At 70.6% G+C, this 55,583-nt stretch carries 48 protein-coding genes and 3 pseudogenes; 10 read left to right on the top strand and 41 right to left on the bottom strand.

What is annotated here, in order from left to right:
- Nucleotides 1-1,183: pseudogene (locus tag ACFYW7_RS34480) on the top strand (hypothetical protein); the annotation flags it as partial.
- A 25-nt stretch (nt 1,184-1,208) separates the two neighbouring features.
- Nucleotides 1,209-1,355 (top strand): hypothetical protein, encoded by a 147-nt coding sequence (locus tag ACFYW7_RS34475; protein WP_389509746.1) that lies wholly within the window; start codon nt 1,209-1,211, stop codon nt 1,353-1,355.
- A 42-nt stretch (nt 1,356-1,397) separates the two neighbouring features.
- Here the strand turns inward: ACFYW7_RS34475 and ACFYW7_RS34470 are convergent, their stop codons facing one another.
- The 32 genes from ACFYW7_RS34470 to ACFYW7_RS34315 form a co-directional block, all read right to left on the bottom strand.
- On the bottom strand, nt 1,398-2,237 hold the full coding sequence (locus ACFYW7_RS34470) for a hypothetical protein (protein WP_389509744.1): 840 nt from the start codon (nt 2,235-2,237) through the stop codon (nt 1,398-1,400).
- Nucleotides 2,234-3,202 carry a PIN domain-containing protein gene (locus ACFYW7_RS34465; protein ID WP_389509742.1) on the bottom strand — a complete coding sequence of 323 codons (969 nt, stop codon included), beginning with the start codon at nt 3,200-3,202 and terminating at the stop codon, nt 2,234-2,236. Before ACFYW7_RS34465 ends, ACFYW7_RS34470 begins: the two co-directional genes overlap by 4 nt.
- A gap of 222 nt (nt 3,203-3,424) precedes the next feature.
- The gene (locus ACFYW7_RS34460) at nt 3,425-3,634 is read right to left on the bottom strand and encodes a hypothetical protein (protein ID WP_389509758.1); all 210 of its coding nucleotides are present in this window, start codon (nt 3,632-3,634) and stop codon (nt 3,425-3,427) included.
- Between the two features lie 76 nt (nt 3,635-3,710).
- Nucleotides 3,711-4,109 (bottom strand): hypothetical protein, encoded by a 399-nt coding sequence (locus ACFYW7_RS34455; protein ID WP_389509740.1) that lies wholly within the window; start codon nt 4,107-4,109, stop codon nt 3,711-3,713.
- A complete protein-coding gene (locus ACFYW7_RS34450) occupies nt 4,109-4,384 on the bottom strand; it encodes a hypothetical protein (protein WP_389509738.1) in 276 nt (91 codons plus the stop codon). Before ACFYW7_RS34450 ends, ACFYW7_RS34455 begins: the two co-directional genes overlap by 1 nt.
- 314 nt (nt 4,385-4,698) lie before the next feature.
- Complete coding sequence (ddaH, locus tag ACFYW7_RS34445) at nt 4,699-5,541, bottom strand: dimethylargininase (protein WP_389509736.1); 843 nt, start codon at nt 5,539-5,541, stop codon at nt 4,699-4,701.
- Nucleotides 5,542-5,608: 67 nt separating this feature from the next.
- Nucleotides 5,609-6,280: a 4'-phosphopantetheinyl transferase gene (locus ACFYW7_RS34440; RefSeq protein WP_389509734.1), complete on the bottom strand. Its 672-nt coding sequence runs from the start codon at nt 6,278-6,280 to the stop codon at nt 5,609-5,611.
- Nucleotides 6,281-6,382: 102 nt separating this feature from the next.
- The gene (gene asnB / locus ACFYW7_RS34435; protein WP_389509732.1) at nt 6,383-8,212 is read right to left on the bottom strand and encodes an asparagine synthase (glutamine-hydrolyzing); all 1,830 of its coding nucleotides are present in this window, start codon (nt 8,210-8,212) and stop codon (nt 6,383-6,385) included.
- Between the two features lie 2 nt (nt 8,213-8,214).
- Nucleotides 8,215-9,036 (bottom strand): alpha/beta hydrolase, encoded by an 822-nt coding sequence (locus tag ACFYW7_RS34430; protein ID WP_389509730.1) that lies wholly within the window; start codon nt 9,034-9,036, stop codon nt 8,215-8,217.
- Between the two features lie 15 nt (nt 9,037-9,051).
- Nucleotides 9,052-10,662, bottom strand: a complete 1,611-nt coding sequence (locus ACFYW7_RS34425; RefSeq protein WP_389509728.1) for an amino acid adenylation domain-containing protein — start codon at nt 10,660-10,662, stop codon at nt 9,052-9,054.
- Nucleotides 10,663-10,664: 2 nt separating this feature from the next.
- Nucleotides 10,665-11,777 (bottom strand): acyl-CoA dehydrogenase family protein, encoded by a 1,113-nt coding sequence (locus ACFYW7_RS34420; protein WP_389509726.1) that lies wholly within the window; start codon nt 11,775-11,777, stop codon nt 10,665-10,667.
- 10 nt (nt 11,778-11,787) lie between these two features.
- Nucleotides 11,788-13,152 (bottom strand): TrpB-like pyridoxal phosphate-dependent enzyme, encoded by a 1,365-nt coding sequence (locus ACFYW7_RS34415; protein ID WP_389509724.1) that lies wholly within the window; start codon nt 13,150-13,152, stop codon nt 11,788-11,790.
- A gap of 21 nt (nt 13,153-13,173) precedes the next feature.
- Nucleotides 13,174-13,461 carry an acyl carrier protein gene (locus ACFYW7_RS34410; protein WP_389509722.1) on the bottom strand — a complete coding sequence of 96 codons (288 nt, stop codon included), beginning with the start codon at nt 13,459-13,461 and terminating at the stop codon, nt 13,174-13,176.
- Between the two features lie 72 nt (nt 13,462-13,533).
- Nucleotides 13,534-14,916 (bottom strand): amino acid adenylation domain-containing protein, encoded by a 1,383-nt coding sequence (locus ACFYW7_RS34405; protein WP_389509720.1) that lies wholly within the window; start codon nt 14,914-14,916, stop codon nt 13,534-13,536.
- Nucleotides 14,913-15,101, bottom strand: coding sequence for an MbtH family protein (locus ACFYW7_RS34400; protein ID WP_389509718.1), 189 nt, complete (start codon nt 15,099-15,101; stop codon nt 14,913-14,915). The genes ACFYW7_RS34405 and ACFYW7_RS34400 overlap by 4 nt, the downstream gene beginning before the upstream one ends.
- 115 nt (nt 15,102-15,216) lie before the next feature.
- Complete coding sequence (locus ACFYW7_RS34395; RefSeq protein WP_389509716.1) at nt 15,217-16,056, bottom strand: class I SAM-dependent methyltransferase; 840 nt, start codon at nt 16,054-16,056, stop codon at nt 15,217-15,219.
- An 83-nt stretch (nt 16,057-16,139) separates the two neighbouring features.
- The gene (locus ACFYW7_RS34390; RefSeq protein WP_389509713.1) at nt 16,140-17,447 is read right to left on the bottom strand and encodes an MFS transporter; all 1,308 of its coding nucleotides are present in this window, start codon (nt 17,445-17,447) and stop codon (nt 16,140-16,142) included.
- Between the two features lie 102 nt (nt 17,448-17,549).
- Nucleotides 17,550-18,410, bottom strand: coding sequence for a pyrroline-5-carboxylate reductase family protein (locus ACFYW7_RS34385; protein WP_389509710.1), 861 nt, complete (start codon nt 18,408-18,410; stop codon nt 17,550-17,552).
- On the bottom strand, nt 18,407-19,576 hold the full coding sequence (locus ACFYW7_RS34380; protein ID WP_389509708.1) for a pyridoxal phosphate-dependent aminotransferase: 1,170 nt from the start codon (nt 19,574-19,576) through the stop codon (nt 18,407-18,409). Before ACFYW7_RS34380 ends, ACFYW7_RS34385 begins: the two co-directional genes overlap by 4 nt.
- A gap of 53 nt (nt 19,577-19,629) precedes the next feature.
- The gene (locus tag ACFYW7_RS34375; protein WP_389509706.1) at nt 19,630-20,880 is read right to left on the bottom strand and encodes a glutamate-5-semialdehyde dehydrogenase; all 1,251 of its coding nucleotides are present in this window, start codon (nt 20,878-20,880) and stop codon (nt 19,630-19,632) included.
- Nucleotides 20,880-21,941, bottom strand: coding sequence for a glutamate 5-kinase (gene proB / locus ACFYW7_RS34370; protein WP_389509703.1), 1,062 nt, complete (start codon nt 21,939-21,941; stop codon nt 20,880-20,882). The genes ACFYW7_RS34375 and proB overlap by 1 nt, the downstream gene beginning before the upstream one ends.
- Nucleotides 21,942-21,964: 23 nt before the next feature.
- Nucleotides 21,965-27,937 (bottom strand): amino acid adenylation domain-containing protein, encoded by a 5,973-nt coding sequence (locus ACFYW7_RS34365; RefSeq protein ID WP_389509702.1) that lies wholly within the window; start codon nt 27,935-27,937, stop codon nt 21,965-21,967.
- Between the two features lie 84 nt (nt 27,938-28,021).
- The gene (locus ACFYW7_RS34360) at nt 28,022-31,711 is read right to left on the bottom strand and encodes an amino acid adenylation domain-containing protein (RefSeq protein WP_389509700.1); all 3,690 of its coding nucleotides are present in this window, start codon (nt 31,709-31,711) and stop codon (nt 28,022-28,024) included.
- 64 nt (nt 31,712-31,775) lie between these two features.
- Entirely contained in the window at nt 31,776-32,996 is a 1,221-nt protein-coding gene (locus tag ACFYW7_RS34355) for a cytochrome P450 (protein WP_389509698.1), read from the bottom strand.
- Between the two features lie 2 nt (nt 32,997-32,998).
- Nucleotides 32,999-34,777 carry a non-ribosomal peptide synthetase gene (locus ACFYW7_RS34350; RefSeq protein WP_389509696.1) on the bottom strand — a complete coding sequence of 593 codons (1,779 nt, stop codon included), beginning with the start codon at nt 34,775-34,777 and terminating at the stop codon, nt 32,999-33,001.
- The gene (locus tag ACFYW7_RS34345) at nt 34,774-35,547 is read right to left on the bottom strand and encodes a hypothetical protein (protein ID WP_389509694.1); all 774 of its coding nucleotides are present in this window, start codon (nt 35,545-35,547) and stop codon (nt 34,774-34,776) included. The genes ACFYW7_RS34350 and ACFYW7_RS34345 overlap by 4 nt, the downstream gene beginning before the upstream one ends.
- Complete coding sequence (locus tag ACFYW7_RS34340; RefSeq protein WP_389509692.1) at nt 35,544-36,287, bottom strand: thioesterase II family protein; 744 nt, start codon at nt 36,285-36,287, stop codon at nt 35,544-35,546. Before ACFYW7_RS34340 ends, ACFYW7_RS34345 begins: the two co-directional genes overlap by 4 nt.
- Nucleotides 36,288-36,289: 2 nt before the next feature.
- Nucleotides 36,290-36,700: a phosphopantetheine-binding protein gene (locus tag ACFYW7_RS34335; RefSeq protein ID WP_389509690.1), complete on the bottom strand. Its 411-nt coding sequence runs from the start codon at nt 36,698-36,700 to the stop codon at nt 36,290-36,292.
- 50 nt (nt 36,701-36,750) lie between these two features.
- Entirely contained in the window at nt 36,751-37,788 is a 1,038-nt protein-coding gene (locus ACFYW7_RS34330) for a transcriptional regulator (RefSeq protein ID WP_389509688.1), read from the bottom strand.
- A gap of 40 nt (nt 37,789-37,828) precedes the next feature.
- The gene (locus ACFYW7_RS34325) at nt 37,829-37,990 is read right to left on the bottom strand and encodes a hypothetical protein (protein WP_389509686.1); all 162 of its coding nucleotides are present in this window, start codon (nt 37,988-37,990) and stop codon (nt 37,829-37,831) included.
- Between the two features lie 221 nt (nt 37,991-38,211).
- Nucleotides 38,212-39,033 carry an IS5 family transposase gene (locus ACFYW7_RS34320; RefSeq protein WP_389509684.1) on the bottom strand — a complete coding sequence of 274 codons (822 nt, stop codon included), beginning with the start codon at nt 39,031-39,033 and terminating at the stop codon, nt 38,212-38,214.
- A gap of 616 nt (nt 39,034-39,649) precedes the next feature.
- The gene (locus ACFYW7_RS34315; protein WP_389509682.1) at nt 39,650-39,943 is read right to left on the bottom strand and encodes a hypothetical protein; all 294 of its coding nucleotides are present in this window, start codon (nt 39,941-39,943) and stop codon (nt 39,650-39,652) included.
- Between the two features lie 169 nt (nt 39,944-40,112).
- Here ACFYW7_RS34315 and ACFYW7_RS34310 point away from each other — a divergent pair, with 169 nt between their 5' ends.
- Both ACFYW7_RS34310 and ACFYW7_RS34305 read left to right on the top strand, forming a co-directional pair.
- Nucleotides 40,113-41,141 carry a helix-turn-helix transcriptional regulator gene (locus ACFYW7_RS34310; RefSeq protein ID WP_389509680.1) on the top strand — a complete coding sequence of 343 codons (1,029 nt, stop codon included), beginning with the start codon at nt 40,113-40,115 and terminating at the stop codon, nt 41,139-41,141.
- A gap of 256 nt (nt 41,142-41,397) precedes the next feature.
- Nucleotides 41,398-41,709 carry a hypothetical protein gene (locus tag ACFYW7_RS34305; RefSeq protein WP_389509678.1) on the top strand — a complete coding sequence of 104 codons (312 nt, stop codon included), beginning with the start codon at nt 41,398-41,400 and terminating at the stop codon, nt 41,707-41,709.
- Between the two features lie 183 nt (nt 41,710-41,892).
- On the opposite strand, the gene ACFYW7_RS34300 is transcribed toward ACFYW7_RS34305, so the two are convergent.
- Both ACFYW7_RS34300 and ACFYW7_RS34295 read right to left on the bottom strand, forming a co-directional pair.
- Nucleotides 41,893-42,588: a hypothetical protein gene (locus ACFYW7_RS34300; protein ID WP_389509676.1), complete on the bottom strand. Its 696-nt coding sequence runs from the start codon at nt 42,586-42,588 to the stop codon at nt 41,893-41,895.
- 74 nt (nt 42,589-42,662) lie between these two features.
- Nucleotides 42,663-45,845: a CHAT domain-containing protein gene (locus ACFYW7_RS34295; RefSeq protein WP_389509674.1), complete on the bottom strand. Its 3,183-nt coding sequence runs from the start codon at nt 45,843-45,845 to the stop codon at nt 42,663-42,665.
- A gap of 391 nt (nt 45,846-46,236) precedes the next feature.
- Here ACFYW7_RS34295 and ACFYW7_RS34290 point away from each other — a divergent pair, with 391 nt between their 5' ends.
- Nucleotides 46,237-46,401, top strand: coding sequence for a hypothetical protein (locus ACFYW7_RS34290; RefSeq protein WP_389509672.1), 165 nt, complete (start codon nt 46,237-46,239; stop codon nt 46,399-46,401).
- 475 nt (nt 46,402-46,876) lie between these two features.
- Here the strand turns inward: ACFYW7_RS34290 and ACFYW7_RS34285 are convergent, their stop codons facing one another.
- Nucleotides 46,877-48,607 carry a RecQ family ATP-dependent DNA helicase gene (locus ACFYW7_RS34285; protein WP_389509670.1) on the bottom strand — a complete coding sequence of 577 codons (1,731 nt, stop codon included), beginning with the start codon at nt 48,605-48,607 and terminating at the stop codon, nt 46,877-46,879.
- A 192-nt stretch (nt 48,608-48,799) separates the two neighbouring features.
- On the opposite strand from ACFYW7_RS34285, the pseudogene ACFYW7_RS34280 reads away from it, so the two are divergent.
- Nucleotides 48,800-49,219, top strand: a pseudogene (locus tag ACFYW7_RS34280) (transposase); the annotation flags it as partial.
- A gap of 71 nt (nt 49,220-49,290) precedes the next feature.
- Here ACFYW7_RS34280 and ACFYW7_RS34275 read toward each other — a convergent pair.
- A complete protein-coding gene (locus tag ACFYW7_RS34275) occupies nt 49,291-49,923 on the bottom strand; it encodes a TetR/AcrR family transcriptional regulator (RefSeq protein WP_389509668.1) in 633 nt (210 codons plus the stop codon).
- 62 nt (nt 49,924-49,985) lie between these two features.
- Here ACFYW7_RS34275 and ACFYW7_RS34270 point away from each other — a divergent pair, with 62 nt between their 5' ends.
- Both ACFYW7_RS34270 and ACFYW7_RS34265 read left to right on the top strand, forming a co-directional pair.
- Nucleotides 49,986-50,276, top strand: a complete 291-nt coding sequence (locus ACFYW7_RS34270) for a hypothetical protein (RefSeq protein WP_389509666.1) — start codon at nt 49,986-49,988, stop codon at nt 50,274-50,276.
- 95 nt (nt 50,277-50,371) lie between these two features.
- The gene (locus ACFYW7_RS34265) at nt 50,372-50,641 is read left to right on the top strand and encodes a transposase domain-containing protein (protein ID WP_389509664.1); all 270 of its coding nucleotides are present in this window, start codon (nt 50,372-50,374) and stop codon (nt 50,639-50,641) included.
- Here ACFYW7_RS34265 and ACFYW7_RS34260 read toward each other — a convergent pair.
- The 5 genes and pseudogenes from ACFYW7_RS34260 to ACFYW7_RS34240 all read right to left on the bottom strand — a co-directional run.
- A pseudogene (locus tag ACFYW7_RS34260) lies at nt 50,623-51,092 on the bottom strand (transposase family protein); the annotation flags it as partial. The gene ACFYW7_RS34265 and the pseudogene ACFYW7_RS34260 overlap by 19 nt on opposite strands.
- Nucleotides 51,093-51,190: 98 nt before the next feature.
- On the bottom strand, nt 51,191-51,844 hold the full coding sequence (locus tag ACFYW7_RS34255) for a hypothetical protein (RefSeq protein ID WP_389509662.1): 654 nt from the start codon (nt 51,842-51,844) through the stop codon (nt 51,191-51,193).
- A gap of 88 nt (nt 51,845-51,932) precedes the next feature.
- On the bottom strand, nt 51,933-52,631 hold the full coding sequence (locus ACFYW7_RS34250) for a hypothetical protein (protein WP_389509661.1): 699 nt from the start codon (nt 52,629-52,631) through the stop codon (nt 51,933-51,935).
- Between the two features lie 139 nt (nt 52,632-52,770).
- The gene (locus ACFYW7_RS34245) at nt 52,771-53,682 is read right to left on the bottom strand and encodes a hypothetical protein (protein ID WP_389509659.1); all 912 of its coding nucleotides are present in this window, start codon (nt 53,680-53,682) and stop codon (nt 52,771-52,773) included.
- A complete protein-coding gene (locus ACFYW7_RS34240) occupies nt 53,675-54,244 on the bottom strand; it encodes an RNA polymerase sigma factor (protein WP_389509756.1) in 570 nt (189 codons plus the stop codon). Before ACFYW7_RS34240 ends, ACFYW7_RS34245 begins: the two co-directional genes overlap by 8 nt.
- Before the next feature lie 232 nt (nt 54,245-54,476).
- On the opposite strand from ACFYW7_RS34240, the gene ACFYW7_RS34235 reads away from it, so the two are divergent.
- Both ACFYW7_RS34235 and ACFYW7_RS34230 read left to right on the top strand, forming a co-directional pair.
- Nucleotides 54,477-54,830 carry a transposase gene (locus ACFYW7_RS34235; protein ID WP_389509657.1) on the top strand — a complete coding sequence of 118 codons (354 nt, stop codon included), beginning with the start codon at nt 54,477-54,479 and terminating at the stop codon, nt 54,828-54,830.
- Nucleotides 54,831-54,956: 126 nt separating this feature from the next.
- The gene (locus ACFYW7_RS34230; protein ID WP_389509655.1) at nt 54,957-55,301 is read left to right on the top strand and encodes a hypothetical protein; all 345 of its coding nucleotides are present in this window, start codon (nt 54,957-54,959) and stop codon (nt 55,299-55,301) included.
- The last annotated feature ends 282 nt before the right edge of the window (nt 55,302-55,583 follow it).

The following is a 55,583-nucleotide window of genomic DNA, read 5'->3' as shown; positions in this document are numbered from 1 at the left end:
CGAGCCCGCGCTGCTGCCGCCGGCACCCGCACCGGCGCAGGCGTCCGCCCCTGCCGCCGCCGCTCCCGTCGCCCCCGCGGCGCCCGGGCCCCTGGAGCTGGAGCCGACCGGATCCCCGGCACGCCCACTGCCGGCCGAGCCCGTCCAGCAGACCCCGGAGCAGGCCGAGGCACAGGCCCGGGCAGGGGCGCAGATGTCGGCTCCGGCATTCCAGGATGCTAGTGACAGCGATCTGTTCGCGGACGCCTACCTTTCGTGGGTCGCTCAGTTCCTCGTGGCGCCCACGCCAGGCCAGTTCGCGCTGTTCCTCCGTGACCAGTTCGCCATCACAACGGCAGCAGGCAACCCCCTGTCCGATGAGCAGCTGTCCCCCATTTTGGTCAGCCTGCAGCAGCGTTACGAGCCGACCGCCACTGCCGCTGCTGAGGGCGGGCGGGCCGGTGATGACGTGAACTGGGAGGAGTTCTTCTACCGGGCCTGGATCAACTTCGCACGTGAGTACGGCAGATACCCAGACGCGGCGGCTCTAGCCCGCTACGTCTTCGAGCGCGACGGCATCACCACCGCGGCCGGTGAACCCCTCGTCGCGCAGGACCTCCGCACCTTCGTCCGCGCCTTCCAGCAGCGTGACTTCGGTGACGACGGGCCACCCGCCGACGAGATGGTGACCGACACCGGCGACGCGAAAGACACGCTGGAGCCTGCCCCCACCGTGACGCCTGTTCCCAGCGCGGCAGCGCACGCCACCGAGGAGATACCCGGCCCGAAGGTGAACACGTCCATCGACGAGCGTCCATCACCTGCGAGCGAGGACAACACCCTCACGGTGGTCGACCGGTACTACCTCGCGTGGAAGAACTACCAGAACGTGCACGGCCAGGAGCCCACAGACAAGCAGCTCTCCACAAGCCTTGCCAGCGAAAGCGTGACCAGCCGCAGCGGCAACCCGATCAGCCCGTCCACGCTGCGCCGCTACTTCCTGTCCTTTCGCATGTACCACGTCTGGGCCGACCACCGGACAGAGGTGGACAATCCATCTGCCGAGAGCGTGGCCCACGGCTGCGCCCATCGGGGAATCACCGCCCAATACAACAAACCCATCACCGCCAACGACATCACCAAGCAGGCCAACGACTTCGAACGCCGCTGGCACACCATCACCAACAACGCTGGCGAAATGTAGTCCAGCCAGACAGCTGGCCGGGCCGGTGCCTCGGTGGTGCTCCGCTCAAAACGGCATCCACACCCTGGCCCTGGTCATCGACGAGAACCAGCACCGGCCCCTGGCCCACTACTGCCACCGCATGCTGCGCCGACTGCAGGAGCACTACACCGCGCGCGCCCGGGCCCACTGACCGAGCGGCATCGCTCCTGTCCGGCCCCGGTGGCGGTGCCGTTCAGCCAGATGCCTCCCAGCCGGTGGTGAACAGCGCGCATTCGAGGAGGTCGGGGCTTGCACCGGAGGGCCAACTGTCATCTGTGGCCAGCTGGTTGGCGGCGGCGTGCATAAAGGAGAGGTAGACCCGATAGCGGTGGGGCGTCCAGTTGTTGTCGGACCAGACCCAGGTGGCGATGGAGCCGTCCTGGTCGTGGCCGCTCTCGCGGCCGACGGCAGCGGCCATCTGCCGCAGGCGTCTGGCCAGCACGCGGTCGAGGATGAGCGGCCGCGGCCCGTGGGCGGGCGGTACTGCGGTGCCGGTGAAGTAGAGGAACTTGGTGAAAAAGGCGGGCCCGAGCCCGGGCACCTGCCCCTTGAACGCGGCATACGCCTCTGGTGCATCGTGCTCGCGCAGTGCGGTGACCGCGGTGGCCAGCGCCGCGTCGAGGCCGTCGAAGGCCAGGATCTTGTGGAGGGCGGCGGGTCCGCTGCCACCGGGAGTGCCGCGCTTGCCCTTGCCCCACACATACGTCGCGACCAGTGCCTCCCTGAACGCCTCCCGTTGCAGCGCGTCGGCGACGGTCGAGGCGACCTCAGCCCGGTTGACCGCCGCATCCCCGCTGGCGGAGGTGGGCGCCAGCGCCTTCGGCCACGGAGTGATCTGCGCCCACCGGCTGGGCGTGTAGCGGACGGCGTGCGCGCCGGGTGTCCCATCCGCGTAAGCAGCTGCATTTGTCTCCCACCAGCGGCCCAGCGCCCGCACCATGGACCCGGGCAGCAGGCGTGCGGCCATCTCGCGGTCCACCGCGTCCGCACGCTCCTGACGGCCTCGTCCGTCCTGCCCGTCCTGTTCGTTCACGAGCCGCTCCCTGCCTGACGTTCTACCGAGTCCGGGGAGGACGCGGCGGATTCCGGCGGTTCAGGCTGCTCCGGCACGCCCCCGCCCTGCACGAGCTCGGCGGCTGCCTGTTCCATTTCCTGCCGGCGGAGTTCGCCGCCTTCGATCAGGTACTTGTCGGGCAGGGGCCGTGCCGGCAGTCCCCAGGCGCGGGCGCGGGTCCGTACGCCGATGTCGCGGCTGACGACGACCACCTCCGCGGGAGCGACGGCCTGGTGCAGACGCAGCGCTGCAGCCACCAACTCGTCGTCCGGCACGGGAAGGCGGGCGTGCCCGGGCTCATCGGCCGCGATGAACACGAGGGTTTTGTCGTCCGCGGTCGCTTTCTCGGGCCCTGCTTCCAGCACCGACTCCAGCAGCCGGAACACGCCGCGCGCCCGCCGGGAGATCTTCTTGTCCCCGGTCTGGTAGCTCTTGGTGTCGATCTCGTCGACCACGACGTGCGGCACCATGACCGCGGTGCCCTTCCCGAACTCCTTCTGCCAGGGGACCTTGTCGAACCGCGTGAAGTGCAGCATGGTGTTCGTGTCCAGCACCGCGTACCGCACGGCACCGGCGTGCCCGTACCGCTCCTGCAGGGCACGCACCCGGTTCGCCAGGGTTCTGAAGTAGTCCTGGAGCTCGGCAATTTCCAGGTACATCATCAGCCGGGCCTCGTCCAACGGCGCGGTGAGGATCGCCCGGTAGCGGCCCGCGCGGAGCTGTCCCGCGATCTCCCGGTCGCTGAACCGCAGGTTGAGCTCCTCGGCGGCCGTCCACGTCCACTCGTCGTACCGCTTGCGCACGGCCCGCATCGCCTCCTCGGCATCCGCGCCGGTCCTCATCGCGTGAGGGATCTGGTTGGAAACGTCGTTGAGGCTCCCGGCCACGAGATCTTGCTCCAGGAAATTGATCGCGTCGGTGCAGCTCGTTCCGGCTCTCAGCATGCCCTCGTTCTCCCCCGCCCCAACAGGGCTCGGTGCGCCCTCCGGTCCATCCTGCCAGTGCAGGCACCGCGGAATCCTGTCTGAGCGGGGCCGCGCCGCCCTAGGGGGTGGAGGGGTGGCCCGTGAGGGGCGCGTCCTGTGCGCGAGAGGACAGATCATGACCGAGCCCGACCACTTCTACGCGGCCGTCAACCCCGAGGCTGTCGATGCCGAGCCTCGCCTTCACCACGGCCAAGCCCGCCGGCTCCGTCGTCTGGACCTCGCCGGAGTCCGTCCCACGGCCGGGTGGATCATCTCCGCCAGGAAGCGGAGCAGAACCTCGTCGGTGCCGTCGGCGAGACCGAAGCGGTCGTTGCCGAGGACCCAGGCGTCCTCCCAGTCCCCGGGTTGTTGTAGCGGGGCTGGACGATGTCGCCCTCGGCCGTTGCGAATCGCGGGTCATGCCTTGCGTGCTCAAGGGCCAGGGTCGCGACGGCGCGGGCTGGAGAGAGCGTCCAGACGCCTGCGGTCACTGGCCGGGGTGGACGGCCTGGACGCCGGTGCCCGCGTACGCCTTCGGTGTCAGCGTGAGCAGGAACCGCCCGGCCGGATGGGCGGCTGAGGGGCGGGCGGCGTGGATGGCGTGGACGGCGGCCCAGGAGTGCCCGAAGCGCAGCAGTTCGGTGGCGGTGACCGCGGCGTCGGTGTCGAACGCCTCGATCCGGATGAACCGCAACCCCTTGATGTAGCCGAGCAGTCCGGGCCGCTCGGCGTCGCCGGCCGTCAGCGACAGCACCGGCGCATACAGATCACCGAGCCCGCCGGAGGCCTGGACGTAGAACGCGGCGACCGCCTCGTTGAACGGGTCCTTCGGGTCGTACAGGGCCCTGGCGGCGGTGTGGTCCAAAACGACCGCGATCGCCGCCACTACGCGGCCGCCCGCGGCCCGTGCGAGGCGGCGCCCAGACGCTCCAGCAGGGCTCGGGCCTTCGCCTCGGCCTCCGGGCTCGGCGCGCTGCCCAGAGCGGAGGCGAGCTCGGCGCGGGCCAGCTCGGCACGCTCGGCGTACTCGGCCTGCGTCGGCGTGCTCTGCGCCAACTCCTCGACCAGGCTGCGGATGGTCGTGCCGTGCTCGGCCGCCAACCGCGCCAGCCGGTCCCGCGCGGCCGTGCTCACCTTGATGCTCGTCTCGTCTGCTGCCATATCCCGACTCTACCGCGTTCCTCTACTGGCGGTAGAGGAACGCGGTATCCGGGGCACCAGCACCGCCACCTCCGGGCCGCCGCCCGGGCATACCGTCCTGCTCCCTGCCGGTCCCCATCGTGACCGCCGGTGGCCGGCGCGGCGGAACCGCAGGGGCACCGCCGGAAGTCGCTGGTCAGGGGTGACATCAGGGCGCCTGAAGATCGTTTCCCGCGCTGTGGGGCCGCTTCTGCCGCGGGCCTGGATCAGGGCCGGCCCCTGCGTCCTTCTTCTGCCGGTCCACGGCGTGACCGGCACCGTTGGCGGGCGAGAGATCAAGCTCCGTGGAGTTCGAGAGTGCAGCACTTGACGCTGCCTCCGCCCCTCAGGAGTTCGGCGAGGTCCACACCCAGCGGATTGAAGCCGCGGTCCCGCAGTTGCCCGATGAGCCCGGTGGCAGCCTCGGGGAGTATGACGTTCATTCCGTCGGAGAAAGCGTTGAGACCGAACACCGCGGCGTCCTGATCCGACGCCAGGATCGCGTTGGGGAACATGTTCCGCAGCACTGCCTGACTGCCGGGAGTGAAGGCCTGCGGGTAGTACATGATCTCGTCCTGCGACAGGACGGACAGTGCGGTGTCCAAGTGGTAGTGCTTCGGATTGATCAAGGTGAGACCGACCACGGGGAGACCGAAGAACTCCTGCGCCTCCGCATGCGAGCGCGGATCGGTGCGAAAGCCGGTACCGGCCAGAATCAACCCACCGACCCGCAGGTAATCTCCCGCGCCCTCGTTGATGTGTTCGGGCCACAGGATGTCCTCGAAGCCATTGCGGGCGAACCACTCCAAGTAGGCGGGCCCCTCGGCGGTTCGCTCCATGTGACGGAACCGGGCACCGAGCACCTTGCCGTCGAAAACAGTGGCGCCGTTCGCGGCATACACCATGTCCGGCAGCCCCGGGAGCGGGTCGATCACCTCGACGGTGTGACCGAGCGACTCGTAGGTGTCCCGGAGCCGCTCCCACTGCGCCAGTGCCAGTGCGGTGTCCACCGGCTTCGCGGGGTCCATCCACGGATTGATGCTGTAGCTGACCTCGAAGTACCGCGGGCGGCACATCAGCAGCCGGCGCGGTACGGCGGTGCGGGCGGGGCGGTGGTCGAGGACATCGGTCCCGGGCATGACAGGGCTCCTTCGAATGAGCGGTCGACAGATGGGTTGGCGGGCGCTGCAGGTGGCGGTGCTCGGTTCAGGCTGCCGCGGACGCCGCCTCGATGACCACCGAGGTGGTGATCAGGTCGTCCTCGACGGCCCAGCGCCCGCTCATGGCGGTGAGGGACCGTCCCGTGCCGTGCAGATGCGTCTGATGCAGTTCCACATCGAACGCCTGACGGTCCGGGTGGAGGGTGAGAGTCGCGTCGTGGAAATCGAGCCAGCGGCGGGCAAGTGGGAACCACGCCTTGTAGACCGACTCCTTGGCGCTGAACGTCAGACGGTCCCAGTGCACCTCCGGACGGCTGGCATACAGGCGGGTCAGCCGGGCGATCTCGTCCGGCCGGGCCACCGCCGGCAGCATTCCGTCGGGAAGCCGCTCGTGCGGCTCGGCGTCGATACCCAGAGAGAGGACGTCGCTCGCCCGGGCCACGGCGGCGGCCCGGTAGCCCTTGCAGTGCGTCATGCTGCCGACGATGCCCTCGGGCCACTGCGGATCCCGGCGCCGCCCGGGCAGGATGGGCAGGGGGGGGATGCCCAGCTCCCCCATAGCCTTGCGGGCGCAGTGGCGCACGGTCCGGAACTCGACGCGTCGCGCCTCCACCGCGCCTTGGGTCACGGCCTCCTCTTCGGGGAAGAGCACCATGTACGGCGGGTCGCGGAACGTCTCCGCGGAGGCCACCGTGGCGGGCAAGATCCCGTCGATCACGGCGCACCGCGCCGGGTTTCGGTGAAGAGGCGGTTCAGCTGGGCGAGGGGTGTCATCGCTGCTCCGTGCTGGTGAGGGGCGTTCGGTGCTTGTCGGGCTGTTTCACAGAGCGATGCGCACGTCGTACAGCTCAAGCCAGCGGTTCAGTTCGAGCAGGTAGGACAGGCTGATGGCGGGAGTGACGGCGGTGATGGGGCCCGGCAGGCAGGTCAGCTCCGAGGTGACCATCGCCCTGGCCCGATCCCGGTCGACGAGGTCGAAGACGCGGGCGTGCGGGTCGGCCAGCAGTTCCAGCACCAGCCCCTTCATCCGCTCGACGTACTCGTCGTTGCGGCTCGCCGGGTACGCGCTCTTGGGCCGGTCGACGATCTCGTCCGGCAGCAGTCCGCGGCTTGCCTCGCGCAGCACCGCCTTGGCCGTTCCGTTGTGTCTCTTCAGCTCCATGGGCACGTTGAAGAGGTACTCGGCCAGCCTGTGGTCGGCGAACGGGACCCGGACCTCCAGGCCCAGAGCCATGCTGAGCCGATCCTGGCGGTCCAGCAGAGCCGTCAGCCAGTGGGTTACTCCCAGATGGAAAACCTCGCGTTCGCGCCGCCGGGCCGCGTCCTCACCTGCCAGCCGCGGCACCTCCCCGAGTGCCTGGTGGTAGCGATCGGCCTCGTAGCGCTCCGGCTCGATCAGGCGGCGTACGTCGTCGCGGAGCAGGAAATCGGGCTGGCGGCGGCCGTACATCCAGGGGAACGAGGAGTGGGAGACGTAGCCCGGGTCGAGCTGCCACAGGTAGCCGCCGAACATCTCATCGGCCGCCTCGCCCGACAGCGCGACCGTGCAGTGCCGGCGGATCGTCTCGAACAACAGGTACATGGAGGTGTCCAGGTCGCCCCAGCCGGGCAGGTCACGCGCCTGCAACCCGACGTCGAACCGGTCGACGAGGGCGTCCACGCCGACGTCGGTCACGACGTGTTCGATCCCGAGCGAGGAGGCCGCCAGCGCGGCGAAGGGGCCGTCGGGACTGGGCCGCCAGGCGTCGGAGCCGGGGCTGCCGGACGAGGGCGGGGCGACCGCGAAGCTCGACAGCTTTCCGTTCAGTGCCCGGGCGGCCAACGCGGTGACGGCGCTGGAGTCGATACCGCCGGACAGCAGGGTGCCGACGGGCACGTCCGCGACCACCTGGTGGTCGACGATGTCCTCCAGCAGGGAACGCACGTGCGCGGTGGTGCCGGCGAAGTCGTGGGGGTGCGGCCTGGCTTCGAGCCGCCAGTACGGCTCCTCCCGCGCACCGGTGTCGGTGGCGACCAGCAGGCGGCCGGGCCTGAGTTCGCGCACACCGCGGAAGGTGCCGTGTCCGGGAGTCCGTGCGCGCGGCACCGTCATGAGCTCGGCGATGCCCTCCGCGTCCAGCTCGGCCGACAGTTCGGGGTGGGCCAGCAGGGCCTTGGGTTCGGAACCGAAGATCAGACCGTCGCCGACAGGGGCGAAGTAGAGCGGTTTGATGCCGAACCGGTCACGGACCAGGACGAGCCGGCGGGTGCGCTCGTCCCAGATCGCGAAGGCGTACATGCCGTCGAGACGGCGTGCGAAGTCGAGCCCCCATTGCAGATACGCGTTCAGCAGGACCTCGGTGTCCGAGCGGGTGGTGAACGACCAGCCGTGCGACCGGAGTTCGGTGCGCAGCTCCCGGAAGTTGTATATCTCGCCGCTGAAGGTGAGTGCCACCCGACCGCCGGCGCGGTCCGTGCGCACCATCGGCTGCCTTCCGCCGTCGAGGTCGATGACTGCCAGGCGGCTGTGCCCGAGCGCGGCGTGCGGGGACAGCCAGACCTCCTGGGCGTCGGGTCCCCGGGGCACGAGCGTCTTCGTCATGCGTTCGATGACCGGCCCGCTCTCCGACAGGTCGCGCCGCCAGTCCACCCAGCCGGCAATACCACACATCGTCAGCTCCTCTTGAGCCTTCGCTCGGCGAATTTCAGGGAAAAGGGAAGCGCCCGGTCCAGGAATTCCAGATCGTGACCGCCGGGACGCTCGAAGAATTCCGTCTCGATACCGGAAGCAGTCAGCTTCCGCGCGGTTCTCAAGTTCATTTCGATAATTCTTGGATAGTCTTCCGACCCCACATCGGCATAGACCGAGAGGCGCTCGGCGAAGCGCCCCTCACCCAGCAGGGCGGAGACGTCGTAGCGGTGTCTCACGGGGCTTCCCGGCGAGCCCCACACCCGTTCGTGCGCCTCGGTGGAGGGGATGGCCATGTCCCGGTTCCATCGCTGTTCGGCGTAGGGATCACCGACCCGCGACGGGGCCTCGAACGCGCCGGCATGGCTCACCGCCACGGGGAACACCTCTGGGTGGCGGAGCGCCTGCATCAGCGCCGCGGCCCCGCCCATCGAAAACCCCCCGATGCCCCGTGCGCCGGGCCGGACATGCACGGCGTAGCGAGCATCGACGAAAGGCACCAACTCGTCGAGAAGATAATCCTCGTACCGAAAACCCCGGTCGTCATTGATGAACCAACGGCGACCGCTTTCCGGAAGCACGACCAGCAGATCGAGTTCCGCGAGATGCTCGGTCAGCCGGGTTCCGGTCAGCCAGGTGGTGCGGCTCCCTCCGAAACCGTGCAGCAGAAAGAGCACGGGAACCTCGTTCCCCGCCGATGTACACGTCCTGGGCACCAGCACGCTGGCGCGCTTGGCACAGCCGAGGGACGGACTGACCCACTCCCAGGTCTCCAGGGTGTGCGCGGGCAGCTGGCGTTTCTCCACTAGCGTGTGCACCGCTCACCGCCCCGCGTGGACGCGCCGCGCCAGGGACCTCCGGTCGATCTTGCCTGTGGACGTGTAGTCCAGGGCGGTCACGACCTCGATGAACTCGGGCACCATGTAGCCGGGCAGGAACTCCCGGCAGTGCCGTCGCAGGGCCCGCTCGTCCGGTTCGGCGCCGGGTGGAGCGGTCACGAACGCCGCAATGCGGTCCGTGCCGTCCGGTCCGGGGGTGAGCACGCACACCGCGTCCCCGACGTCCGGCCATCCGTCCAGGACGGCCTCGATCTCCCCCAGTTCGATGCGATGGCCCCTGACCTTCACCATGGTGTCGTCGCGCCCGACGAAGACCAGCCGGCCGTCGGCGAGGCGCCGGACGAGGTCTCCGGTGCGGTGGAAGCGCCGGCCGTCGCGCTCGATGCCGACGGCGGCCGTCCTGACCGGGTCGTTCCAGTAACCGCTCATGACCGATCCACCGCCGACGCACAGTTCACCGGTCGTCTCGCCGGTCTCCGGCAGCGCCGTACCGTCACCGTCCAGCAGGAAGGCCGTCGCGTAGGGGCAGGGCCGTCCGATCGGGGGGGACGTCAGCGCGTCCTCGGCCAGATCCTCCGGACCGAGACGGTGGAACGTGCATACGTTCGTCTCTGTCGGCCCGTACAGGTTGTACAGCGCGCTGTGGGCGGGCAGCGCTCCCCGCAGCGACCGCAGATGCCTGGTCGGGTACTCCTCGCCCGCGAAGGCCACCAGACGCAGCCGCGTCGCGGCCAGCGTGCCACCGTTCGTCCCCTCGACCATGCGCCGCAGTGCGGTGGGCACCGAGTACCACACGGAGACGTCCTGGTCGGCGACGAAACGGACCAGGGCCGGCCCCAGACCCTGTCGGCTCTCCGGGACCAGGGCCACAGCCCCGGCACAGGCCGCGGCGCCGAAGACGTCGAGGATCGAGAGGTCGAAGTGGAACGGGGCGTGGCTGGCCAGGACGTCGGACGAGGTCAGCGAGAACTCGTCGACGGCCCAGTCGACGAAGGCCCGGGCGTTGGCGTGGGTGAGCACGACGCCCTTGGGGGAACCGGTGGAGCCGGAGGTGTACAGGAGATAGGCCACGTCATCCGGTTCGGCGGGAACCCTCACCGGGGCGGCGTCCGCGTACCGGGTGAGGGCGTCCTCCCATGTGGTCGACCCGGCTCCGGCGGGGAGTTCCTCCTCACCGACTCCGACGTACAGGAGCGAGAGCGTCTGCACCAGCTCCGGTGCGCAGGCACGTAGGCTCTGCGCCCGTTCCGGTGTGGTGATCAGCCACGACGCCTGGCAGTCGGCGAGGACAGCGGCGGCCCGGCGCGGCGGTGCCGTGGGGTCGATCGGCACGTACGCCGCGCCGGAACGGAGCACGGCATGGATCGCGGCGACGGCCTCCACCGACTTGTTCAGCCAGATTCCGATGCGCCGGCCGGAGACGGAACCCGGAGCGGTCAGGGCCGAGGCCACGCCGCTGCTGATCCCGTCCAGCTCCGCGTAGGTGACCCGGCGCTGTTGGTCCTTGACGGCGACGGCGTCGGGGTGGCGGCGGACCGCCGCTTCCAGATAGGTGGTCAACGTCCCTTCGAGGACGTCGGGTTGCTGTGTCACGTTCACCTCAATCCGAGCTTGGCAGCGACGACATCGCGTTGCATGTCGGAGGTCCCGGAGGAGATCCGGGTCCCCAGGGCGTCACGCAGCCGTTCCTCGATCCCGGCGTCCTCGGTGTAGCCGTGGCCCCCGAAGATCTGCATGGCGTCCTCGAAGGTGGCGACGGCGGACTCGCTCACCTGGAGCTTGACGAGTTCCGGGAGTGGGGAGGAGCGCTTGGCGCGTCCGGGAGTGGGCAGGTCCAGCTCCCAGGCCGCGGCACGCAGCAGGCCGCGCGAGGTCTCCAGCCGCAGCCGCATGTCCACGATCCGGTTGGTCACCGACTGGAAGGAGCCGATGCGCCGGCCGAACTGGCGTCGCGACCCGGCCCGGTCCACGCACTCCTCAATCTGCCGTTCGATGGCGCCGAGCAGTGGCGCCAGCAGGAGGGTGCGCTCCCAGGCCATCACCGTGGCGAAGATCTCCGAGCCCTGTTTCTCGGCCCCGAGCCGCATGCCGGCATCCACGACGCACTCGTCCAGCACCAGTTGGCCCCATGGGCACGAGCGCAGGCCCATCTTCTGCTGCTCGGTCTCCACCCGGACGCCTGCCTGGCCGCGTTCGACGAGAAAGGCGGTGACGCCGGTGAAGCCGAGCCGACTGCCGAGCGTCGCGTAGACGAGGAACACGTCCGCGTCCGGCGCGTTGGTGATGAACCTCTTGCGGCCGGTCAGCACGTACTTGTCACCGTCGCGACGGGCGACGGCCCGCATGGCGAGCGCGTCGGAACCGGACTCGGTCTCGGTGATGGCGTGGGCACCCACCAGCCGTCCGGCGGCCAGACCGGGCAGGAAGGTCTTCCGCTGCTCGGGAGTGCCGAAGGTGGCCAGGGGCAGTGCGACGGCCCACATGTGCGCACCGGCGGCGATCAGCACTCCGATGTCCCGGCAGCCGTACCCCAGGCCTTCGAGGGCGAGGGCGCTGGTGAGCGCGGAGTGGCCGAGGCCGCCGTGTTCCCGCGGGATGTGCAGGGCCATGACCTGTGCGTCGGCCAGTGATTTCCAGGTCGCGTCGGCGGGCAGGCCGCGCAGGCGGTGGTGCAGCTCCGACTGTTCCGGTGTCCAGGCAAGTTCCATGGTCGGCTCCCTACCGGATCGCCGTCTGGGACAGCCTGGCCAGCGCCTGTTCCACCTCGGCCTCGGCCGCGGAGTCGTCCTCGAGCATCCCGGTGAGGTACTTCTCGTACGAGCCCAGGTCCATCAGTCCGTGCCCGCTGAGGTTGAACAGGATCGTTTCGGGCGTGCCGGTCTCCCGGGCCCGCACGGCTCGGTCGATGACGTGCCGAATGGCATGGGCCGACTCGGGGGCGGGGATGACCTGCTCCGCGCGGGCGAACGTCACGCCGGCCTCGAACACCTCGCTCTGACCGTAGGCCACGGCGTCGACAAGTCCCTTGTGGTACATCCAGCTGATCACGGGTGCGGCACCGTGGTAGCGCAGCCCTCCGGCGTGGATGGCCGACGGGATGAACGTGTGGCCCAGCGTGTACATCTTGGACATGGGCGTGTTGCCGAGCGCGTCGTGGTGATCCCAGGTGTACACACCGCGGGTCAGCTTGGGGCAGGACTTGGGCTCGACGGCGACCAGGCGGGTGCTGCGGCCGGTGGCCACGGCGTCGCGGTAGAAGGGCATGGTGAGGCCGGCGAAGTTGCTGCCCGCGCCCAGGGCGGCCACCACGGTGTCGGGGTACTCCCCGAGCTCCCGCATCTGGGCCAGGGCCTCCTGCCCGATCACGGTCTGGTGCAGCAGGACGTGGTTGTCCCCGCTGCCCGCCGAGTAGCGCACGCCGTCGCCCTCGTTGGCGTACTCGTGCGCCTCGGAACTGGCGACGGACAGACTGCCGGCGCAGTCGGGGTCGTCGGCCAGGATCGACTTGCCGGCCTCGGTGGTGACGCTGGGGCTGGGGATGACCCGGGCGCCGTTGAGCTCCATCATCACGCGCCGGTGCGGCTTCTGCTCGTAGCTGCAGCGCACCATGTAGACGGTGCATTCCAGGTCGTAGACGGTGCAGGCCATCGCCAGGGCCGTGCCCCACTGCCCGGCTCCGGTGCCGGTGACGAGCTCGCGCACCCCGGCCTTCTTGTAGTAGTAGGCCTGGGCGATGGCGGAGTTCAGCTTGTGGCTTCCCGAAGGACTCGCGGCCTCGTACTTGTAGTAGATGCGGGCGGGGGTGCCGAGGGCCTTCTCCAGCCGACGGGCCCGGACCAGAGGGGTGGGTCGCCAGTTCTCGTACTGGGCCCGGATCTCGGCCGGGATCTCGATGTAGGGCTCGTCACTCACGCTCTGCCGGTAGATGGACAGCGGCAGCTGCGGTTTGAGGCCGTGCCGGCCTGGCTGCTGGGCCGGCCGGCGGTCCTGCGAGACATAGCCCGCGAGGTCGGCGATGACGTTGTACCAGTGGGTGGGTACCTGGACTCCGGTGGCTGGGCGGGAGTCAACGCTGGTGTTCACGGTGCGTCTCCTTGGAGTGGGTCAGCGGCCGGCGGGGTCCGGGACGACGCCAGCCAGCGCCAGTTGGGACCGCACCAGGTCGACCAGACTTCCCACGTCGACGAGTTCTGCGGTCATCACGGCCTCGTCGTTGATCTCGCAGGAGAAGGTCCGCTCCAGCTCGGTGATGATGCGCAGCAGAGTCAGGGAGTCCAGGCTGACGGTCGTGGAATAGAGCGAGATGTGGTCGGAGATGTCCCCGGGACCGAGGTCGAGGTCGAGGATGTCCACGAGGACCTGTTTGACCTGCGTGGAGATGGAATCGGGCATGGAAGTCCCTCCAGTGCACGGCACATGTCGTGCCGATCGGATGACGGGGCCTGAGACCGGGTGCGACAGGACTCAGGCCGAGGCGGGCACGCCTGCCTGCCGCGCGGCGTCGCGACGTACGACGAAGGCGACCAGTCGGCCCTGGCATGCGGTCACCACGGCCTGGGCGACCTCCGGGTGCGTCTGCAGAACGGCCTCGACCTCGCCGGGTTCGATGCGGTGACCACGGATCTTGAGCTGGTCGTCGGTACGGCCGATGACGACCAGCCGGCCGTCGGGGAGCAGGCGTCCCACGTCGCCGGTGCGATACCTGCGGCCGGCCGGATGTTCCGGGAACCGCCGGGCGGTGAGCTCCGGGTCACCCAGGTAGCCGTCCGCCAGCCCGGCCCCTCTCACGTACACCTCACCGAGTTCGCCGGTCGGAACGGGTTCCCCCGACTCGTCGAGTACGAGGATCCCCGCCCCGTCGACGGGCAGCCCGACGGTGACCTCCCGGCCAGGCGTCAGCTCGGTGCCGGTGCACCACACGGCGGCCTCGGTGGGCCCGTACTCGTTCCACAGCCGGGTATCCGGCTGCAGGCGGAAGTGGTCCGTGAGCAGTTGCTCCGGGCAGGGTTCACCCGCCACGAGGACATTGCCGGGGCCCGCCGCGGGGCCGGACAGCCGTTGCAGTGCGGCGTGGTAGTGCGAAGGCGTCATCGCGGTGTGCGAGATCCGCCGCTCGCCGGCCAGCATGGCGTCCACTGCGGCCATGATGCCGTCGAGCGAGGCCGGCGCGAACTCGACGGTGCCTCCGCAGGCCAGCGTCCACCAAACGCATCCGATCGCGGCGTCGAAGGTCATCTGCCAGATCATCAGGAAGCGTTGGACCGGCTCGGGGTAGTGCCGGAACCGGGCGAGCGTGGTGCTGACGATCGCGCGGTGGGACACGACGACACCCTTGGGTTCTCCGGTCGAGCCCGAGGTGAAGACGATGTAGGCCGTGTCGTCGGCGGTGGCCCGCGGAGCGAGCCGCTCGGCGCTGCGGTCGCCGAGGCCGACGGGCAGGGAGAGCGGGGTGAGGTCGGCCAGGTCGCCGATCCGGTCCGCCGGGGCCAGCACGGCGGCGGCCCTGGTACGGGCGGCCAGCAACCGCAGGCGCTCGCCCGGGGCTTCGGGGTCGACCGGCACATGCGCTGCCCCGGCCTTGAGGACGGCCAGCTGAGCCACGAGGGCGGCGGCGCTACGGGGGAAGGCGCTGAGCACGGCCTGCCCCGGCCCGACTCCCAGGGCGACGAGTTCCCGGGCGGCGTGGTTGGCCGCCCGGTCGAGCTGCCGGTAGGTCAGCTCCCCGTCCGGGGCGCTGACGGCGAGGGTGTCCGGGCGCCGGTCCGCCGCCCGTTCGAACAACTGGGAGAGCGTCGGGCCGGAGTCGGGCCGGGGGTAACCGGCGAGGGCGTGTATCGCGCTGCTCACCGGGCGGGCTCCGGGCTCCGCAGACTCAGCGGACGCATGTCGGTCCAGACCTCGGCGATGCGGTCGAGGCACGCCTGCTTGTCTCCGGTGAAGCCCTCGGCGTGCCAGCCGCTCGGCACCGGGCGGTCGGCGGGCCAGATCGAATACTGTTCCTCGTCGTTGACGACGACAAGCTGCATGTCCATGCAACACCTCGGGGGCGTGGGGTCGGTCGGTGCACTGGTCCCGCCCGACGGCGGGTCACGGCCCCCTCCGGCCGCACCGGGTGAGGCGGTGCGACCGGAGAAGGGTGCCGGGCGATCAGCGGCCCGGCTTCACGGCCTCGACAAGGATGTGGTAGCCGAGGTAGTTGAACGGCGGGACGTCGCCCAGGTTCTTCTCCAGGGCGCGCACCACACCGGCGACGCCGCTGTCGGCGAGGACCTCGTCGGCCAGCCATGCGGAGATCGTGGAGTTGCCGCGCAGATGCGTCATGATCAGCCCCGAGGCGGCGAAGAGGGCCTTGAGCTCGTGCGGGCTGAAGCTGTACCAGGGGGCGGTGAGGTCGTTGCCGCCGCGCGTCTTGGTGAAGAGCAACGTCTTGCCCTCGACGTCGGTGATGTCGACGGCGGCGAAGCGGTCGCCCTTGAAGAACTGCTCGAACAGACTGTTCTTCACGCCGATGACGAGCTTCCCGCCGGGCTTGAGGACACGGCTGACCTCGGCGAAGACGCGCTCGCGGTCCTCCAGCGGGATGTGCATCAGGGCGAGCATGCTGGTGACCACGTCGAAGGAGTTGTCCTCGAAGGGCAGGTCCGCCATGTCGCCCTCGTGCAGGTCCGCCGACAGGCCCTGCGCGGCCAGCTTGCCCTCGGTGACGTCGAGCATGGCCCGGGAGATGTCCAGGCCGGTCACCCGAGCGCCGGCGGCGGCCATCGGGACGGTGAAGCGGCCGGTGCCGCAGCCGATGTCGAGAACCTTCTGGCCGGCACGCACCTTGCTCAGGACGAACTCGTGCTCGGACTCGGTGAAGGTGTCGTCGCTGGGGCCCTCGCCCGGGATGCGCTCGTCGTACTCGGTGGCGATCTCCTGGTACACCGAGCGGACCTGCTTCTTCTGCACCTCGGACAGCTGGGTCGGCGCATTCTCCAGAATGGTCACGGAATTCTCCTTCAAGGAATCTGTGATGACGGTGGAAATCGAGGTTGAAAAACTCTCCGAAAGCAAGCCCGAGTAAATTCCCTCTAGGGCTTCTCTCCTTCACCTGAATTCAGGTTAGCAGTTGCTGCAGGAATTTCAATCCGCTCAACCCTGCGAATCATTCGCCCGGAATTACGGACGGCCGACACGAGGGCGGGCAGCAGAACGAGGGCACCGGTCGCCACGAAACACCAAGCCAGGGACAGGGGAGCCAACAGCAGGCCGATCCCGGCCGAGCCGGCCGCGTTCCCGGTATTGAAGGCGGTGTTGACCCAGGTACCGGCCTCGGTACTACGGGCTCCAGAATCGACCTCACCGGCGATCAGATAGGACGTCGTCAAGGTCGGCGACATGAAGAATCCGACGGCGGCGGCCAGCACGACCAGGCCGATCATTCCGGTGGCCTGCCCTGCCAGGGCGCAGAAAATACCGAGAAAAGCGGCCAGGATCGGCAGCCGGGCCCGCGCGGCGAGTTTCCAGCCGACCGCTCCGTACAGCAGGCCGCCCATTGCACTGCTGACCGCCATCGTCGCCGACACCCACGAGACCGAGGCGGCGGTGCCGTGCTCGTCCGCGAAGGCCACGGCGAGGAGGTTGAAGGCACCCATGCAGGCCCCGAGACCCGCGGTGACGAGAACGGGGTCGATCAGCTTGGTCCACCACCTGGCGCCTCCCGCGGGCGGGGCGGGCGACGCTTCGGCCCCGGTGGCCTGTGGGGGTGCCGAAGCAGCGCCGACGGCGCGGAAGGACGCGGCGACCGGTGAGGTGGCCAGGACCGCCGTTCCTCCCAGCAGCAGTACCGCGCTCAGGGCGACACCCAGCGCGGGCTCGGCATACGCGGTGAGCGCGCCGGCCAGCAGCGGGCCGACGACGTACAGGAGCTCTTCCGCGACGGTGTCCAGCGAGTAGGCCCGCTGGAGCAGTTCCTTCTCGTCGGGTACGAGGACGCCCCACAGGGTGCGCATGAACGGACCCAGCGGAGGCGCGAACGCGCCGGCCGCGGCACCCAGAACCCACAGGGCGGCCCGGGGGGCGCCGGGTTGCCAGGACACCGCGGCGATCAGTCCGAGCAGCGACGCGCACAGAACCGCCATGGGCAGCAGGGCCCGGCGTACCCCGTGCCGGTCGATCAGGCGGGCACGGTAGGGCGCCAGCAGGGAGCTGGAGAGCCCGAAGACCGCCAGGACACCGCCGGCCATGGCGTACGAGCCGGTCGCCCGGGTGACGGTGAGCACCAGGGACAAAAAGACGATGCCGTAGGCGAACCGGGCGATGAGCGCGGCACCGAAGGTGCGCGCCGCATGGGGGATCTTCAGAACAGTCAGATAGGACGCGGTTTTCGCGGTTGACACGACATACTCCAGCAGAGTTGCGGCGGGCGGGATGCGCACGCCGCCGGAAGGGACACCTGGGCCGGGCGTGGCGACGGAACCGACGGGGCAGTGGGCCGGAACCTACGGAGGACGAGCCGCCCCGCCCTCCGCCCCGACACCGCGTTCCGTCCCGCTCACCGGCATTCGGCTCAGGGACAGACGTACGGCGGCGTCGAGGGCGGCGGTCGTGGCGGCCGGGAGACCGTGGTGGTCCAGCGTGTGCAGGGCCCGCTCGGTCATGCCGCCGGGAGAGGACACGGAGGAGATGGTGTCGGCGAAGGTCGTACCGGCCCCGTCGAGCAGGGCGCCCGTGCCGCGTACCGCGTGGCGTGCGAGGTGCTCGGCGAGCCCGGGAGGCAGCCCGAGGGCAGCCGCACCCTCCGCCAGGGTCTGGGCGAACCGGGCGAGCAGGGCGGGACCGGCGCCGGAGAGGGCACTGACCGTCTCCAGGTGGTGGTCGTCGGCCACGAAGACGGGGCCAAGGTCACGGAACAGTTCCTGGACCAAGGCCAGTTGGGCGGGTGCGACGGCCGGGTCCGCGGACAGCACCGTCGCGCCGGCCCGCGCGGCCACGGCCACGTTCGGAACCGCACGCAGCACCGGGACGGCGTACCGGACCGCCTCGGCGACGGCCGCCACGGGCCAGGAAGCCACCAGGGACACCAGGATCTGGCCCTCGGTCAGGTGAAGGCGGGTCTCGGCGAGGACCTCCGCGGCTTCGTGCGGGTGCACGGCCACCACGACGAGACCGGCACCAGCCATCGCTTCGGCGATGCTTTCGGCCGCCACCAGTCCGGTGTCGGCGGCCAGGGCACGGGCGCTGCGCCCGTGCCGGGACGCACCGCGCAGCCGCCACGGCCCCCCGTCGGCCGCGACCAGCCCCTGGGCGACGGCCCGGGTGATGCGCCCGCAGCCGAGGAAGGCCACCGTACGGGTGCTCATACGGTCTCCTCGGCGGTACTGGTCGCCTCGATGAGGTCACAGATCGCCTCGACGCCGCGCAGCAGACGGTCCTCCGGTTCCGCGCCGACCGAGACCCGGACGAAGCGGTCGCAGGACACCCCGTAGGAGATCCCGGCGACCGTGCTCACCCGGTGGCGCCGCAGCAACTCGTCGGCGAATTCGATGGAGTTCAGCCGGGAGGAACCCAGCGAGGGGAACAGGTAGAAAGTGGAGTCGCCGGGCAGGCTGGTCACCCCGCGGGCGGCGAACGCCTCGGCGACCCGGTTGCGCCGCTCGACCACCTCGCGGATCTGCGGCCGGGTGTGCGCCAGGATCTGCTCGAAGTTCTCCGCGAGGTAGTGACACAGGATCGTCGGGGCGCAGGTGACCAGGTGCTGCTGCAACTTGGCCAGCTGCCGGATCAGGCTTTCGTGGGCGATGACGTAACCGACCCGCCAGCCGGATATGCCGAAGTTCTTGGACATCGAATTGCAGACAACGGTGTGCCGCTTGTCGGGGTCGAAGGCGCTCGCCGACACGAACGGGTTACCGCCCGGCACGAACTCGCTGTACACCTCGTCCACTATCAGGACCAGCCCGTGGGTTTCGGCCAGGACGTGCAGCGTGCGCAGTTCGTCGTCGGACAGCCGGCGTCCGGTCGGGTTGTGCGGGTTGTTGACGATGATCGCCCGGGTGCGGGCGGTGACGCGGTCGGCGAGGTCTTCGACCGTGGCATGCCAGGGCAGGGCGACCGGAATCCCGCGGCACAGCCGCACCTGATCGGGATAACTGACCCACAGCGGCTCGGGGATGATCACCTCGTCGCCGGGTTCCAGGATCGCGGCGAGCGTCATGAACAGCGCCGACTTGGAGCCGGCGGTGACCATGATCTCGCGGTCGGGGTCGACGGACGTCCCGGACCCGCTCTCGTGGTACTTGGCGAGCTTGTGCCGCAGCAGCGGGACGCCCCGGGTGTGTGAGTAGTGGTGCGCGGCGGGCGTCAACTCCTCGAAGGAGGGCGCGGGGACGTCGAAGAAGGCCTCTCCGAGGGAGAGCGTGATGATGTCCGCGCCGTCGGCCTGCAACTCGTAGACCAGGTTGTTCTGTTTGATCGACGCGGCCTCGCCGATGCTGTCCACCAGGGCCGAAGGACGTAGGGGTGCCACCGTGTCTCTCCTCTCGTAGCACGGATGCGATGACGGGCGCTGCCCTCCGGCCGTCACAGGACGCGGATCTGCCCCTCGCCCCACACCACGTTCTTCACGCAGGTGAGGGACTCGAGTCCCATGGGGCCGCGCGCGTGCAGCTTCTGCGTGGACACGCCGATCTCCACGCCGTAGCCGAACTCGCCGCCGTCGGAGAACCGGGTCGAGGTGTTGACGAAGACACTGCCCGAGTCGATCGACAGGGCGAACCTCCGTGCCACGGAGATGTCCTGTGCGACGACGGCTTCGGCGTTGCGGGTGCCGTACCGCTCGATGTGGTCGAGCGCCTCGTCCAGGTCGCGGACCACCTTCACCGCCATCACCAGGTCCAGGTACTCGGTCGCCCAGTCGTCCCCGGTGGCGGCCTCGGCCTTGGGCCACACCTCGCACGTGCGTTCGTCGCCGCGCACGGTCACACCCAGCGCGGCCAGCTCGTCGAGGCAGCCGGGCAGCCAGGTGGCCGCCAGCGCCTCGTGGACCACCAGCGTCTCCAAGGCGTTGCACACGCTCGGCCTGGAGGTCTTGGCGTTGACGACGATGCTCGTGGCCCTGGCCGGGTCCGCCGAGGCGTCGACGTAGACGTGGCAGTTGCCGTCGCCGTCGATCACGGTCGGAACCCTGGCGTTGTCCTTGACCGTCTGGATCAGGCCGGGGCCGCCGCGCGGGACCACAAGGTCCACGTACTCCTCGGCCGCCAGCAGCTCAAGCACCCCCTCCCGGGAGGTGTCGGGGATGAGCTGTACGGACGCCGCGGGAACCTCGTCCTGCGCGTCCAGCACCTCACGGATCACGGCGGCGATGGCCGTGTTGCTGTGCAGGGCGATGGACGAACCGCGCAGCACGGCCGCGTTGCCGGACTTCAGGCACAGCGCGGCGACGTCGGCCGTGACGTTGGGCCGGGCCTCGTAGACGACGGCGACGACACCGAGAGGCTCGCGCACCTGCTCGATGCGCAGGCCGTTGGGGCGGCTCTGGCCGCCCGTGACGGCCCCCACCGGGTCCGGCAGGCCGATGATGGTACGGATCGCGTCGACCATGCCGGTGATGCGCTTGTCGGTCAGGGTGAGCCGGTCGATCAGGGTCGCCGACGTCCCGGCGGCCCGGGCCGCCTCGATGTCCAGGGCGTTGGCCGCCTTCAGACGCCCGCGTTCGGCGTCCAGGGCCTCGGCGATCGACTCCAGGACCCGGTCTTTCACCTCGGTGGGTGTCTCACGCAGCACGCGCGCCGCAGCAGCGGCGGTGCGGCAGATTTCGATGACGGACATCAGCAGGCCTCCAGAAGACTCACGTATTCGCTGGGGTGAAGAACCGTGGCACCGTCCGCGGACAGGGCCTCGGCCAAGGACAGGGATCCGAGCCGGGTACGGCCCCGGGCGATCGGCGGGGTGCCGTCCACGGCCACGTCGACGACGTCGCCGGCCGCGAACGCCCCCTCGGCACGCGTCACCAGGGGCAGCGGCACGGGCCGCCCCGCCTCGATCGCGTGCCGTGCGGCCGGGCGACAGACCACCGTGCCGCGCGGCGGAGCGGAGAAGGCCCGCCACAGCGGCTCCAGGCCGTGGTCGCGGACGGTGTCCCGAGGGTGGACGAGCGTGCCCACCGGTTCTCCACCGAGCAACCGCGACAGGACCCGCGGTTCGTGGGCATCCGCGATGGCAGCGGTGACTCCGGCCAGGGTGGCGATCCACACCGCGCCCAGCTTGCTGATCATGCCGCCGGTGCCCGGACCACCCGCGGAGGACCCCGCGAGCCGCTCCAGCTCCACGGTCATCCCCTTGGCCTCCGGTATGAGCCGGGCGTCGGGATCGGTACGCGGATCGCTGCCGTACAGGCCGCGGACGTCGGTGAGCAGCGCGAGCAGCCGGGCCCGCAGCAGCACGCTCAGCAGGGCGGCGAGGATGTCGTTGTTGCGGACCTGGACGGCGTCGTTCTCGTTGACCACCGGAACCACGCCGCGGTCCAGGGCATGGTCCAGCGCGGAGCGCAGTCCGTCCCGGTGCAGGTCGTCGCACAGGTCGAGCGGCGTGAACAGGAACTGGGCCGCCGTCAGACCGCGCCGGGCCAGACCGGCCCGGAAAGCCTCGAACAGCGGCCCCTGGCCGACGGCCGCGGCCAGCCGAAGGCCCTCCTCGCCCGCCCCGCCGCCGCCGCCCAGCACGCTGCGGCCCTGGGCGATGGCCCCCGAGGTGACGAGCACCGGGCGCAGCCCCGAGTGCGTCAGGTCCGCGACGGACGCCGCCAGGGCGTCGGCCTTGTGCGGATCCAGGCGGCCGTCGGTGACCAGCGACGACGTGCCGATCTTGACGACGATACGTTCCGGTTGCATGAGCGGAGGCAGACCTTCCGGGACTACGCGGGCAGGGACGGACGGGCCAGCGGACCGACGTGGTAGACGAACCGGCTCGGGATCAGCTCGGCGGGCAGGTCGCCGCGCCGCAGTTCGTGTTCGAGCGAGGCGGTGAGCGCGCGTTCCAGTTGCGGGGCCAGCACGCGGGTCGGCGGCTGTACCGCGGACCCGTCGGAGCGATCCGCGGTGAACGGCTCGCTCAGGGTGAAGTGCGAGTGCGCTCCCGGTGGCAGGAAGGAGACCTCGACCGTGCCCTCGGCGTCCCCGTGTCCCCAGCCGATGCGCGTCGTCCAGCCGTGCTGTGCGCCCAGCCGCCACAGTTCCTCCGGGTGTATCCCGGCCCGCCCGGACCCGGCGGCACCCGCGGGGGCGAAGCCGTAGCCGTCGCGCAGCCGCAGTGCCTCGGTCAGCCGGGCGTTGGGGACACGCCGGTATCCGAACGCCTTCGTGCCGTCCGCCAGGCGCCGCTCGATCTCCTCCGGACCGGTCGGCGGACCGGACTCCCAGCCGGTGCGGGCCGGCTCGTCGGCACAGCCGACGTGCACGATCACGTCGTAGCGGAACAGGGACATCTCGTTCGCGGCGGCGCCGCGCCGGGGTGCGATCTCGACCGCGGTGACCCGCTCGTGGCCGGCGACCAGCGACCGGAAGAACCGTGGGTCCACGCTGAGTTCGCTGTCGGTGCGCAACGCCCGGTCGATCGCGTCGACGACCTGCCGCCGATCGGCCTGCGTGCCCTTCCGCAGATGCTCGCGCAGGCTCAGGAACGCCTCCAGCAGTACGCCGTTGCGCACGTCGCCCACGAAGACGTGTCCCCCCTCGGACACGCCTGCCACCGCCCGCTCGAGCACCCGGCGCAAATACGCGAGGGACGGGAAGTACTGAACGACCGAGTTGAGCACGACCGTGTCGTACGGACCCGGCGCCGCCTCCAGCGCCTCCAGCGCCTCGGCCTGCGCGACCACGAGCGCCGGCCCGTCGGCGGACCCCGCCGGTCCGGCTCCGGTGCGACGGAGCATCTCCACCGCCGCGTCCGCGTAGTCGGTGGCGACGTACCGCTCCAGGCAGCTCTCCTGGCACAGCGGGCGGACCAGCAGACCGGTGCCGGCGCCGACCTCCAGCAGGCGGCGCGGGCGCAGGGCGCGGATCCGGTCCACCGTGGTGGCGACCCATTCGTCCATCTGACCCCGCGGGATGGTGCTGCCCGTGAAGCTGTCCGTCCAGCCCAGCAGCGCGTCGTCGGCCGTGGCGTCCGCGTCCGGCACGTAGGTGCTCTCGAACACGAAGCGCCAGGAGTCCATGAACGCCTCGAAGTCGTCGGCGCGGACATCGTCCGCGGGTACCAGGTGGGCGACCGGCCGGGTGGCGCCGTCCGCGTGTGTCCCGGCCACCACCACGACGTCCTGGATCTGGGGGTGGTCCCGCAGTGCCCGCTCCAGCCGCGCGTACTCCGCCTCCTGTCCGGCCGGCAGCGGGACGTCCCACACGCCGACCCCGGGGTCGCGGGCCACCTCGCGCACGAACGCCTCGTACATGGCGGCCAGTTCGGCCACGGTCGACCTCCGGTACAGGTCGGCGTCGTAGCACAGCTCCGCGGACAGTCCCGCTCCGTCGCGTGTCAGGTCCAGGGAGAGATCGAAACGGCTGCTCCGAATGTCAAGGGGCACGGACTCGGCCGTGACTTCGTCGAGTTGGAGCGCGGTGGCGCCGTCGTCCTCGAACAGCTGGCAGGTCGCCTGGACCAGGGGGTTCAGGCCCAGGTCCCGGCTGGGGTTGACGAGTTTCACGATCCGCTCGAAGGGAGCCGCCTGGTGGGCGTAGCCGGACAACGTGGTGTCGCGGACCTGCTGGAGCAGTTCCTCGAAGGCAGGTTCCGAGCCCAGGTCCGCACGGATCGGCAGAATGTTGACGAACAGACCGATCAGTCCCTCCAGTTCGGCCCGGGTACGACCCGCGACGGGTACGCCCACCAGCAGGTCCCGCTGTCCGGTCCAGCGCGCCAGGACCGCGTGGAAGGACGCGAGCAGCGCCGTGAACAGCGTGGTCCGGTGGCGGCGCGCGAGCCCCGTCAGCGCGGCGGTGACCTCCGCCGACAGCTGGAAGCGGACGGTGTCGCCCCGCCCGGCATTGACCTCCGGCCGCTCCCCGTCGCACGGCAGGGCCAGTTCGGTGGGGGCGCCGGCCAGCTGGTCCTGCCAGTAGGCCAAGTCCGCGGCCAGCCGTGCCTCGTGCTCGGGTCCTCGCTCCCAGGCGGCGAAGTCCTGGTACTGCAGGTCGGGTGCGGGCAGACCGACCGCCCGGCGAGCGGTCAGGTCGCGGTAGTGGTTCGAGAGCTCGGCCAGTACGACCTTCACCGACCAGCCGTCGCACACGATGTGGTGCACGCCGAACACCAGCAGGTGGTCGTCGGGGCCCAGCGTGAGGACGGCCGCCTCGAACAGCGGGCCCTTCTCCAGGTCGTAGGAGCGACGGCCGACCTCCTGGACGTGGTCGGCCGCGCGCCGCCAGGCCTCCTCGGCAGGCAGGTCCGACAGGTCCAGGCAGGCCGTCTCCCGGCCCCAGTCCCGGTCGACGATGACCAGCAGCTGCTGGTCACCCAGCGTGTAGCGGCTGCGCAGCACGTCGTGCCGCTCCACCATGACGGCTGCGGCCCGCGCCAGCGCCGGCACGTCCAGCCTGCCGCGCAGGCGCACCGCCTCGACCATGTTGTAGCCGGTGCGGTGCGGAGCGACCTGCTGCAGGAACCACAACCGTTCCTGCGCGGTGGAGGCGACCGCCCGCTCGCCGGAACCGAGGGCCGGGATCAGCTGCTCCCGTCCGTCGTCGTCACCCAGCGCCGCGGCGAGCCCGGCCACGGTGGGCTGCTCGAACAGGGCTCGCAGGGAGAGCCGGACACCCAGCCGGGCACGGATCCGCGAGATGAGCTGGACGGCGCTGAGCGAGTGGCCGCCGAGCCGGAAGAAGTCGTCGTGCCGGCCCACCGCGTCCAGACCGAGCACCTCGGCGAACATGCACGCGAGGTCCAGTTCGGTGCCGGGCAACGGGGCCGCATACTGTCCCACCCCGAGCGAGGAGGCATCGGGCTCGGGAAGCCGGGCGGGCGCGACCTTGCCACTGACATTGCGGGGAATCTCCGCCAGTTCCACCAAGGCGGACGGGACCATGTACTCGGGCAGGCGACGCGCGACGTGCTCGCGCAGCCCCGGTACGTCCACCACCTCCCGCGGAACCACGTACCCGACCAGGCGGGCATGGCCGTAAGCGTCCGGCCTGGCGACCACGGCCGCGTCCCGGACCCCGGGGTGCGCCAGCAGCGCCGACTCGACCTCACCGGGGTCGACCCGGTAACCGCGGATCTTCAGCTGGCCATCGAGCCTTCCGAGGAACTCCACCTGTCCGTCGGCGCGCAGCCGGCCCAGGTCGCCGGTGCGGTACAGCCGCCCGCCCGGCACCACCGAGAAGGGGTCGGACACGAACCGGTCCGCGGTGCGCTCCGGGTCGTTCAGGTAGCCGACGGCCAGCTGTGGTCCGGCCAGGCAGATCTCACCGACCACGCCGACCGGGACCGGCTGTCCGGCCGGGTCCAGCACCGCGACCGCGCAGTTCGCCAGCGGCCGGCCGATCAGCGGCCCCGCGTCCCCCTCGACCGGTGCGACCAGGGCGTCCACGGTGAACTCGGTCGGGCCGTACATGTTGACCGCGATCACCCCCGGCTCGGTGGCCAGACGGGACCACAACGACGGGCGCATGGCCTCGCCGCCCAGCACGAACAGCCGCGGTCCGGGCCCGTCGTCGTCGAGCAGCCCCAGCCCAACAAGCTGTTCCAGGAACGACGGCGTCGCCTCCAGCAGGTCGATCTCCCGCTCCCGCATCGCGGTGAGCAACTGCCCGGCGTCGCGAGCGGTGTCGTCATCGACGACGTCGAGCACGTGACCGTCGACCATCCACAGCAGCTGGTCCCAGCTCGCGTCGAAGGCCACCGACATGGTGTAGGCGACGCGCAGCCTGCGACCGGGCACGGTGCGCGCCATCGACGCGTAGTGCGAGGCGCGGTGGGAGTGGTAGAGGTTCGCCAGCGAGCCGTGCCGGACGAGGACGCCCTTGGGGGTCGAGGTCGAGCCGGAGGTGAAGACGACATAGGCCGGGTCGTCCGGTCCGGGTGCGGGCGGGAGCGTGACACCGGAACGTTCCGGGAGCGAGTGCAGGTCCAGCAGAGACGGCCCCAGCAGCTCCGCCCGTGGGCGGACGGCCTCGTCGGTGACGACCAGGCGCAGCGCGGCCTCGTCGGTCATCGCGCGCAGCCGCTCCGGCGGGTTGGCGGGATCCAGCGGAACCAGCACCGCCCCGGCGCGCAGGACGCCGAAGACTCCCACGGGCAGCAGGGCGGACCGGGTGACCATGAGGCCCACCCGGTCGCCCCGGGCGAGACCGCGCGCGGCGAGTTCGGCGGCGACCGCGTCGGCCGCCTCGCCCAGCTGCCGGTACGTCAGCTGCCGGTGCGCGTCGGTGACGGCGACGTCGTCGGGCTGCTCCGCGATCCGCTCCGCCAGAGCGGTCAGGACCGTCGCGCCGGCGGGCACGTCGACCCGGGGGCCGCAGCCCAGCTCCCGCAGGATCCGGGTCCGCTCGGCCTCGCCGAGCAAGGTCAGCGCCGACACCTGGGTGTCCGGCGCCTCGGTGGCCGCCGCGAGCAGGACCGTGAAGCAGTCGGCGAAACGTGCCACGGTCTCCGGGTCGAACAGGTCCTGGCTGTAATTGAAGGAGGCATGCAGTGTCCCGCCCCGCCAGTACATGTCCAGGGCCAGATCGAAGAACGTGGTGGGTTGGGCTGCGGGCAGCGGCCGGACGGTGGCGCCCTCGAGCCGGATGCCGCCGGTGAAGCTTTCGTCCAGCAGCTGGAACATCACCTGTACGAGCGGGTTGACGCCCTGGGCCCGGTCGGGGTTGACCTCCTCGACCATGCGCTCGAACGGCAACTCCCCGTACTCCTGGCCGTCCAGCATGCTCGTGCGCACCCGCTGGAGCAGCTCCTGGAAGGACGGGTCGTCGCGCATGTCGCCGCGCAGCGGAAGCGTGTTGACCAGCATGCCGACCAGCGACTCGGTACCCGCCCGGGTGCGGCCGCTCACGGGATGGCCGACGAGGACGTCGCACTCGCCCGTGATGCGCGCCAAGAAGGCGTGGAAGGCTGCCAGCAGCACGACGGACGGACTGGACCTGCTGGTACGCGCCAGCTCGCGGACACGGTCGGTGACATCCTGGGGCAACGGGAACTCGTGCACCCCGGACGCGGGGAAACCGGTGGTGCGCCGCGGGCGGTCGCCCGGGAGCGACAGCACCGTGGGAGCGTCGGCCAGCTGCGCGCGCCAGTACCGCAGGCACTCCTCCGTGCGCTCCTCGTCAAGCCACTCCCGCTCCCAGAGCGCGTAGTCCGTGTACTGCAGGTCCGGCTCGGGCAGCCGTGCGGGCTCGCCGAGCACGAAGCCTCGGTACAGGGCGGCCAGTTCGTCCAGCGCCAGGCGCATCGACCAGCCGTCGCACACGATGTGGTGCGCGGTGACGGCCACGACGTGCTCGTCCGGGTCCGCGTCGGCGACGTGCACCCGCAGCAGAGGCCCCGTGCGCAGGTCGAAGGGTTCGTCCAGCACGGCCCGGTGGAAGCGCGCCAGTGCTGCTTCGCGGGCGGGTCCGGCGGCAGCGTCGAACCGGGTGTGGTGGAAGGCGGGCCCGGCTCCGTCGGTGCCCGGTTCGGCGATGACCTGGAGAATCGTTCCGTCGACCTGTTCGAACCGGGTGCGCAGCGCCTCGTGCCGGTCGCACAGCTCCCGCGTGGCACGGGCCAGAGCCTCGATGTCCAGCGGGCCCGTCACCCGGAACGCCTCGGTCAGGTGATAGGCGGTCCCCTCCGGCTCCAGGGTCTGGAGCAGCCACAGCCGCTGCTGCGCGGACGCGGCCGCATACCGCTGTTCTGCCATGTCGAAAACCCTTCGTGAGCGATCGGTCGAAGCGATGGAGCCTGAGCCATGGGTGTCCTGAGCCGTGAGCGGCCGGTGCCGTGGCTAGCGGTCCGCTCTGCGGCGCAGCGCGGGCCGCGACCGCGCCACGGGAGTCAGGCGCTGCGTCAAACCTTCGACGGTGGGCTCGTCGAAGAAGGCGCGGACGGGAAGTTCCAGGCCGAGCGCCGAGCGGATGTCGTCGATGAGCCGGGTGACGAGCAGGGAATGCCCGCCGATCTCGAAGAAGTTGTCGGTGACCCCGACCACCGGCAGTCCCAACAGGTCGGCGACGAGCGCGCACAGCCGCCGCTCGCGCTCGGTCGCGGGTGGGCGCCCGGCCGGCACGGCCGCTGCGGCGGGGACGGGCAGTGCGAGCCGGTCCACCTTGCCGTTGGGGTTGACGGGCAGCCGGTCCAGGACCACCACCGCGGCCGGGACCATGTAGCCGGGCAGCTGCCGGGCGACGGACTCCCTGATCCGCGCCGGGTCGGGTGTCTGCCCGGGCCGGGCGACGACGTACGCGATCAGGCGCTTCCCCGCCCGTTCCGCGCCGCCCGCCGTCACCACGGCCTGCGCCACGGCCGGGGCGGCGCGCAGGGCCTCCTCGACCTCGCCCAGCTCGATCCGGAAGCCCCTGATCTTGACCTGGAAGTCGTTGCGGCCCAAGAACTCCAGCTGTCCGTCGGAGCGCCACCGGGCCAGGTCACCGGTGCGGTACATACGGCTGCCCGGCGGGCCGTAGGGGTCCGGTACGAACCGCTGCGCCGTCTCCACGGGCCGGTCGAGGTAGCCGCGGGCCACTGCCGCACCCGCGACGCAGACCTCGCCGGGCACACCCAGCGGCACCGGGCGCAGGTTCTCGTCGACCAGATGGACCCGGGTGTTCCAGATGGGCGAACCGATGGGTACCTGGGACGGCTGCCCGGCTACGGGCCGCTCCACCGTGTGGCCGGTGGCCGCGTGGGTCTCGGTGGGCCCGTAGTAGTTGTGCAGACGCCTGCCGGGGACTCCGTCGAAGAAGGCGCGCACCGCGTCGCTGAGGATCAGAGCCTCGCCGCCCTGGGCCACATGCCGCAGTTTCGGCAGGTCCAGGCCCAGTCGCAGCGCCTCCTGGCACAGCAGCTCGATCAGGGCGGTGGGGGCGAACAGTTCCGTGACCTGGTGCCGGTCGAGCCAGTGGGCCAGGTCGGCGGGGCTCCGCCGGATGTCGTCGGTGGGCACCGCGAGCGTCTTGCCGCCGGTGCCCGCGGAGAGGATCTCCTGGGCCGCGGGGTCGAAACTCAGCGACGCGAACTGCGCAGTGACCGAGTCGGGTTCGGCCGGCATGACAGCGGCATGCCAGGCCAGCAGGTTGACGATCGGGGCCGCCGGCATGACGACGCCCTTGGGCCGGCCGGTCGAGCCGGAGGTGTAGATGACATACAGGGGGTGCTCAGGACGCAGCGGTACCGGACGCTCGGCGTCGGTCAGGTTTGCCGTGCCCAGCCCTGCGAGTCGTTCCCGCAGGACAGGGTCGTCCACGCAGAGGGGGGCCACGTCGGCCGGCAGATGCTCGGCGGCGTCCACGGTGGTCAGCACCAGCAGCGGGGTGGCGTCCTCCAGCATGGCCCGGACGCGGGCGGCCGGGTGGTCGAGGTCCACCGGCAGGTAGGCGGCGCCGGCCTTCAGCACCGCCCACAGGGCGACGACCATGTCGAGGGAGCGGGGCATGGCCAGCGCGACGATCCGCTCGGGTCCGGCGCCGAGTCGCGTCAGGTGCCGGGCGAGCTGATTGGCGCGGGCGTTGAGCTGCGCGAACGTCGCCGTCTCGGCTTCGTGGACGACCGCGGTGCGGTCCGGAGTGCGGGCCACCTGCGCTTCGAAGAGCAGGGGGAGGGAGGCTGTTTCGACCGGTCGCCCGGTGCTGTTCCACGTTCGGACCTGGTCGCGTTCTCCCGGGGAGCGTATGTCGAGCCGCCCGATGGCACCGTCCGGGTCGGCCAGGGCCTGCTCCAGGGTCGCCACCAGGTAGTCGGCGATGCGCTGGGCCGTACCGCGGTCGAACAGGTCGGTCGAGTACTCCACGAAGCACTCCGTGGCGCCCTCCCCGGGAACGGCCGGAGGCGTCATGTTGAACACCAGGTCGAAGCGGGCCACGTCGAGCAGGGAACGTTCCTCGGCCACCTCGATACCGGGCAGCCGGACCGGCGCTCCCGCGGTGTTCTCGAACACGAGCATGACCTGGAACAGCGGGTGATGGGCCGGGGAGCGGCGCGGGTTGAGGGCTTCGACCAGGACGTCGAAGGGCAGGTCCTGGTGGGAGAACGCCTGGAAGGCGAACTCACGTACCCGGCGCAGCAGTTCCCGGAAGCTGGGGTCCCCCGAGGTGTCCGTGCGCAGGACGAGCGTGTTGGCGAAGAACCCGACCATGTCGTCGAGGGCCTCGTCGGCGCGTCCGGCTACAGGGGTGCCGACGGGGATGTCGTGACCGGCGCCCAGCCGGGTCAGAGTGGCGGCGAGCGCGGCCTGTACGACCATGAACGCGCTGGCTCCCGTCTCGGCCGCGAACCGGTCGACGGCGCGGGTGAGTTCGGGGCCGAGGACGAAGTCGACGACGGCACCCTGGTGGCCGGCGCGGGCGGGACGCGGCCGGTCGGCGGGGAGAGCGAGCTGATCCGGGACGCCCTTGAGGGCCTCGCTCCAGAACGCGAGCTGCCGGGACATCAGGCTCTCGGGCTCCTCGACGGAACCGAGCACGTCACGCTGCCAGAGGGTGAAGTCCCGGTACTGCACCGCGAGCGGGGGCAGTTGGGCCGTACCGCCGCGTTCGTGGGCGGCATAGGCGGCGGCGAGGTCCCGGGCGAGCGGGGCCAGGGACCACCCGTCGCAGGCGATGTGGTGGATGACGAGCAGCAGTACGTGCTCCTCCTCACCGAGGGCGATCAGCTGTGCCCGCAGCGGTGGATCGACCCGCAGGTCGAAGCCCCGGTGTTCGAACTCCCTCTGGTGGGCGACCAGTTCCTCCGGGTCGAGTGCGACCAGGCTGGGCTCGGGCCGGGCCCGGTCGGAACCCAGCACCAGCTGACGGGGCTCGCCGGCGGTTTCGGGGAAGACGGTGCGCAGGGCTTCGTGGCGTTCCACCAGGGCGGCCAGCGCGACCCACAGCGCGTCGTGGTCGAGCCTGCCTCGCAGCCGTAGCGGCAACGGGATGTTGTAGGTCGCCGTGCCGTCCTCCAGCCGGTTGAGGAACCACAGTCGTCGCTGGGCCGGGGAGAGGGGCACCGGCCCGTCGTCCGCCCGACGCTCCAGCGACGGGGTGGGCACGCTGCTGACCGTGAGCCGGGGAGCGAGCGCCGCCACGGTGGGCGCGTCGAACACCTCGCGCACACTGAGCTCGTAGCCCAGCCGCGAGCGGACCCGCCATACCAGCCGCATCGCCAGCAGCGAGTTGCCGCCCACGGCGAAGAAGTCGGTGTCGACGCCGACGCCCGGCAGCTGGAGCACCTCCGCGAACAGGGCGCACAGCTCCTTCTCCGCCGTGGTCCGCGGAGCCCGCCCCACGGGGGCGACCGGCACCTCGGTGGCGGCAAGCGCCTTCCGGTCGATCTTTCCGTTGGGCGTCATCGGCAGGTCGTCGAGGACCGTGACGACGTCCGGCACGAGATAGGCCGGGAGCTTCTCGGCGGCGTACCGCTTCAGCTCCAGCGCCCAGTCCCGCAGCGCAACGGGATCTCGGGGCACTTCCTGCGGACGGGGAGAAGGTTGTTGAGACACGTGTGTTCCCTGGGGGGTGGGCCCTCGTGGACGACGCGGGGGCGGACGTACGGCGGACCTGTCGTCAGACGACCGTCTCGACGGGCAGCGACGTGAAACCGAGGATGAAGTTGGAGCGCAGCCGGACCGGGTCGCCGGCAAGCCGGAACTCCAGCCCGCTGCCGATCAGAGCGGTGAACGCCTCGGCCAGCTCCGCGTTTCCGGCGGGCGCCCCGATGCAGCGGTGCAGACCGCTGCCGAAGGAAAGGTGCCGGTTGGGGTTGCGTGTGATGTCGAACCGGTCCGGATCGGTGAAATGGTCGCCGTCCCGGTTCGCGGAGACGTTCCACAGGGTCACGATGTCTCCGGCGGTGATCTCCACCCCGTGGACCCTGGTGTCACGGAGCGCGACGCGCTGCACGTAGGCGTTGGTGGAGCTCCACCGCAGGATCTCCTCCAGTGCCGAAGGCAGCAGGGCCGGATCCTCGCGCAGCCGCCGCCACTCGCCGGGGTTCTCCAGCAGCGCGAGGAATCCTGTGCAGGTGGTGTACGAGGAGGTCTCGTTGCCACCGACCGCGATGTTCATGCAGTTGTAGAGGATCTGCGCGTCGTCCAGGGCCTGTCCGTTGAGCTCGGCGCGCAGCAGCATGCCGATGACGTCGTCCCGCCCCGGGTCGTCGCGGCGCTCGTCGAGCAGGTCGGCGAAGTACTCGAAGATCTCGCTCTGGGCATGCGCGAGCCGTATCCGCTCGTCACCGGTCTGCTCGCACAAGACGGGATCGCGGTAGCCGACCATCCTGCGGGTGAGGCTCACGATGTGGTGGGCGTCGTCCAGCCCGACGCCGAACAGTGCCATCAGGGCGCCTGCGGGCAGCAGCGGGGCGAAGTCGAGAGCGATGTCGCAGCCGCCCTCGTGCCGGATCCGCTGGACGGCCTCGCGCAGCAGGCTGCGGACCTGGCTCGTGACGCGGTCGACCATGCCGGGGCTGAACGGGGGGTGCATGGCACGGCGCAGCATCCGGTGCCGGGGCGGGTCGGAGGCGACGAGCATGTCACCGGAGGCCGTGTCGCCGCTGGCGCGGAAGGAGCCGCCGAGGATCGCGCCGTGCGCGGAGCTGAAGGTTTCGTGATCGCGATAGGCGGTCAGCACGTCGTCATAGCGGGTCAGCGCCCAGAACCCGGTGCCGTCCGGCAGGGGGTTCCGGTACACCGGCGCGTGTGCGCGCAGGTGACGGAAGGTCTCATGGTGCCGGTTCGCGGCGAACAGGCCGACGTCGGTCAGGTCGATGACTGTGGTGGCGGACATCGTCACACCGCCGCCCGCAGCTGGGGCTCCAGCGAGAGGGCGATGTCGCGGAGCGCCGGCTTCTCCAGGATCTCGCGGAAGTCCAGAGCGGCGCCCGTCTCGCGCTTGACCCTCTGCCGGACGCGGAAGGCGAGCATGGAGTTGCCGCCGAGGGCGAAGAAGTCGTCGTTCGCCCCCACCTGCTCCACCGCCAGCAGTTCGGACCAGATGCCCGCCAGGATCCGCTCGCTCTGTGTGGACGGCGCCTCGTAGGAGCGGGCCCGGGCCTCGTCGGACTCGAGGATGCCGAGGAGGGCTGCGCGGTCGCGTTTGCCGTTGTCGGTGGCCGGGATCTTCGGGACGACCAGGATCTTGCTGGGGACCATGTGGTCCGGCAGCGTCAGCTTGGTGAACTCCCGTATCTCCTCGGGCTGCAGGGGTCCGCGCCGGACGACGAAGGCGACCAGGGCACGATCCTGGTCCCGGCCGACCGGGAGGACCGCCGCTTCGCGCACTTGCGGATGCCGGGACAGCAGGCGCTCGACCTCCCCGGGCTCGACCCGGTAACCGCGGATCTTGACCTGGTGGTCGGCACGCCCGACGAAGTCCAGCTGTCCGTCGGGCTGTTGGCGCACCAGGTCACCGGTGGCGTACATGCGGGTGCCGTCGGCCCGGAAGGGGTCGGGCAGGAACTTCTCCGCGGTCAGCGCCGGGTCGCCGAAGTAGCCCCGGGCCACGCCGTACCCACCGACGAACAGCTGACCGACCTCGCCCTCGTCGACCAGCCGCAACTCCTCGTCGAGCAGGTACAGATGAGCGCCGTCCACCGCCTGTCCGATGGGCACGCTGTCGGCGTCGGAGGGCAGGTCACGCACCTCGAAGGCGGAACACGCGGTGGTGGCCTCGGTGGGCCCGTAGAGGTTGAAGAGCCGGCCGGCGAAGTCCCCGGCGAGCAGGTCACGGCAGGTGTCGGCGAGGATTGCGTCGCCGCCGGTGTGCAGGATCCGCAGCGGCGCGAACGCGTCGCGGTCCTCACGGACCACGTGGTTGACCGCCATGGTGGGAACGAGCATCGCGGTGATGCGCAGCCGCCGCAGTGTGCGCTGCAGGTCGGAGGCGAGCAGGTCAGACAGGGCCGGCAGGACGACGATTTCGGCGCCCTGGGCCAGGGAACACCAGGTCTCGAAGTGGAAGGCGTCGAAGGACAGGCTCGATATCTGCCCCACGCGGTCCTGTCCGGTCAGCTCTGGCAGCGCGCTGTTGCGGGCGAATCCGACGACGCTTCGGTGCTCCAGGACCGTCGCCTTGGGTCGGCCCGAGGATCCGGAGGTGAACAGCACGCACGCCGCGTTGTGGGGGCGCACCCGGACATCCGGGCGCGTGACCGCGGCTGCCCTGTCGAACTCCGGCAGGGGCAGCACGCGTTCGGCCGGTACGTCGGCGAGCCACTCGGGGTCGGCAAGAACCAGGGAGGCACCACTGTCCTCGATCATCATGTCGCGGCGCGCGGCAGGGTAACGCGGATCGATGGCGACGTAGGCGCCGCCCGCCTTGAGCACACCCAGGAGCGCGGCGAAGACACCGACCCCACGGCCGAGGCTGAGCGCGACACGGTCCTCCGGCCCTATTCCGGCCTCGGTCAGGGCGTGGGCGACGGCGTCGGAGTAGGCGTCGAGCTCGGCATAGCTGAGGGCCTCCCGGTCGTCTCGTACGGCCGGTGCCCCGGGCTGCCGGGCAACGGCGGCCGCCCACATCTCGGTGAGCGTGGCAGTGGTCGGCTGCGACGGCTTACTGTGCGTCATTGCGCTCCTTCCTCGCTGATTCCGTGCCCGTCTCGGCGCGGGGTGTCCAGAGCCTCCAGAACGAGGCGGCGGGTGATGGTGCCGGTCAACAGGTCCTCGCGTGCCGTGTCGACCCGGACCGACCGGGTCGTCCGGGCTCCTGGCCAGGCAAGGACCTCTGGCTGCTGCCGCGACAGGACGTTGACGACCGTGCCGCCCCAAGCCGGGTGGTCGGTGCGATGGGCCGCGACCAGGTAGGCCAGCCAGTCCAGGAAGCTGCCCACCAGGGGGGCGAAGGCCTCGTCGTCGCCGGCGCTGTCGGGGTCCTCCTGATCCACCAGCGAGCGGCGGACCGACTCGGTCAGATGGCGTTCCGAGTACGTCAAGAAGGCGTCCGAACGCTCCTCGATCAGCTCGCCGCTCCACCAGGGCGGAAGGGCCGACGGCGCGCCCACCGAGGTCAGCAGTCCGCGGTACTCCGTCTCGACGGCCTTGGGGGTGGACGGCTCCCCGTCGAACAGCAGCAGCCGCGGGCAGCCCGTGATTGCTGCGGCCTCCTGTGCGAGCGGAGCAGCCATGCAGTACGCCAGCACCGCGTGCACGGCCACGGCCGGGACCCCGGCCGTGGCGAGGGCATGCTCCGCGTACGCCGCCGCGGAGGCCTCCCTCGGCAGCGGAGGGCACATGAGCTGACGCACGTCGTACCCGTCGTTCTCCAGGCGCAGGTCGGAGACGCGTGCTTCCGGGCGCCGGCCGGGGTAGTCGAACACCAGCAGCACCGGGGCGGTCATGCCTTCCCCTTCCGGACCGGTGTCAGGCAGCGACGCAGCTCGGCGACGACGGCCTGCGGCGACTCCTGGACAAAGAAATGGGACCCGGACAGCACACGGCGCTCGGCGACGGCGGTCGTCTCGTCCGCCCACGGCAACGGTTCGATGCAGTCGCCGTCGCCGTACAGCGCCCAGATGTCGCAGTCCAGGGCGGTGGTGGGCGCCTGGTAGGTGGCGAGCAGCTCGATGTCGGCGGCCAGGACGGGGGCGGTGAGCTCGACCAGCTCGTCCAGCAGGCCCGGCTCGATCGGCGACACTGCCTGGAGCACCCCCGCCACTTCGCGCCGCAGCTCGTCGTGGTCCAGGAGCCTGCCGTCGTCCTGGGCGTCGCGTCGGCCGGGCGGCGGGCAGGCGGCCACCACGAGGGCATCGGTCGGGACGCGGTGCGCCACGAGCTGTGCCAGCAGGCCGCCCATGCTGTGGCCGAACAGCACCAGGGGGAGGTCGGGGTCCTGCGCGCGACGGCCCCGCAGATCCTGCGCGATGTCGTCGGCCAGGCGGGCCATGTCCCGCGCGAAGGGCTGTCCGTAGCTGGTCTCGCGTCCCGGCAGGCAGGCGATGGTGAAACGCCAGTCAGTCGGCAGGATCTCCCGCCAGCCCCGCAGACCGGCGGAGCCCGATCCGGCGCAGGGAAAAGCGACCAAGTCCAAGGAGGGCGCGACATCAGTGACAAGCGGCGCGGACAGAAGTTTTTCGAACATTCTCACTGAGCCTTCTGCAGCGGCTGTATCCGGAGCGCCAGCGACTGTGGAGTGGAGGCCACGAAAATGTCCTGGATTGCCAGGGTGATTCCCTGTTTACGCAGTTCCGCAGTGCACAGCGCCGCCAGGAACGACGATCCACCACGCTGGAAGAAATCGTCGTCGGGGCCGAGTGAAGCGCAGTCGAGCCGCCGTCCGAAAACATCGGCGATCCGCTGAACCAGTTCCTCGACCGAGGTGTCCGACGCCTTCTGTTCGCTGCCGCGAGGAGCACGACCATCGTTTTCATCCGCCCGCTTTTCGGGCCGAATTTCAGCAGGACGAGACAAAGGAGACCCCTCAGCGAAAATAAATAGGGAAGGCGGTGGCGAAACCAGCGTGATGAGTTTTGTCGAGGCGCCGCTTTTCGTCAATCACGCGAAAGTGAGCACTTGCGGCGGTGAATTCGGCGGAACTTGTCCGCTCAACTGCCCACGGCGTGCAGTCGAACACGCCCCGGATCGGCATTCAGTTCGCCCGCGAAGTCCTGGCAGACCTGGGCGTAGTCCAGCAGCAACTCCGCCAGCTGCGAACGGCAGTGCCACGGCAGCGCCGCGGCGATGCTCTCACGGTCCCGGGCGAACATCCCGCACACGCTCAACATGCGCAGCAGTGACCGCCCCTCCTCGCTCTGCCGCAAGGAGGGATCCCGGTGCAGAGCCTGTACCGTCGCGGTGAGTTCGTCGGCGGTCTTCGGCGTCCGCCGCGGCACCGCGGTGACGACCCGCTGCGTCACCTGCCGGTCCGCCGCCACAACGGCACACCGCACCGGCACCGCACTCTCGCCGCGCCGCAGCCGGTCCCGTACGTCCGCCACGGTCGCGGCCGAGATGCCGGCCTCGCGGGCGATCTGCCGCATCGAGGCGCCCGGGTTCTGCTCCAGCAGCTGCCGGGCACGCTCGCGGCCCGCGGCCGCGTCGACCGGGCGGGCCCGCCCGTCCCTGCCGATCCGCCGCCCGCCCTGGGCCCCCGCCCCGTCCCGGCGCAGGGCTGCGATCTTCGCGCCCGACAGCCCGGCCAGCAGTGCCACCGCCCGGTCCGACCAGTGCGGATGTGACACGAAGATACGCAGCGCGGCGGCGATGCGGTCCTCCAGTGTCAGCGGCCGTCCGTGTGTGATGTTCATGGCGACCGCGAGCAGGGCCGCCTCCTGCGGGGTTCCGTCGAAGTACCGGACCGCGACCATCGACTGCCCCTTGCCCGTCGCGGCCCGCAGCCGTGCGATCCCGTCAATCACCCGCATCGTCCCGCGGTGCACCACCAGCGGTGGCAGTGAGCCCTCGGCCTCGGCCAGGGCCCGTACATGGGCGGGATCCTCGCCGGCCAGCCGCGGACTGTCCGCGACGACGAGGCGGGTGACGGGAACACTGTGGACGGGGGCGGTCGCCAGGATCTCGTCGCGCAGCCGGATCAGCTGCTGGGCGTCTCCCGTCACGAGGGACCGGGTGTCACCGAAGCTCACGTCTACTGCTCCTGAAGGCCGGAGGTGATGACAGGACCGGTCACTGCCAGCCAGAGTCGTCCAGGGGGGTCGCCATGACGTGGACACCGCCCGCAGCTGGGCTGGCGTCGACGGACGCGCCCTGGCCGTGCCCGGAGAAAGCGAAAACGAGAGCAGCAGCGCTGCCGGCCAGCGTCAGAGCGAGAACCTTGACAATGCACATGATGTTCCTCCTTGTGCGCCGTTCGTTGGTCTGTCGCTGAAGATCTTGCATCCGCACTGCGGGGCGGCTGAAGAGGAATCGGGACGGGCAAAGTGGCCTTGGCCGAAGTGGCCACGTGCGGAACGGTCCAGGGTCCGGCGCATGCGAAACGGCAGGGGGAATGCCCAACGTGGACCAACCCCCAAAGAGCGTTTTTCCCTGGGGTAGTGTTTGGTTCCGAGTCAGGCATCGCGCCAGCTCAGGGCGGATTCGCGGATCAGTCGTCGGCTGATGAGGTCGATCATCGCGGTGCGGATCATGGCTTCGGAGCGATGCGGACGGGTCTCGTGGTCGCGGGCGGGACGGCGATGGTGCGTCAGCCAGCCGAAGGTCCGCTCGACGACCCGGCGCCGCGGGATCACCTTGGATCCCTTCACGGCCGGATCCCGGCGGACGGCTTCGACGTCGATGCCGGGGCGGGCACCGTGATCGATGGCTCCGGTGCGGTGTCCGGTGTCGGTCCAGGCCTTTCTGACCTGCGGGTTTGAGGTAGCGATCCGGGACAGCGGGTGGATGCCGCCGACGTTGCCGAAGACGCTGGCCGCGGTGACCCGGACGGCGAGGAGCAGGCCGAGAGCGTCGACGCCGAGGTGACGCTTGCGGCCTGCGATCTTCTTCCCCGCGTCGATTCCCCACCCGGCGGCCGGCACGTTCGCGGAGGTCTTGACGCTCTGGGCATCGAGCACGCAGGCGCTCGGCTCGATGCTCCGACCTTCGGCCTGACGTACCAACTGGCGCAAGATGCCGTTGAGCTGGTGGAAGACACCGCCCTTCTGCCACGCGGCGAAGTATCCGTGGACGGTCTCCCACGGTGCGAAGTCGTACGACAGGCAGCACCAGGGGATCCCGGTCCGGTCGACATACAAGATGGCGTCCACGACCCGGCGCAGGTCGTGCCGGGGCGGGCGCCCGATATCCAGGCCCTTGCCCCTGCGCTCGGCCCGCCAGGCAGTCGGGGCGGACTCGACCAACCCCCAGCGGGCATCGGGCAAACCCCTGCACAACGGTCGTTCTCTCGACTTCGTGACTCGCCATCTCGAAGCGTGGAGAACGGCCGCCCCCCTGCCCTGGGAAGAACAGCAGGTCAGCAGGACGAGTGACCCGCGATGTCAACGCCGAGCCAAGGTCGCCGATGTGCGCAGTGATCCGTTGACGGTGGATCAGAATGCGGTGTGCGAGGGTCACTGGGACGGCTACGTCGTACCGATCGACGGGGCTCCCGGACTCGGAACCGGGTGGACAGCGCGCCGGTGCGCGCACTGTTCGAGGCCACCACGAAGCCGACGATTCCAACCGGCCGTGATGAGATGTTTTGGCGCGGCTTGCGCACAGTCCTCGTGGACGGCACGGTCTTCGACGTGCCTGCCGGCGCCGACGGCACCCTTGCCTTACCCGGGGGCCGGCGGAGTCCTGCAGCAGGCCCGTCCTGTCGCCCTTGCGGAGCGCGAAGCATGGTCCTGATCGGGGCCGCCCTCAACTCCAACGAGGTCAGCAGAAGCCCCTTGTCCTGGTGGCTGCTGGGCAAACCGACGAGGGCATATTGCTGCTGGCGAACCGAACTTCCCTTCCTGTGGCCTGTACACCGCCGCCTCTGGCACCTGGCGCACTACCAGCAGAAGTTCAGTCGGCCTGCTCGCGGTCCCCCGCAAGCCCGATCCGGTAGGAGCGTATACGCACGATGGTCCAGTCCCCGAGCTGCTCCCGCGCGGCCGCCGTGTGCCACGCCCGCGCCGCGAAACCGGCGGCCTCGGTCACTGAACGGGCCCGCGTATAGATGGCCAGCACCGGATAGGGCCGTGCATCGGGATGGGCACTGGCGTGCTCCACCCCGTCCACCCGAGCAACGGCGTGGGCTGCGGCGGCTGTCAGCGACGCACTGCCGGAATGCTGCAGTTCGGTATGTACCAGATACATGCGGCCTACCTAGCGGACCTTGTCGAGAACGAAGAGGCGTTTCGCCCAGACGCCCCTCGGCACACACCTCGTCTTGGCCCAGCTCAGGGGGTTGTGCGCTTGGATACACTGACTCGAGGTTCAACCGGGGCGGCTTGATGGCGACCACTATTCCGCGATCCGGTTTTCAGTGGAACTGCTCAAGGGGGAGAGCGCTTCGATGTCCGGCCAACTGGGTCTGGATCCCAGCGTGGAAGCCGTCTACCGATCGATGCTGGCACGGCCAGACGACAGCCTTGCCGAGATGGCCGAACGTCTCGGAACGACGGTCGAGGACGTCCGCAGGGCGCTGGACGCTCTGACGGAACTGACCCTGGTGCGCAACAGTCCCGAGGACAGTCCGCAAGCGCGGGCCGTGAGCCCTCTGCTCGCCATGCAGATCCTCCTCGCTCGCCAAGAAGCCGAGGTCGCCGCGCAACGACAGCGTCTGGAGACGACCCGTGCGGCCGCCGCCGAACTGATCGCCGACTATGCGCATCTCCAGGACGTCACCCCCGGTCTGGGTCTCCAGTACGTGGAGGGCGTCGAGTCCATCCGCGACCACCTGGAAATGTTCAACAGCCAGGTGGAGGAGGAGTTCCTGACGTTCGCCCCCGGCGGTCCCCAGACGCCGGCGAACATGAAGGCGTCGAAACCGTTGAATCTCCGTCTGCTCGAACGCGGGGTGCAGATGCGGACGGTCTACGTTGACAGCATCCGCAGGGACGCACCGACGGTGGATCACGCCCGCTGGTTGGAAGAGCACGGAGCGAGCATCCGCACTGTGCCCAGCCTGCCCAACAGAATGATCATCTTCGATCGACGGCTGGCCCTGGTCGCCGCCCAGGCGGACGACACCGGAGCCGGCGCGTACATCGTCAGTGGGCCCGGCCTTCTCACCATGCTGATCAGCCTGTTCGAGTACGTCTGGGCGGAGGCCTGCCCGCTGGGCAAGGCCCACCAGCCGACCGAGAGCGGGCTGACCCGCGCCCAGCAGGAGACATTGCGGCTGATGGCCCAGGGCCGCACCGACGAGAGCATCGCGAACAGCCTGGGCGTGTCGGTCCGCACCGCTCGCCGACTGACCAACAGCGTAATCACCAGCCTGGACGCCCGCAGCCGCTTCCAGGCCGGGGTCCACGCGGTGCAGCGCGGCCATCTTCCGCAAGCGGTGCAGTGAACCAGCCGGGTACCGCCGCCCAACCGCGTGCGCCAGGCACTTGAGCCGCCCGCGGATCCGGCCCGAGCAGTGGCGGCCACGAATCATGGCCTGAGAGCCTCGTCATACCGCGAGACGGCCCCGCGCCGACGGCACACGGTCGATCGAACCACTCATCGTTCACCGCATCCTCCGAGCCGTCGACGCCTCCCTCGTCATCGCCCGGGACCCCCACCACGACGGCGCCCCGCTGTCCTACGGCACCTCTGACCCCGACGTGGTACCCGCCTTGGTCATCGCCTTCTCCATCGATAGACCCAGCCACCGCCCCGGTCACGTCACCGTCGAAGCCCTGCAGCAGCTCGACGGCAGCCTCCCGCGCGGCTACCGGACCGGCGACCGTTCCTGCAACGACCAGAAGCCGGAGAACTTCCAGCTTCCGATCCGGGCCATGGGCTACGAGCCCGTCCACGACTACGCCAAAGACCAGCTCGGCATCCAGGCGGGCTTCGCCGGGGCCGAACTCGTCGAGGACAACGGGTACTGCCCCCCACGTCCAAGAGCCTCAAGGACGCCACCAAGGATCTGATCTCCGAGAAAATCGACAAGCAGACCTGGATCGATCGTCTCCGCGCCCGCGCCGCCTGCCTCTTCGTGCCCAAGCAACGCCCCCACGCCCGCGGGCTCACCCCCGTGCCGCGGCCAGAAGACCGTCACGGTCGAGAAGACGGGCAGAAGGAGCGCGGCGAACAATGCGGTTCGGCTGAACCGTTCAGCCGGAGTGGAGGGCGCGCTCGATCTTCCGCCTGCCGAGCAGCGGGATCGCGCCCTGCCAACCGCGCACCGTGACCTTCGCCCGCAAGGTCACCTGCAGGCTCCCGGGCACAGCCTCGTCCGAGAAGCGAGCCAGGACGCGCAGCAGGCGGTCGACTCGCAGCGGGGCCACGCCGACGCGCTGGAACGTCCACTTGGCCAACTGCATGTCCTTCCCGCTTGCCAGCAGGGTCGGGAAGTAGACGTCCTGCTCGCTGCTGCGCTCCAGAGCGGCTTCGGGAGCCAGCAGGGTCACACTCGTGTCGAAGGAGAGTCCGGCGGTGCCCCTTCTGGTCACCTTGACGGGCTGGTCCGAGACCTCGGAACCCGGGATGAGGTCGAGCACCCGGCCGGGCCGGACGGACAGACTCACGCTCAGCCACTCAAGCTCGCACTCGGGGTGCGGGTGCCCGACGCACAGCAACGGAATGTCGAGCACCGTCTCGCTTTCGGAAGCGGCGGCGTCCAGCTCGATGGGTCCCAGGCTCAGGGTGAACCGGTTGGCCTTGGCCAGTAGGCGCACCTCCTCGTCGAGGATGGCGGGGCCGGCGGCACGCTCGTTTAGGGCCGCCTCGTCCACCTCCAGGTCGAACTCGACGGGCGTCGGGCCTTCCCGCCACCCCGACTCTGTCGCTCCGCCGGATGCGTCCACCATTTCGCCTCTCACCCAGTCGAGTTGATCATTCGTCACGACACTGCCACCGCATCCTGGTGCTACCCGGCGCAGAATCACGTCCAATCCCCCACGGCCGTAAACGGTCCCCAATGGTAGAAGTGCTGTCGCGGGTCCGTCCCACCGGCCGAGTCGAGGGCGGCCCGGTGCAGGGCCAAGGGTGCGCCCGCGCCGGCTCGCAACTCCCGGTGAAAGGCCATGAGCAGTTCGGCTGCGGCGTCGTCGGCGACCTGCCACTGGCTGACCACGACACACGAACTGCCGCCGAGGAGCAGGGCCCGGGCGAGGCCCACTGGTTCGTCCCCCGGGCGCTGCTCGTTGACGCCGGTCTCGCAACCGCTGAGCACTACCGTTCCGCAGGCGGAGGTCTGTTCACCGAGCAGGGCGGATGCGTGCAGTCGGCCGTCCGCGAGTTCCATGCCACGTTCAAAGCCGTTGCCGGCGGACAGAACACCGTGGGCGGCGAGGTGCACCAGGCCGTCCTCGCGCAAGGCCGCGCGCACCCGGGCCAGCGTGACCTCCTCCTCCAATTCGGCGCGCAGGTCGAGGAGTTCGGCCACAGTCTGGGCCTCGTGCGCCGCGCGGGGCAGGTTGCCGCGCGGGTCGCCGAACACGGCTGCTCGTCCCCGTCTGGCGTCGGCCGCCCGCCGGGTCCTGTGCCACAGTCCGTGCAGAACGGCTGCCGAGGGCGCGTAGCACACGGGGTTGCGAAGCAGCAGCGGGACCCCGTCCACGGGCAGGGTGTGCAGCGGCAGTTCGTGCAGGACGCCGTGAGGAAGCAGATGGACGAAGTCCCCGGGATCCGACCACTCGGCCAGCGGGTCCACCAGTGGTGCCAGGCGGTGCCAGTCGCCGACGTCGCCGTCGCAGTCCTCCATCATCATCCGGACCCCGCCCGGCACCCGGAACCACATCCGGGCCTGCTCAGTGATCTCGGAGTACCGCAGCGGCACCACGGCGAGACGGGGTTCGTCCCAGTCCGAGCGCAGTCCGTACACCAGCGTGCCGGCGGGGACGCAGCGGTACTGCGCGAGTAACACCCGCCGCCCGTCCGCGCGTTGCTCCTCCCTGGCGAGCGCCGCCCGCATCTGGGCCACGGTCACGGGGCCGGGCAGCGGGGCGATCCGGCCGGCCTGCCCGGCGGCGGACCCGCCGAGCGCCTCGACTCCGTCGAGCAGTGCCCGGGCTTTGGCCCGTTCGAGCCAGAGCAGGGCGGCGGAGGCGTCGCCCAGGCGGTACTGGTGGAGTTCGAAGCCCAGCCGGTAGACCTCTTCTTTCCCTCGCACGGCGGCCATCCTGGCGTCCTGCGCCTGTTCGGGGGCGGTGCCCGCGACCGCGGCCTTCGACCGCAGTCCGTCGATCGCGACTGCGGCGGTGGCGAGGAACTCGGCACTCGCCGTCCAACGCTGCCGACGGATCTCGGGGTCAGGGTTACGGTCCCCGGACTCCAGGGCGTTGACCGCCCGGTGGTAGGGACCGCGCCATGCCTCGCCCGCGTAGTCGGCCCGGCGGCGCAGCTCGGACGCCTCTGCCAGCAGGGCGTCGGTCTCCTTGTGGACGTCGATTCCCGTGCGGCCGCCCTGTATCAGGGTGAGGGCAGCGAACGAGAGGGTGTCGGCCAGCAGAGGTCCCAGGCCGTAGCCGCGGCAGACCTGCTCGGCAAGCACCAGATACCGGACACACCCGTCCCAGTCCTGGCGGAAGAAGGCGTCCTGGTGCTGGAGGTGGCAGAGCTTGACCATCTGGACGTGGGCGGTGAGGTCGGGCGGTGCCTGCCCGATGAGTTGCTCCGCCGCCGCGAACCGTCGCTCGATCTCTGCCGGGGACGACACGGGGGCGCCCCGTTGCGCGGCGACGGCCGCGGTCCATGCCGCCGCCGCCAGACACTGGGCTTCCTCCAGGGGTATGCCCTGTCTGTGCGCTGTGTCCGCGCCCCGCAGCAGGACGGACACCGCGGCTCCAGGATCGGTGTCCGTCAGGTGGGTACCCAGGAGCAGGTCCGCGTCCGCGGCCAGTGGGGACGGCTCGTCTGCTGGCGCGTCGTCGAGCTCGCGCAGGGTCGCTGCGGCGTCCTGGGTCAAGCCCATCAGTGAGAGCGCCGCACTGCGCTGCACCGCCCGGCTGACGGGCTCCTGTATCCAGCCTGAGTGCCTGGCAGTGTGGAGTTCCACCTGGCCGAGGTCGCCGCGCCGGGTGAGATCCTCCAGGACCGCCGCCGCGTGGACGCTCTCACCAACCCACGTCCTCGACCACCCGGTCAGGTTCCGGGCGCGGACTCGGTGCCGCTCGGCCCGGGCCGCGTCCCCGCGGACCAGGTACCAGCGCAACATTGCGTGACGGATCACCAGTTCGATGCCGACATCGCCGCCGTCGCGGAATCCGCGGAGGGCGGCCCGGGCCAGGTCCTCGCCTGCCGAGACACCGTATTTCAGCAGTAGGTCCGCTGCCATCCACCGCGCCCGGGCCGAGGCCATGAGGCCGCCACCCGCCCGGATGCGCTGCGCCACCGCTTGCAGCGCATGTACTTGGGCGGCCCAGGATTCCGGCGGCGGAGACACACTGTCGAATTCGGTCGCCGCGAGGGCTTCCTCCAAGTCAACCTCAGCCTGGAGGAGGTCGCTCTCGGCCACGGACCACAGGTCACCCCGAGCCCGGGCGGTCTCCCTCGCCGACCGAAGCCACTCCGTCGCGGCCGTCGAATCGGCCGGCGCCTGGCGCAGCAACCGGAATGCGCTGCGCTGCACCCGTTCGGCGCGCCGTGGTGGCCCCGCCCGCTGGCACAGCCGTACGGCGGTTCTTGCGTCGCGCAGTGCCTCCTCGCGGCGCGCCGTCCGCCCTCCTTCGAGGGGGAACAGCACCGCACTGACCAGGAAGGCGAATTCGGCTGCCGCGGCCCGGTCGGCCAGGGGGGTCAAGAGGCCGTCCGCCGTCCCCCGTGCCTCGGCAAGCAGATCGGCCGCGAGCGCCGGCACGGCTGCGGGGTCCTGGGCAAAGAGCGCCGGAAAGCGCGTCCAAAGGCCAGCCGCGTCCGATGGGGCGAAACGCCCCTCGGCCCGCCGGGCCATGGCAGCCGCCGCTCCGACTAGCCCCCGCTCCAGCAGTGAGCGCAGGACGGCTGTCCAGGCCCCTGCATCGCGCAGCAACGACTCCTCGCCACGCTCCTCAAGTATCCGCTCCAGCGCGCGGTACCGCCGTTGGTCCAGCAGGACCTCAAGGTCCGCTGCGTCTGCTGTTCCCACTCGCACCGACGCGTCCTCCACCTTCCAGGGGACCGAAGGGGTCCGAACGGCGCCCGCCCGCACGGGCCGCCGACTGTGCTCACGCTGCCTCGGCCGGGCTGCCCCTCCGAACTCGCCCACGGGGCAGGTCGATCTGCCTGTCCCCTGGCCTCGCAGCGACGTCGGTCATGCGGCTCGGTCCTCCTGATCGGTCTGGGATCGCGTTTCCCGGATGATCTGTTCGGACTCGGCGGGCGGTTTCCCGTCAGCTCCGCAGACCCGCGGCAACCGACACGGTCCCGTTGATCACGAAATCCTTCGTGACCCGCGCGGTCGGCTTGCCCGTCTCGGTGATGATCCGCACGCCCCCTCTCTCACGGAAGCCCGCGTCGGACGTCCGCTCTTGCCTGCCATGATCCTCAACTTCCCCCGCGATCAAGGTCTCTACGCCGAACCGGCCGTATGGAACTCATCGACGGCTGCCACCTCAAAGCACCTCCTTGAGCACCTCGGCATCGGCGCCCTCATCGGACTGCCCAAACTCCCGTCCGGCCGGGAGACCCATGACCTCACCTAACGCCGACCAACTCGCCCGCAGAAGCCTCCGTACGAGGAACGCCCCTCCGGTCAGGGCAGCCGGCGACCCCGAGGTGCGGGCGCCGACCCACGCCAGGCGGTCGCCGGCATCGGTCTTTCGGGTCCCCGAGAAGTGAGCAGCGCACGGAGGCGACCGTCTGGTACTGCAACGGTGTTTAGAGAAAAGGAAACCACTGGTGAAGAAGTTCAAGCAGCAGTTCATCACCTGGCCCGAGGTCAGGCAGTTCGTAGTCATGGTGGCAGGCGGCGCACTCGCTTCAGCCATCAGTTTCTGGCTCGGGCTGAAGGGGTGAGGAAGGGCTTACGGGGCTCCCGGGAGTACGAGCCGGGCCCCGGCCTTGAGCGATGATGCCGCGGCGTGCCGGGCGGCCCGTCCCGTTGCGGGCCGTGGCGGGGATGTTGTCGGCATCGCGCGCCTGCCGGCGGGGGGCGGCTGTCTCCTCAGCGGGCAGCGGTCAGTTCCTCGTCGCGGTCGACGGCACCGGTGTCAGCAGGCCCCGCGCCTGGACGGCGGGGAGGGACAGGGTGCGATAGCCCACGCTCTCGAACAGGACGGTGATCCTGTTCCCCTCCTCGCTCATCACCTCGCCCTCGCCCCACGTCCTGTGTCCCACCCGCGTCCCGGGCGGGAAGGCGCCGTCGGACGCCACGGGCCCGAGCGGCTCAGGACCCGTACCGGACAGGATGTCCTCCGTCCGCAGGGGGGCCTCCTTCAACTCCTTGGTACGGGCGCAGGTGTCGCAGCCCGCGCAGTCGCCTTCCGCCAGGCTCTCCCCGAAGTATCCGAGCATGTGCCTGCGGCGGCAGCCGTTCGTCTCGGCGTACGCCCGCATCATCTCCACCCGGGAACGCTCCAGATCGACACGGGCGGAGGCGATCCGCACCGCCTCGCGGACGCAGGCGTCCCGCCGCGCCCCGGGCACGGCCGCGATGGCACCGCGCTTGCGCGTCGTCACGGCTCCGGCCTCCTCCAGCAGGTGCAGCATCGACGTCAGCGGGGTCGGAGACAGCCCGGTCCGTTCGCGCAGACCGGTGGCCGTGACCGGTTCCGGGTGCTCGCGCACCGCGTCGATCAGCCCGCCCAGTACCTCCGGGTCGGGGGGTGTGCCCGTCCGGAACCGCTGCACGCCGAGGTCCTCGGGCCGGTAGGCGAGGATCGCCGTCGACGCCTCTCCGTCGCGGCCCGCCCGGCCGATCTCCTGGTAGTACGTGTCGAGGGAACCGGGCACCGACGCGTGCAGCACGAAGCGGATGTTCGGCTTGTCGATGCCCATGCCGAACGCGGAGGTGGCGACGACCACGTCGAGTTCGCCGTCCCGGAAGCGGTCGTGCGTGCGGGAGCGCTCGGCCGCCGCCAGCCCCGCGTGATAGGCGGCGCTGTCGAATCCGAGCGCCGACAGCTCCCGGGCGTACTCCTCCGCCTCCCGCCGTGTTCCCGCGTAGACGATGCCCGGTTTGGCCTCGGCCGCGGCCCGCTCCACCACCCACCGGCGCTTGCCCGCGTTCTCCCGGTGCCGTACGACCTCCAGCGTGATGTTGCGGCGGTCGAACCCCGCGACCACCTCGTGCGCCTCGCGCATGCCGAGGCGCTCCACGATGTCGGCCCGCACGGGGGCCGCCGCGCTGGCGGTGAGGGCGAGAAGCGGAGGCCGGCCGATGCGTTCGCGGACATGGCACAGGGACAGGTAGTCGGGCCGGAAGTCGTATCCCCAGGAGGACACGCAGTGCGCCTCGTCGACCACCATCAACGCGGGGCCGGCCGCGGCGATCTGCTCCACCACCTCGTCCTTGGCGAGCTGCTCGGGCGAGACGAACAGGAAGTCCAGGCGGCCTTCGCGTACGCGCTCCCACACCGCCTCGTTGTCCCGCGGGCGCTGGGCGGAGTTGACGGCCGAGGCATCGGATCCCTCGATGCGGGCGAGATGGGCGACCTGGTCCCGCTGGAGGGCGATCAGGGGCGAGACCACGACGGTCGGCCCGTTCAGCAGCACCCCCGGCACCTGGTACACGGCGGACTTCCCGGCGCCGGTCGGCATCACCACGATGGTGTCGCGTCCCTCCATCACGGCTGTCATGGCGTCGAGCTGGGAGGGGCGCAGTCGCTCCCAGCCGAACACCTCGCGGGCGCAGCGGCGCAGACGTCTCCTGAGTGACCTGGTCTTGAAGTATCCGACCTTGGCACGCATGGCACTCCTGACGCCGTTCTCCGGTGAGTTCGGCGCTCGTGTACCCCCGAAAGGGACGGGAAACGTTCCGCTCGGGAGGAGTTGCGGTTCCTCGGAAGGTGCGGTTCCCGGCAGTGGCGGCTGTTCTGCCCGCCCCACGGCGGCGCCGGCGGACAGAAGTCGGTCCCGGACGGCCCCACCCGCCCGGCACCTGCCGCCCGCCAGGACTGGGACAAGATCGCGCGTGCCCTCAAGCCTGTCCACACCGCGGCGACCGAGGAGGCCGCACTCGATCGGTTCGCCGAGTTCGCCGACACCCGGGGAAAGAAGTACCCGGCGATCGTGCGGCTCTGGGAGAACGCAGGGGAAGAGTTCACCCCGTTCCTCTGCTTCGACACCGAGATCCGCCGCATCGTCTGCACGACGAACGCGATCGAGTCGGTCAACGCCCGCATCCGTCGGGCGGTCAAGGCCGGAGGGCACTTCCCCAACGAGCAGGCCGCGTCGAAGTGCGTCTACATGGCAATCATGTCGCTCGACCCCACCGGCAAGGGCCAGGCCCGCTGGACCATGCGCTGGAAGACCGCACTCAACGCCTTCGACATCACCTTCGACGGCCGCCTCTCAGCGGCCCGCCAGCAACCCCCACCACCCCAGTTACAGCACTCGTTTGACAGACCCCATCCCCGGTCTGGCGGCCAGGATCAGTTGAGCAGCAGTCGGCACCAGCTATCGGCGAGCCACCGCTCGAACCGCTCGGGCGGCCAGCCGCGGTCCTCGACCAGCAGGCAGTAGAACTCGGGCGAGTTGGTGGCCCAGATGACGTCGGCCACCTCCTCCAGGTCCAGTTCGTGGCGCAGCTGCCCCGTTGCGGCCAGGTCCCGGGCGAGCAGCCGCATGTTGTCCGCACGGCGCCGGGCGATGCCCTGCCAGACCTCCGCGGCCTCCGGCGGCCCCCCGCGGGCGACGCGCAGCAGCGGCGCCAGCCGGGCGTGCATCTCCCGGACGGCCCGCGCATAGCGGCGTAGTTTGCGGGCCGCGTCCGGCTCGGCACGCATTTCGCGCACGTAGCCGCGCTCGGCCGCCGGAACGGCGTCGTCGGTGCCGGAGATGGCGGACTCCACCAGTTGCAGGAACAGCGCCGGTTTGCGGCCCGCCACCGTGTAGACGGTGTCGACCGCGACGCCGGCGCACTCGGCGAGCTGCGCCATCGTGGTCGCCGCGTAGCCGTGTTCGGTGAACAGCCGCGTCGCCGCGTCCAGGATCGCCTGCCGGGTCGCCTGCGCCGCTGCTTGGCGACGGCTCATGTCGTACTGCCTCTTGACCTGTCTCTCCACACGAACGATGCTAGCCATATTCATCCGAAATAGCTTCGGTTGAATATGAAGGATGTGGTCCCGTGACGTACGCGTTCACCTTCGAGGTGCCGATCGACCCGGCCACCTACGCACGTATCAAGGAAGGGCTGGGGCCGGACAAGCCCCGGGGGCTGGTGGCCCATCTCGTCCACCGCACACCCGGCGGGCTGCGGTACACCGATGTCTGGGAGTCGGAGGCCGACTGGAAGAGGTTCGTCGAGGAACGTCTGCACCCGGTCGTGGACCAGGTGGTCACCGCGGCACTGGGTTTTCGTCCGCCCGAGCCCGCGGTTGAGCAGCTGGAGATGGTCGACGCCTGGATCGGCGGCTGACCGAGGGGGGGCCGGGGGCGGGGGGCCGGGGTAATGCAGTTGCTTTTGAGCTGGGCGGCCCGTTGCCCACGTCGTGGAAGGTCGGGGGGGGGCGGGTGCCGGTCGCGCATAGGGGTTTTGACGAAGGTCTTCCGCTGGGGTTGGTGGACGCGGCTGTCGCCAAGCACGATCGCGCCGAGCGGCAGCGGCGCCTGCTTTCGGCCCGACCGGTCGTGTACTTCGTGCTCGGCCTGCGCCTGTTCGCCCGGGAGTCGTGCGAGGAGGTGATACGGGTGCTGACCAGCAGAACACCCGGCAGTCGCGCCCTGGCCCGAGCCAACCGTTCCTCACTGAGCCCTTTCCCACCTCAGGTCGAGGCGTGGTGAAGGACGACGACGGCCTTCACCATGCTGGTGATCAGGTTGGTGCCGCAGCGGAGCTTGCGTAGCAGGCGCCGGCCCTTCAGGACGGCCACGGCCTGCTCGCCGAGGCACCGGATTTCGGCGTGGGTGCTGTTGTACCGGTCGCTTCCGGCGCTTGAGCCGGTGGCCCCGGAAAGGTACGCGGACATGGCGGCCGGCTCCTTGGTACGCCTTGTCCGCCCAGCACTTCAATCCTGCCGTTGCGGGCGCGTCGATGATGCCGTGTTCGTGCACGGCGGTCAGGTCGTGGGTGGAGCCGGGCGGGGCCGCAAAAGCCCACAGCGGTCGGCCGAAGGGATCCGTGACGCATGGACGTTCATGCCGGGGCGCTTGTGTTTTCCGGAGCAGTACGGGGTGTCGGCGGCGATCCGGCCGATGGGCAGGAGGTGCCGTCCAGAAGCGCGTACGCCGTCGTCCGGAGTACCGATCTGGTTGGCTGCTCTCGATGCTGTCGCCATGGTGGTCATCGTTGTGCTGTGCGCTACCGGCCCGAGGCACTCGGCGGTCCGGTCCTCACAAGTCGATCAGTTCCTGTCGTGGCTCCCGCGGCGGTCCCGCGTCCTCACGCCGGGCCGCCGCGCGCCGTACGAACCACGGAACACCGGCGCCGAGAGCCAAGCCCACCGCGAGTCCGGGCAGCATCCACCGCGCCCGGTCCACCGCGTCCGGCTCCGCCACGGCGGCCACCGCCGCGGGCCGGGAACCGAACAGCCTCCCCTCCTGCGCCAGTTGCCCGAACATCGCGCTCGGCGCCCGATGCCAGCGGATGTCGTCGTCCACCACGTCGGGCGAGGGATCCGACCGCACCCACAGCGTTCCGTCCGGCGTGAGGAACAGCTGGTCCTGGCGCTCGACGGCGACATCGCCGCCGGGCGCCCGACTGGTCTGCGGCCAGCCCCCGACACCGGTCAGCCCCCAGATCACGGTGACCCTCACCTCGGGAAAACGGCCGTGCGTCCACGCTTCGGGCACCCTCTCGGTCCCCGTGTACCGGGGCGACAGCAGCCGCCACAGCCGTCCGAAGTCCCGCTCCCCGGCGTGCAGCGTGGTCGTCCGCCCCGTGTCGCCCGCGATGACCAGGGCCATGTCCGGGCTGTCGCCCTTACCGAGCCCCCAGGCACCCGCCGAGGCAGGGGCCTGTGCTGCGCCGAGCGCGGCCAATGCCATGGACCCGAGTAACAGGACCCGCACCCCGTTCCTGATCCGTTCGACCCGGCCCCTCATATGTCCCCCCCTCCCTCGATCCGGCTGGCACCTACACGTCCCGCAGCTCCTGTCGGGGCTCCCCCTTGTGAGGCCGTCGTATCCGGGCCAGCACGGCTCCTGCCGCCGCCCCGGGTATCGCCCACCACCAGTCGGTGCCGTCGCCGGTCGCGGCGGCGGTCCTCGTGCGGGACCGAGCGGTGGACGTGGACGTGGATGTGGACGTGGGCGACGGATCGGCACTCGTGCCCTCCGGTGTCTGCCGGGGACCTGGGTGGATTCCTCCGGCGCCCTGCGCCTTCAGCCTGCCCAGGATTCCCAGCTTCTTGAGCAGCGTCCGCACCTTGGCCGGCTGCCGGGCCTTGTGCCAGTAGCTGTCCATGGTCGTCATGTCGGTCGTGGTGTTGATCCAGACGTCCTCGCTCCACGAAGCGTCCGGATGGACGCGGTCCACCCGCCAGGGCAACACGTCATGGGCCATCCAGGTCACACTGACCTGGGGTCCGTCGGCCGCGCCGAGCCCCGGCAGCTCCACCTCGCGGCTGTCCGAGTCCGCCCCGCCCAGAAGCCGCATCAACTCGCCGTACTCCTTGTCCGAGTGGTACAGCGCCGCGCTCTCCGCGCTCTCCGGCGAGACCAGCAGCACACTCATCGATCCGCCGGCCAGGGCGGACGGTGCCGCCAGCAGCACGACCGCCAGAGCCGATACCAATACCCCTGTAGCAGTGAGCAGTTCACGAAGTCTGCGCATGGAACCCCCGAACCGGCCGGCCGATCGACGTGCGGTCCGCCCTCACGTCGTCTGTCACTTCTGGTACACCGCCCGACCGGCCGGGGTTCCCACCCGGTGCCCGCGCATTCCGAGCCGTGCCCGGAGACGGCGGACCCGGCTACTTCAGCGACCTGGCGATCTCCAGTGCCCGGGCCTTCGAGGACACTCCCTCCAGCCGGAGCGTCACGTCGCCGTCGTGCATCCACAGCAGCGTGGGTCCGGCGGTCCGCTCGGAGCGGGTGAAGCGGCCGCCGTCCGGGTCGACGAGCCAGAAGCTCAGACGATGCGGCCTCGGGAACCACAGCGCCGGATCGCCGAACTCCTCGTCACCGTCCAGGCGCAGCCACTGCGGCGGCTCCCGCACCGTCTTGGTGAAGCCGATGTCCAGCCGCGCCGGATACGCGTCGATCCGGACCGTGCGCCCGTGCTCGATCCAGCACAGGCTCATCAACAGCCGGCCTCGCGGTTCGGGTGTCACCGTCACCGCGTCCGGCGCCCCGAGGGCGTCGGGCACGAGGGGCTCGAACCCGGCCCGCCGTCCGGCCTGAGCCAGGGTCAGCGAGGGCCCGGGGCAGCCCGGCACCCGGGCCCCGGCCGAGGGCACCGCCGACGGGTCGTAGCGCACCTCGACCCCGCCGAAGCCGAACCAGTCGACGACCGCCGCCCGCACCGGGGGCGTGAGCACCAGGACCGCCAGCACTCCGCACAGGCCCGCGGTGAGGGCCCGCCGGCGGGCCCTCACCCAGCGGCGCACCGCGCGCAGCCGCTCGCGGGGCCCCGGAGTCCCGGGCGGTGGGAGCGGGATCCCCTCCCGCCGCCCGGAAGGCGCGGGCGGTACCCCCATCGCGAGTATGTCCTCCAGTACCCGCTCGACCATCGACTCCTCGCCGTCGGCCCCCGGACCGTCCAGCGACCGCCCGAGCGCCCCCAGTTCGTCCGGCAGCCGGGAGACGTCCGCACGGGCTCGCCGGGCCCGCTCGCGGCCGGACTCCGCGCCGCCGGCGCCTCCGTCCCCATACGACTCACTCATGCTCGTCACCCCCTTCCCGAGGCTCCCGAGGTTCGAAGGCGGGCAGCAGCCGGCCCAGCTTGCGCAGGGCGCGGTTGAGCCGGGACTTCACCGTGCCGCGCGGCCAGCCCAGGGCCTGGGCCGTCTCCGGTTCGTCCATCTCCAGGAGATAGCGGTACGTGACGACGAGGCGGTGGTCCTCGCTCAGCTGCTCCAGAGCCGCCAGCAGCGCGGAGCGCCGTTCCGACTCCAGCGCCGCGACCGCCGGGTCCGCCGATTCTGGTATCAGCGGCGCCGCCTTCGCCAGCGCCGCCTCCCGACCGGCCAGTGTCCGCTGACGCACCGCCGTCCGCGCGATGTTCCTCGTCTCATTGGCGACGATCGACAGCAGCCAGGGCTTGAACGCCGAACCGTCCCGGAAGCGCCCCAGCGAGCAGTACGCCTTGATGAAGGCCTGCTGCACCACGTCCTCCGCGTCCGCGCCCGCTCCGAGCGCCCTGGCCGCCCTGATCGCGATGCCCGTGTGGGCACGGACCAGCTCCGCGTACGCCTCCGGCTCCCCGGCGCGTACCCGTGCGATCACCACGGCCTCGTCGACGACGATGCGGCCCCCCTCCCGCGTCCTCACACTCTTGCTACACCGCCCGCGGCCCATCGGTTCCCACCCGCGGCACATCTGTTTCCGGCCAGTTCCGGAGCGGGCCCCTGCGCCTGAGGGAATGGTGAACATGGCCTCTGGCAATCCTCGCGTGTCCCTCCCCTCGTAGCGTGGAGTCCGTGATTGCAGGGGAAGTTGAGGTTGAAGCTTCCCCTTGATGTCGGACACCTGGAGACTGGGACGTGAGGTTCCAGGGGAAGTAGTGCCAGGTAGGAAGCAAGAGCAACCGCAGCAGGCGGTATACGGAGGAGTTCAAGCGGGACGCGGTCGTGCTGGTCGGTCTTCCGGGAAGACCGTCACCGAGGTAGCCCGGGAGATCGGGGTCAGTGCCGAGGGGCTGCGGAACTGGGTCAAGCGGGATGCGGTCGACCGCGGGCAGGGGGTTCCGGGCGAGCTGACGAGCACGGAGCGGGAAGAGCTGCGGCGGCTGCGGCGGCAGAACCGTGAGCAGGCGGAGACGATCGAGGTGCTGCGAAAAGCGGCGGTCTTCTTCGCGTCAATGCCAAAGTAGGGGACACCGGCACCCGGGTGGCGCCGGAGTGGCAGGACCGGCGGGGTTGGCTCTCTTTTTCGCTGCCCCGCATGGTGGCTTGTCCTTGATGTGCCGCCGGCAGGCGCGGGCGCCACCGCCTCGAACATGAACGGGCCGTTCACCACCGGCACCGGCCCCGCCTGGAGCCCGGCCGCCGACCGCGCCGTCAGGGAAGTGATCAGCCCCGGCGAGATCTCCTGGATCGAGACCCAGAACGGACGCCGGCGCACCGAGGGCTGGTTCACCTCCGATCCCACGCCCGCCGACCCGAACCAGGGCTGGCACCTGTACACGGTCCCGGACTATTCCTCCCCGCAGCTCGCCGACCGCGTCCACCAGCGCACCGGCCCGCTCACCGCGGCCGAGCTGGCGCGCTGCCGCTCCGACCGCCCCTCCGCCGAGACCCCCAACGGCGCGGGCGCCCCGGCAGCCGGAGCCGACCGTGGCTGACACGCCCCCACTCACCCGCGTACCGAACGAAACGGACATCACCCCATGCCGGCGACCCGCCGACCGGGCCGGCGCCGCTGGGCACCGCCGGCCGCGCTGACCGCGCTCTGCGGACTCCTGGCCCTTGCCCACCCCGCCACCGCCGCCACCGGCCGCTGCTCCAAGGGCTCGCGGCGGGGGGGGGGGCCCCCCCGGCCGCGGGGGGGCCCGCCGCCCCCCCCCGGAGCCCCCCCCCCAACACAGAACACACACACCCGCCCCGCCCCCCCGGGGGCCCCGCAG

This window comes from Streptomyces sp. NPDC002580, assembly GCF_042889485.1.
GTDB lineage: Bacteria > Actinomycetota > Actinomycetes > Streptomycetales > Streptomycetaceae > Streptomyces.
Note: the sequence above shows the minus strand (reverse complement) of the source record. Positions and strands in the feature narration are given on the sequence as shown.

Coding starts and splice junctions, on each gene's coding strand:
- ACFYW7_RS34465 (WP_389509742.1), bottom strand. CDS start 3,202: ATGCTGAGAGCCGGAACGAGCTGCACCGACGCGATCAATTTCCTGGAG.
- ACFYW7_RS34450 (WP_389509738.1), bottom strand. CDS start 4,384: ATGGCAGCAGACGAGACGAGCATCAAGGTGAGCACGGCCGCGCGGGAC.
- ddaH (WP_389509736.1), bottom strand. CDS start 5,541: ATGCCCGGGACCGATGTCCTCGACCACCGCCCCGCCCGCACCGCCGTA.
- asnB (WP_389509732.1), bottom strand. CDS start 8,212: ATGTGTGGTATTGCCGGCTGGGTGGACTGGCGGCGCGACCTGTCGGAG.
- ACFYW7_RS34420 (WP_389509726.1), bottom strand. CDS start 11,777: ATGGAACTTGCCTGGACACCGGAACAGTCGGAGCTGCACCACCGCCTG.
- ACFYW7_RS34410 (WP_389509722.1), bottom strand. CDS start 13,461: ATGCCCGATTCCATCTCCACGCAGGTCAAACAGGTCCTCGTGGACATC.
- ACFYW7_RS34400 (WP_389509718.1), bottom strand. CDS start 15,101: ATGGACATGCAGCTTGTCGTCGTCAACGACGAGGAACAGTATTCGATC.
- ACFYW7_RS34385 (WP_389509710.1), bottom strand. CDS start 18,410: ATGAGCACCCGTACGGTGGCCTTCCTCGGCTGCGGGCGCATCACCCGG.
- ACFYW7_RS34375 (WP_389509706.1), bottom strand. CDS start 20,880: ATGTCCGTCATCGAAATCTGCCGCACCGCCGCTGCTGCGGCGCGCGTG.
- proB (WP_389509703.1), bottom strand. CDS start 21,941: ATGCAACCGGAACGTATCGTCGTCAAGATCGGCACGTCGTCGCTGGTC.
- ACFYW7_RS34365 (WP_389509702.1), bottom strand. CDS start 27,937: ATGGCAGAACAGCGGTATGCGGCCGCGTCCGCGCAGCAGCGGCTGTGG.
- ACFYW7_RS34355 (WP_389509698.1), bottom strand. CDS start 32,996: ATGTCCGCCACCACAGTCATCGACCTGACCGACGTCGGCCTGTTCGCC.
- ACFYW7_RS34350 (WP_389509696.1), bottom strand. CDS start 34,777: ATGACGCACAGTAAGCCGTCGCAGCCGACCACTGCCACGCTCACCGAG.
- ACFYW7_RS34345 (WP_389509694.1), bottom strand. CDS start 35,547: ATGACCGCCCCGGTGCTGCTGGTGTTCGACTACCCCGGCCGGCGCCCG.
- ACFYW7_RS34340 (WP_389509692.1), bottom strand. CDS start 36,287: ATGTTCGAAAAACTTCTGTCCGCGCCGCTTGTCACTGATGTCGCGCCC.
- ACFYW7_RS34325 (WP_389509686.1), bottom strand. CDS start 37,990: ATGTGCATTGTCAAGGTTCTCGCTCTGACGCTGGCCGGCAGCGCTGCT.
- ACFYW7_RS34315 (WP_389509682.1), bottom strand. CDS start 39,943: ATGTATCTGGTACATACCGAACTGCAGCATTCCGGCAGTGCGTCGCTG.
- ACFYW7_RS34300 (WP_389509676.1), bottom strand. CDS start 42,588: ATGGTGGACGCATCCGGCGGAGCGACAGAGTCGGGGTGGCGGGAAGGC.
- ACFYW7_RS34290 (WP_389509672.1), top strand. CDS start 46,237: ATGATCCTCAACTTCCCCCGCGATCAAGGTCTCTACGCCGAACCGGCC.
- ACFYW7_RS34285 (WP_389509670.1), bottom strand. CDS start 48,607: ATGCGTGCCAAGGTCGGATACTTCAAGACCAGGTCACTCAGGAGACGT.
- ACFYW7_RS34255 (WP_389509662.1), bottom strand. CDS start 51,844: ATGGCATTGGCCGCGCTCGGCGCAGCACAGGCCCCTGCCTCGGCGGGT.
- ACFYW7_RS34250 (WP_389509661.1), bottom strand. CDS start 52,631: ATGCGCAGACTTCGTGAACTGCTCACTGCTACAGGGGTATTGGTATCG.
- ACFYW7_RS34245 (WP_389509659.1), bottom strand. CDS start 53,682: ATGAGTGAGTCGTATGGGGACGGAGGCGCCGGCGGCGCGGAGTCCGGC.
- ACFYW7_RS34235 (WP_389509657.1), top strand. CDS start 54,477: ATGTCGGACACCTGGAGACTGGGACGTGAGGTTCCAGGGGAAGTAGTG.
- ACFYW7_RS34230 (WP_389509655.1), top strand. CDS start 54,957: ATGAACGGGCCGTTCACCACCGGCACCGGCCCCGCCTGGAGCCCGGCC.